Raw genomic sequence first — 57,671 nt, 5'->3', positions numbered from 1 at the left:
TAAAGTTAACATAGTCTATAGTGTTTGGATGTAATTCTTTTATTTTTGCTTTCCAAGGTCCTTCAACTATATTTATTAATAATCCATAACAGATTATTAATAAGGCAATACGACCTATATATTTTGAGTGAATTACTAATTTGATACTTTCAATTACCGAAAGTTTTGTTTTCATTTTAGCTGTAACTTTTTTTGCATCTAAAACATTTATGGAATCTGTTAAAATAAATCTATTTATTATTCTAAATAGAAGCATAGCAATTATTCCTGCAGTAACAATAATTGACATGATTGGCTGAAGCATTATAGCATTTCCGGCAGATGAATTAAAAGAATCCGGTAATAATTCTGAATCAATGACGTCCTGCTCGCTTGAGAAAAAGACAAGTACGCTGCCTGCTATTATAAGACCGATATTACCGACCATTCCAAGAACGGGATAGAATCTTTTAGCTTTAGAAGTATCAAAAATGTGATTGGCAAACTGCCAAAACATTAAGTTTATAACTACTGCACTCCATAATTCTGCGAAAATATACATCAGTGCATAACTCCATTGACTACCTATTTTAATAAACCATTTAAAATTAGGGTATGAAGCAATTAAGTTATTTATCATTTCATCATTAGGATGATAAATATCTTGATTTGGATAAATAATATAGGCAAATAATAAGAAAAATAGTAAAAAACTACCGACTATAATGTAGAAAATATATTCAAAATTTAATTTATTACTAAGCTTAACATAAAGTACGGTAAAAATTACGCACGAGGGTAATACTAACCATAATTTTAAGAAGCTAATAATTTCAGCCCCCATAGAGGGTACTACTAAACTATCTTTGATAGATCTTAAAGCCCCAAAATTAAAAAGGATACATAACATCATTAAAGCCATAGGTATAAATAGCTTTAATTCTTTCCTTTCTATAGGCCACATTATTTCTTTAACTTTTTCAAAGAAAATTTTAGGCGGTAACATTTTTATTGTAACCTTACATATTAAAGTTAACTTTTAAATCTCTTAAGTGCTAAAGTCAATTAAAATAATTAATTTATACTACTCCAAGGTGTTATTTCCCTATATCGCCAATAATATTTTGTGATCTTATCTAATTTGTCCTGATTTGTCTTCCATAATTCCTGCTTATCGGTAGTCCATGGCTTAGGTCCTTGCATAGTGTAAAATGAAATAAGAAAAATAAGGGCTTTGAGTTTCAAAATATGTAAAAAAGTTCCATCTCATCGACAAGGGATAAATATAATGAGGAAAGATTTGATCAAAATATAGAATAATCTGATTCTTGACTAACGGGGTCATTAGAATTCATAACAATATGCAATCTATAGAAACTATCTAAGTCACTATTTAGGGCAAGCCTGTAATCGGTTTGTATAGTTTTTTCATTAAAAGATGACCTGCCTAATACATGAATTAAGCTAAGCCTATATAAACATCTAGCAGTAAGTAAGAGAGTAAACTGTTTAAAAAAGGAATCTCATCCGCTGTATAACCGCTATAATATTTTAGGAAATCATCATCATTTTTTATTTCTAATATTTCTTTTACTTTTCCTTCGTGACCTAAAATAATGAGTTTAGCTAACATGACGAGGTTATAAGAGCTGCATTTGAAAACCCTATAGTTACTCAAGAGTTCTTTGAAATCTACCTACCGCCATCAAAACTTTACTTTCTTTTGAAGCTCTTAGAACGGAAAAAGATAGTTTTGTAGAGCGTAGCCTAAAGAAATCTATTGTTTAAATATATGTTAAAAATTGCTGAATATCATAGGAAAGCGACAGGAAATAAAAAATTTCCTTTTGTGTACTCTTGTGTTGTTCTACAATGTTGTACAAAACTATAATGCACCTACTAATCTATTGGAGTAAACAAAGAGAAAATTACTATGGCTAAAGAAATGAAAAAAGAAGGACTTTCTTTAGAATCTATTATGAAAATAACAAAATTAGATAAGAAAGATATTGAGAAATTAAAATAACATGATTACATTACATGCCGCAAATAAACAGAATACTCACATTTTTGCATATTAAGCCTATAGGAACTTAGAGCTAAAGGCATATATACTCGATGAACTTCAAAAATTGGCTACGTTGTCTCATAAGCTCTGCGGTGCTCACGTATTTAAGTATACGCTCCGCTCCTCGCCTTATAGACTCCTTGCTCTTTTTGCAGTTGATCTTTGTCTATCAATTCTTCATTTACTCGAAGTATATAAATTCATGTTAAATAACTCTCGTTTATGTATTATTTGGTTGTTGGGGCTTATTAGCGGTTTTAATCTAATGATTACCGGTAATACTTTAAATTATTGGCTTGCTAAAGAAGATATAGCACTGCAAACAATCGGTATATTATCATTCATAACGCTTCCCTACTCTATTAATTTCTTGTTAGCACCGATTTTTGATGCAGTGCAAATTAAATATTTAAACAAAATATTCGGTCATAGATTATCTTGGATTTGCTTAACTAGTAGTGCATTGATATTTCTTATATATATTTTCAGCTTTCTAGATCCTAGTACTAATCTATTATTATTTGCTTTCACGGCTTTAATTATTTCTTTTTTTAGTGCTGCACAAGATACTATATTGAGTGCTTTAAGAACGGAAATAGTACCTAAAGAATCGCTTGGGTTTACTTCAGGAATATATATATTCGGTTATCGGGTCGGTATGCTTTTAGCCGGTTCCGGAGCTATTTATTTATCTATTTATTTAACATTTAATGAAATATATAAAATCTTTGCCGGTTTAGTATTTATTTATTTAATTTTATTGATTGTAGGAATTAAGTATTGTTATTTAAACGAGAATATACAACATATACAGATAATCAAGAATGATATAAAAAATAATCAAAATAAAAAAAACATAATAAATTTTATATATAATGCGTTAAAACCTATAGGTTCTGTTTATTTCATTATTCTTATATTAATTTTCCTAGTATTATATAGATTAACGGATAACTTAATTAATGTTATGATTAACCCGTTTTTGCTTCATCTTGAGTATGATGCTTTTGCAATAGCAAGCGTTGGAAAGTTTTGGGGAGTTGTAGGAGCTATAATCGGTGGACTTGTCGGCGGTGTTATTATGAAACATAAAAATATATTAAATAGTATATTTTTATTTGGTATTATTCATGCTTTAGGACATATTTTATTTATTTTTCTTGAAATAAACGGTAAAAATTCTTTATTATTATTTATTACGATAGGAATAGCAAGTATTACCGGCGGTATGACGATGACTGCTTATATCGCCTTTATTTCTTCACTCTGTCAAGGTAAATTTCGAGCTACTCAATATTCTTTTCTTTCATCGATGATGGGGATTTCGCGCTCAATTTTTCCTATAATTTCAGGCTATATGGTAGTAAATTTCGGTTGGAAAAATTTCTTTTTATTTACTACTATTATAACTATTCCGTCTTTATTAATATTATTAAAAATAAAAACTAAATTACAATAATGAATGATATATTAAGTATAATATTTTTAATACCGTATACCAAGTATTTTTATATTAAATCAAAGTGCAAAAAAATATCGTCGCTTCAAAAAAGCTCTACCTAGTGTAATTGTTGCTGCGATATGTTATAATAATATACTTATTATACATATAATCGTTTTCAATCATGATTTCTTCTTTATTTTTATGATTTGGTATATAGTAATACCTCTTTTCATAAATTTACATGTTTATTTGTATATGGTTTTTATCATGGGCAATAATTGGTTATAATATTAGAAAATTAAATAAAAATGCTATAATATTAGAAAATAATTAATAAAATAGGAGCAGTAACAATTTGGAGCATCATAGCTCTAGTATATTATTATATCGGACTTGATAAGTTCAATAAAATGGCTATTTAAATGAATAATGATATATTAAGTGCTTTTTTACATGGCATCGTTTTAGCTCTCGGTTTAATAGTGCCGCTCGGAGTACAGAATATTTTTATATTCAATCAAGGAGCAAAACAGCCAAAGTTTAGCAAGGCTTTACCTAGCATAATTGCAGCCTCAATATGTGATACTATGCTTATATGTATGGCAGTTCTTGGGATATCTTTGTTAATTCTTGAAATTTCTTGGTTAAAATTATCTATATTTATTGTTGGATTTATTTTCTTAATTTATATGGGATATAATACTTGGAATCAGCCGCCTATTGATCTTACAATGAATTCCGGGGCTTTTTCAGCTAAAAAACAAATTTTATTTGCTATATCGGTATCAATATTAAATCCGCATGCAATTATGGATACGATTATAGTAATAGGTACTAGTGCTTTAAAGTATAGCGGTATTGCAAAAATTATATTTACCTTAACTTGCATACTTATATCTTGGATATGGTTTTTTGCTTTAGCAGTTGCAGGTTATAATATCAGAAAGCTAAATAAAAGTAGTACGATTTTAACTATAATTAATAAAATAGCTGCTATTATTATTTGGGCAGTTGCTTTTTATATTGGAGTACAAATATTGTATGAAATCGGTTTTATTAACTAGACATATTGAAGAAAATAATGAAACTATCAAGGAAATAAGTAAATATAATTTAGATTTACGTGATATCCATTGTCCTTTAATTAAATATAAAACTCTAGATTTTAATATCGATATTTTAGATAATTACTCGAATATAATAATAACTAGTAAATATGCAGCAAGTATCTTATTAACTGGTCATAACTTAAAACAAGATATTTGGGTAGTAGGTAGTAAGTCAAAACGATTATTAGGCAAGAAAGTAATGTATACTGCTAAAAACGTGGAAGATTTGATTAAGCATTTTCCTCCTGATTTATATGAGCAGACTATATATTTATCTTCAAATGAAATTACTAAAGATTTACCTAGCAAAATAGCTAGACATATCATTTATAATGTAGAATATTTGAATGAGCTGCCCGTATCTATTATAAAAGAATTTAAAAATAATATTGATTTTATATTACTTTATTCTCAAAATAGTGCTAAGACTTTAGTAAAATTATTACTTCAAAATAATTTATTAGAGTACTTACAAGATAGTTTAGTTGTAGCCATAAGTTTGAAAGTCGCAAATATAGTTAGACCTTTTATAAAAAATGTGGTTTATTGTGATGATCAAAACCTTAACGATATAATCAAGTTATTATCTGAAAATGCACAAATTCGATAGTTTCTTTAAAAGCAAAAACATCTTTTTTATAGCAATTATAGCAATAGTAATATTTATCTTATCTTCTTTTACTCTTTATCATAATAGATCCGATATTTTAAAACTGTTTAAAAGTGAAAATAAGGATTTAAGCCAAATTCCTGATCAAGTAGTAGAAAATAAAGAAAATACTACCCTGGAAGAAAAGGAAGCAGCGCCTCTATTATCTACCAAGTCGCTTTTAAATTACGTAAGTTCTTTAAAGTTTCCTGAAGCACCGACTAATTTAGTAGAACCAAAATTAGAAACTGTAGTCAATGCAGCCTCATTCGGATACAAGGAACAAGGAGCGAAGCCTATAACTAATAGGAGAGCGACGAGTGACGAGGTAGGCGGATGGGTATCACTTGACTATATTAATTACTTATTAAATGTAAATCTATTAGTATATAATTTCATGCAAGATAAGGATTATAGTAAAGAACTAAGAATAGTAAAATCCCGCCTGCTGTCTCAAGATATAAGGAATATTTTAAATAACTTAGAAGCATATAATAATTATCTTTTTTCTAAATCAAGTAGTACAGAAGTAATTTTTCCTGCCAACCATAAGTGGCTGGAGAAGTTTATCAAAATTGAAAAAAAACCTTCTGCTATGATGATAAAAGAACAAGATAAAGCTCTAATTTTAGAGCACTTAAACTATCTAATCAATTTTCTTTATTCAGAAAAATTTATGCAGGAGTTTGTAAATAAAGATGTTTAGGTTATTATTAATATGTGCTACTTTTTTACTGCTTTATTTCGGGTTTACTTTTATAGAGAGCTTTGATTCAAAAGTTTTTATTAGTTTATATGATTATAATATTGAGACTACCTTGTTCTTTAGTCTTATTTTAGGGCTTTTATTACTAATTTCTTGTTTTATTGTCATTAGATTTCTAATATTAATTATCGATTTACCATCTAAAATACATAATATTTTTAGTAAACGAAAAATTAATCATGATAGATATGCTTTAATTTTAGCTTTTGCCGAATATATTATGAATAATAAAGCTAAATCTGCTTCTATTGCTCGCAAAAATTTATCTTCTGAAGCTCTAAAAGATTCACAAGAATTCCATAATTTAATCTTAGCCGTAACTGAAGAGGATGTAGATAGAAAAATTTCCTATTTTCAAAAACTTATTACATCTAAAGAATTTGTTTTTTACGGTAGCAAAAATCTAGCAAAACTTTATTATGATAAATCTTTGTATGAGAAAGCAGAAAATTACGCAACAAAGGCTTATAATTTCAATGAACTTGATATTGACAATTTAATTACTTTAATGCGTTGTTATGCTAGACTTTCTCTATGGACGAAATTTATTTTTATAACGAATAAGCTTGCAAAATTTCATAAACATGAGTCTATGCCGGAAATTGCTGAGTATTATTTATTAGCAGCGAAGCAAGAAGTAGAAAGTAATAATACGGCTAATGCTATAGATTATTTGGCAACGGCTGTAGATTTAAATTTTTATAACGACGAATTACTAGAATTTTACTTTAATTTAAATAAATAAGCTTAATGTTAATAAAAAGATCAAAATATTAAAACATGCTTTTCGTATTATATCCCCTCTTTAAAATTAGTGCAACTATTTAAAAAATTTACTTCTCTATCAGATAGGCAAATTTACGAAGAATTAACTCAAGAGTTAGATGCTAAAAAAGATGCAATATTAATTTTGGCAATAGAAGCTTGTTTAGAATTGTAGACGTTGTGATATGGATTCTTTTATGTCATTCCCACGTGGATAACAAATCGTCATTGCGAGCAACCGTAGACTGCGTGGCAATCCGGAAAAATAATAAAAAAAATTCTGATTTACAGAATTTTTAACTGGATTGCTTCGTCAATTACTTAAGTAATTTCCTTACAATGACGACTTGGGTACCTACGCAACAACGCCTGCTCGTAATGACGGATAAGTCGAACCACACAACAAAAACTAATATAAAAATAATTTCTTTGGGCTCTTACTAATTTCTTCATTTACATTATTATTATGGTGATGATAATTAGATTGAATTGTTATTAAATAAGCATTTATTGCTTTAGAAAATTCTTCAGTTTTATAACGAAAGAAGTGGTCAGCTCCATTGATAATTTTATAATCAACTTTAATATGGGATTGTTGTTTAGATAATCTATTTGCTAGGTCTTTTACATCATCTGCCGATACTATACTATCCTTATCTCCCTGTAATATAAACCCTGGAATAGGACAAGGTGAGAGGAATGAGAAGTCATATTTATGAATTGTATTAACCGGCGGTGAAATAGCAATAAAATGATTTATTTCCGGACGTCGCATTACAAGTTGCATAGCTATCCATGCTCCGAAAGAAAATCCTAATATCAGATTAGACTGAGCATTTGGGTTATTCTGCTGTAACCAGTCGAGAGCTGCCCCCGCATCAACCACTTCACCGACTCCGTTATCAAATTTACCTTGTGATCCCCCTACTCCTCTAAAATTAATACGTAAGACGGTATAACCGTTATCTGCTAAAATCTTATAGGCATTATAAACTACTTTATTATTCATATTACCCTCATATAAAGGATGAGGATGAAGCACTAATGCAATAGGGGCGTTAGGCGAGGTAGCTTTTGCATATCTTCCTTCAATTCGTCCTTCCGGACCGTTAAAATAAATTTGCGGCATAATTATTCATAATATTTAATTTATTCGATATGATATTTTACCACTTTTTCTTATTAGTGCAACTATTCTTAATTAAAATATGATTGTATTGACGCATGCCGCCATATATACTAAAATGTAGTCAAATCAGTTGGATTGAATTACAAGGAGCGAGAGGCGCAGCCTATAGATAATAGGAGAGCGACGAGAGACGATGTCAGTGAATGCAAATCATTAATCAATGTATAAATAGCGGCGGTTTGCCTTGCAAACCACATATTAAGATTCCTAATGAAAAGACTATAAAAACTTTTGAGGATACAGATAAGCAAATTGGTTTAACTATTTTAAATAATACAAAAGAAATGTTTAATAAGTTAGGCACCTAATTTGTATCATCATTGCAAGCGACTAAAAAAACCTTGTTGTACGACTTCTATGTCATTCCCGCGAAAGTGGGAGTCTAGAAAAAATCACCTTAATACTAGTAAATTACAGGTTATTGACAAAATAAACCTAAAAAAACAAGTTTTTTATAGGTTTTACTGGATTCCCGCTTTCGCGGGAATGACATATAAAGCTTATCTAAGAAAATACTGCTCGCTCCACTGCATCTACGCTATGTTGCACTAAATCCTTAGCAATTTCTTTAGTAATCATCTTTTTTAGACCGTTTTTAAGTTCTTGTCTAACACATCCAAGCATTTGCGGTTCTGCTACAATAATCAATTCCTTATATTTAGCTTGATCAGCAGTAGTTACTTTCTCTAAATGTTTAATAACGCTCCTTGCTGCTTCTTTATGTTCTATATCTTTTAGCGAAGTATGCGGCTCAAACAACGAAGCCGGTGTAGATTTATTTTGGTAAAGGCTTTGTCTTTTTTTTCTATGGTGGTGATGCTCCTCTAAATCCAAAGATAATTTTAAAGGTGTATTAGTAGTAATTTTAACTCCTTGAGCGTCGTAAAGCATCATTTGCTTACTATCGATAACCGCAATTAATTTTAACGGTGCTGTACTTACCATAAATACCTCCATAAGAACTAAGTTGTAATTTTATGATAATACTAATTATTTTTAAAACCTAATATTAATTTAATAATTTTTGCTTTTCACTGTTAATAATTTGCTCAACCTTGTCATTAAGTATACGTACGTCTGTTTGCTCTATTTCTTCTTTTTCTATTACACCTATAATCTTTATCTTTATAGTTCCAGGTTGCTTAAACCAAAAACCTCTAGGCCAAAATAAACCGGCATTATGAGCCATCATCACAATTGGAACTTTAGTAATTGAAGCAAGCTTTACGGCACTTGGTTTAAATTTTACCGTTCTATCAGGCGGAACTTTAGTTGATTCTGGAAATATTATTAACCATAATCCTTCTTTTATTTTTTCCTGACCTTCTCTTAAAATCTGAGCAACCGAGCTATTAGTACCACGGTCAACCGCAATAGGTTTAACCATCCGAAGTCCCCAACCAAGCAGGGGTATATTAAATAATTCACGCTTTAATACCCAAGAATGTTTAGGAATAATCAGTTGCATAAACATTTGATCCCAAAAGGATTGGTGATTAGACACGACTATTGAAGTAGTCTTCGGTAATTTCTCAAGCCCCTCTACTTCATATTTTAAACTGCAACAAATTTTTGCAAGCCACACAAAAGCATAAGAAAAGATAATGGCAATTCTATATCTTATTTGATAGTTGACATTGAAAAATGTTACGGGTATGTAACATATAAGAAAAAAAATAAATGTAAATAACGATAATAATCCGTAAAATGATAAAATTCTTAAACGCCACAGCATAAATTATTAAGATAATTATATTAATTAAAATGGTATTTATAACATAATTTTACAATGAGTAAAATAAAAAGGTATTAAATGAAAAAAACTGTTCTTTCCGGTGTGCAAGCAACCGGTGCTTTACACCTTGGTAACTATCTTGGTGCAATTAAAAACTGGGTTAAAATGCAGGAAGAATATAATTGTTTTTTCTTCTTAGCAGATTTGCATGCTATCACGGTTGATATTAAGCCATCAGAACTTAACAATTCAATTATGGAGGTGCTTGCTTTTTATTTAGCAGCAGGGCTTAACCCCGACAAAGTAACGATTTTTGCCCAAAGTATGGTGAAAGAGCATACTGAACTTGCTTGGTTACTAAATTGCGTTACACCGCTTGGATGGTTAAAGCGCATGACGCAATTTAAAGATAAAGCAGGTAGTGATCAAGAAAAGGCTTGTCTGGGGTTATTGTCCTATCCGGTACTTATGGCAGCGGATATCTTAATATATAAAGCCGATATAGTGCCTGTAGGTGAGGATCAGAAGCAGCATTTAGAGCTAACAAGAGATATCGCAGGGGTAATAAATAGAAAATTTAACAAAGAAATTCTAAAAGTTCCTGAGGTTTTAATTAGTGCAACAGGCACAAGAATCATGAGCTTACGGGATGGATTAAAGAAAATGAGTAAATCTGATATTTCGGATTTTTCCCGTATCAATTTAAAAGATGATAACGATCTTATTCATCAAAAAATAAAAAAAGCCAAAACCGATCACTTAAGTTTTGCTAGCTATGATAAAGAAACAAGACCGGAAATTAGTAATTTATTAGATATTTATAGAAGTTTATCCGAAGAAAGCTTGGAAAAAATAATCGGTAATTATCAAAACCAAGGCTTCGCAAAATTTAAAGAAGATTTGGCAGAAATTATTATTACAAATCTACAACCGATACGTGATAAATATTTAGAATTAATGAATGATAAAGAATATTTATTAAAAATACTGCACAAAGGAGCAGAAAAAGCAAGAATTAGAGCTTCTGAAACGGTTAACGCAGTGAAAGAACACTTCGGATTTGTAATTTAAATTCATATATTGCAAGATTTCCCTTGAAATATATAAGATTATTTGGTATGAATCTTCTTGGATAGGTGGCCGAGCGGTTTAAGGCACTAGTCTTGAAAACTGGCGTACGGGCAACCGTACCGTGGGTTCGAATCCCACCCTATCCGCCAGCTCAGTTTATAGTATTATGCCCTTTTATTTTCTTTATAGTGCTTAGTAATTTATCTAGTAAAATCCTAATCATTTTTTGATAAGAAACATGTGCAGTTGCTGCTTATGATTTAAAAAATTCTACGCTCTCTTTACTTAAAGAAATGGTTACTTTTACTGAATCATCTTTTAATAAAAGTTCTCTAGGGTGCGGCAAGAAATCTTTTACTATTTTTACTTCCCCTATTTCCCCATCAGTGTATTTTATTCTCTTGCTCATAAATTCTCTTACCTTTATGCCAGTATCCTGCTCCAAAAATTCTTATATGATTATCTCGGAACATAAAACGGTAAAATATTACCATCAACTTTACCTAAACAAAAATATCTTTTTTCTGTAATACTATGGTCTACATCTTGAAGGATTATCCTTTTGATATCTAGAAAAACTCTTTGAGCTTCATAAAAGCTTACGTTATGCTTACCAATATTAATTTTATTTTTTTCTTCATCCTATTCAAAAGAAGAATACATTTTTAGCCTTTAATCGATTAATTTAATAATACTTATTAGCTCTATACTAAATGTCCATATATTTATATGGGTAATAAACCATACTGTTTTCAGTTTTAAATTAAAATTTATTAATTATTTTATCGCCATATTTCATTATTCCAAAGAGTATCTAAAAATTCTTGAATAGGCCAAATGGTAATTTTTTTATTTTCTAAATTAATTATACGTTTTGTTTTTTCAAAAGATATAACATGTAATTTAAAATCACTATCTTTACTAAATTCTAATAGACCTTTTAAATGATTTTTTTGTATAGAAGAAGCAATTTTAACTTCAAATGCATTATTTTGAAATATAAAATCAACCTCATATCCTTCTTTAGTACGCCAATAAAATAACTCATCTCTTTTGTCGTTTAAATATTTATAAGCTATTAATTCTAAGAATACATAATGCTCAAAAGATTTACCAGCATCAAACCCTGTCATTTCCTGATATTCATATTTCCTTAGGTAATTGCTAAGTGCGGTATCAAAAAGGTAAAATTTAGGCATTTCCGTAATAATTTGCCTTTTACTACGTGATCTTCTATACGGATAAAGATGATGTCCTAAATACATATCTTCTAATATTTCAAGATATGTTCTAACGGTTTTTGCATCAACACCGCAATCTCTTGCTATATTACTATAATTTATCATCTCACCGTTTGATCAGAATAGCATAGCGGCAAAAACATATATCTCCAAGCTCTTCCGTCAAAAGTAAATTGCTACCTGTTGATTTTAAGCGCCTAGCACTGGAGCCACAAAGGATAAATTGTAAAGATTTATTAGATTCTATTAAATAATGAACCTCATCTAACAGTAAGGGAATTTTTTGTACCTCATCAATAATAATAGTTGAGATGCCGTCTTTTGACTTAAGCTCTTCTCTGAAACGTTCAGGATTTTGAAAGTAAACTTTATAGATATCAGCTTGTAATAAATCTATATATAAACTATCCGGAAAACGTTGTTTCAGATATGTTGACTTACCAGTTTTACGTGCTCCCCATAAAAAACAGGACTGTCCTTTTGGTAATTCTAAGTCTAAATATCTATTTGTCTAGTTGATTTAAGAGGTTATCTGTAAATAAATTGTAATTAGCAAGTAAAGAGCTTTTTTAGCAAAAATTGATAAGATTTTTGATAGGATGTTATTCATATTTCAAAAAAATCTTATAATTTGCAGCAAAAAAGAATTAAATTATCGATTAAAATTTATTTACAGATAGCTTCCAACATCATTTTAGCGGCTTTTATGCCTGCTTCTGTTGAAGTTTTTATATTGGTAGTTTCGGTATGGAAAGTTATTTTACTGCCGTCAAGGTTACCGAGCATAAAATCGGTTTGTATATTAGACATCTTTCCAAACTCTACTTCTAGGGGTAATTTGTACGTCAGTCCGGTACTCGCATCTGTGCGATCGCTTTTGTACGCTGCGGTGGCAAGTGCTTCCGTGTTTCCTTCAAATGCCTTCCTATAAGCGAGTTTGGAAAGATGTCTAGGATCTGCATCTAGATATTGTGAATAAGCAGCAATCGGGGTGCGGCAATTAGCATCTAGATACTCTAAAAATGCTCTTTCGGGTTTTATTAGTTCAAAAGTGGGAAGATGATTAATTTGGTTGCATATCTTAAGCATAGCATTATCGTCTTTTCTAATCTCAACTGCAATGACTCCCTGCCCTATGCACGGTAACATCTGTGAATACTCTATCAAATGGCAATACTCCGGATTAAACGCCTCTAACCTTTTAAGACCTGTATATGCTAAAATTGTTGCGTCAACTTCGCCGGTCATTAGCTTTTTTATTCTTGAATCAACATTCCCTCTAAAAACCGTTACCTTTAAATCCGGTCTTATTTTTTGGATAAATGCTTTTCTTCGTACTGCCGAGCTACCTATTACGGCATTTTGCGGCAGCTCTTCTATAGATTTATATTTTAGACAAACAAAAACATCTCTGGGGTCTTCACGCTCTAAAACAGCAGCTATTACTAGCGGTTCAGGTATTCTACCCGGTACATCTTTTAAAGAATGAACAGCTAAGTCAATTTTTTTATCAAGCAAGGCTTGCTCTATTTCCTTTAAAAATAAAGCTTTACCGCCTATATCGTATAATGGTTTATTTTGGATTAAATCCCCGCTAGTAATAATCGGCACTATTTTACAATTAATATCAGGAAAAAATTGTTTGATTTGCTGAATAACTAAATTAGTGTGTATTAAAGCAAGTGGACTTTTTCTTGTACCTATTCTGATAGAATTTGTCATTTGTTTTCTACTATTTCAAAAGGGCTAGTAAAACTTAAAACATTACTGTTTATAATTGCTTCATGATTCATAATAACCGGATGATGTACTTCTCCATGCCCTATTCCTGCTGCTTTATAAGTTCCAATATTTTGAATATGATTTAAACAAAAACTTTTTATAGCTTGTTCTACAAACTCATCCTCTTTAGTAAAATCACCAAAGATTATTGCCTTTATGCATTCAAATATACCGGTATTTTTTAATTGAACTAGATTACGATGTACGGCATAGGCTTTTTCATTAACGTCTTCAAGCAATAGAATTTTATTGTCATCCCTGTGAAAACGGGGATCCAGTATTATTTTTTCTGGATTCCCGCTTTCACAGGGATGACATAAAGAAGCATAGGAATGAGAATGAATTTGCAAACCAGTACTAATCAATTTAGTTAAAACCGTTAAATTTCCGCCTGTTATTGTACCTGTTATATTTTCCTCACTAATTTTCTTTATAGGTATAAGTTGTATTTCACTCTTTTCTCCTTTAAGAACATTTATTATAGGCATAATATCCTGATTAGTAGGCGGTAGTAACGAAGTTAACACTGAACCGTGAATAGTTGGGATATTATAATGGTTATTTAGTAATAAATGCAAAACGGTAATATCGCTATAGCCTATCAGGACTTTATCCCCTTTTTGTTCTATATTAAAACAATCTTCTACAAATTCACTGCATCCATATCCGTCGCGAAAAGCCCAAATTATTTTAACCTGTTCATTTTCCATAGCTTCTTTAAACATTCTCAACCTTTCCTCTTTAGAAGCAGCGAAAAAAGGCAATTCATCACCTGAAAAAATCTTATCATCTACTAAAGTTTTAAAACCATGCAACGCTAGTATTTTAATAGCTTCCTTTAATTTATCTTGTGCATCTGGATAGCTTGACGCCGGTGCTATAATTGATATAAAATCTCGTTGTTTATTAAAAATAATTTTTTTCATAATAATGTCATACCGTGGCGGAGCCACGGTATGACAGCAAAAAGTACTGGATTCCTGTGATCAACGGAATGACATTTTCAATTACAAAGGCATCGTAAAAATAAAAGTAGTCTTTTCCCTGTTTATCGTTTTCTGCCCAAATTTTTCCGGCGTGCAGTTCTATTACTTTCTTACATAATGCACAGTCCTACTCCTCTACTTCCTGCCGGTGTAAGTGTTTTAGAGCTTACGACAAATACACCGAATATACTCTGCAATTTCTCTTTTAGTACTCCTATTTCATCATCTTTTATACTAAACAAGATATTATTTTCTTGCATGTGTAGATCAATTTTTATTATTCCCTCACTATACAATAGCTGATAGCATTTATTATTAGATTATCGAATGTGTATTTAATATAATGAGGATCACGGTTAAAATTGAAAAGAATATAATTATTATATTCTTTTCAATATCAGATACAAAATGTAAGATTTTGTCGCTTAGATATAATTTTTTACATATTTTAATCCTTTCATGTAGCAATTCGCTTAAGTTTATATCTTTTTTATTTAGTGCATCATTAAGACTGGATAATTTTGAAAAATCTAGAATATTGTTTATCAAGCTATTTAATTTAATAGAGCTTTTAGCTATAATCTCTACTGCATTGCGATGCTGATCTGCATTAAATTTATCATAATTAGCCCATAAGGTTTCACCAAGGCTAATAATACCGGTTAGCGGCGTATTGATTTCATGGTTTATATTACGTAAGAACTCCTGTTGCAAATCAAGTAACTTCTCTAATTTCTGCTCTCTATAATTAACTCTATTACCTAAAGGAGTATTTTTTAGGTTAACTAATTTTTCTTGCTCTTGCCTTGGTTTTAAGCATACTATTATAAAGGCTACTAAATAAGGTTAGGAATATACTACTTTGAATTGAAAACTATCTATGCTAATTAATAACTTCTCATCCATAAAATATTTATAAAACTCTATACTAGCAAACACGCCTGTAACGGTCATAAGTAAAGTAGCTTGCCACCTGAACACCTGAATATCGTTGCAATTATAAGTAAGTTAATTATCGAACACATTAATTGCAGTTGATTAAAACTACTTGATATAACAAGTAAACTACCGAAAAATATTAATATAACGAAAGTAGCTACAAACCAAGATAAAGATATAATATAATTCTTTTGAAACTTTAAAGACCATAAAGGATAAGTAATTAATATTGCAGCAGTTATAAGTGTGGTATGGTAAATAATATTATATATCTCCAAATGGTTCATTATTCTGCTACCTGATGTGGTGGTATATAAAGATGAGAACATCGCGATATTAAAATAAATATACCGACATAACTATAAGTAATTTCTTGATTTGGTAGGGTACTTTCCCAATATTTAAAGATGTTAAAATTCTTAAGATCACGAAATAAAGTCAAACCTTTTCTTTCTCTCTCTTGCCTGATTATTTTAACGGCTAGCGGCTCTTTTAAAGAACTAAACCCTCCGGGTTGCTTTAAAATATAATGGCTTCCAAGGAAAAAGAGTAAATTTACAATAGTTGCGGGTAGTATCGGATAAATACCGAGAACTGCTCTTAAAGAAAATATTTGCCACAATATAATAGTTAATATTGCAGCAATCATACTGATAAAAAAACTTTTTGCACTTGATTTAAAACCGTATATTAACAAAATTAACGGCAAAGTGATTAGCGGTAAATAGATGCTAGTCAATAATAAAAATAGATTTATTAAATCTTTAGTGTAGAGCGATATAATAAAACCTATTAATCCTATAGTAATTGCGGTTATATAATTATAATTTAATGAAGCTTTTTTAATGATGTCATTAGTAAACGTTACCACTGCAACGTTAATATAAGAGTTCGTACTTGCGATTATCATTGCCATAATAATGCCGACTATTAACCCCTTAAATCCTATATAACTTTTAATGATCCGTAAAAACAATTCATTGGTGTTAACTACCGGATCTTGAGACACTAATAATATTGCAATCCAAATGAATAAAACGGATAAACAAAGACAAATAACTGCCGAAATAAAAAATGTTCGTGATATTTGCCTTGTGTCTTTTGCCATCAATATTCTTTGAAAAATTGAAGGACCAACTGACGGAATCGCAAAATATATAAAAATATTTAAAGAAATCCAAAATTTAGGACTAGTATAGTGAAACAATCCTTGTAAATCAGTAAGACGAGTTTGTACATTTGAGTCTATAACTATATGTGGATCGCTAAAAACATTCCATACGACAATTCCTATTACCGGAATAATTACACTATAAGTAACCGATTTTACACCGCCAAAAGCAGAATAGCTTATTATTATAGTGGCAATACATAAATCTATGTAAAAATTTGAAATGTTAAAGAATATCTGTAATATTAAACTTGCTACGTGGAATTGTATGACAATCCTACCTATAGACATTAATATACTAACCGATGTAAGAATACGAACTTTGTTACCGTACGCCTCCCCTATTATTTCTGCTGCCGATAAGCTACCCAAAAAATTCTCAAAACGAGGAGCTATAAAGTCACTAATTAATAACCAACTAACGACGCTACCGAATATACTAGGTAATAAGTACAATAATCCGTCCGTATATATTCTTGAATTATCGATTAAAAAAGTACTAGTACCGATCCAAGTAGCAATAAGAGTTGCAACTATTGTACCTGTAGAAAAATTCCTTGTTCCTATCGCATATTCGCGAATATTTTTTATATTTTTGATATTTAGAAGTCCAACTAGCAAATTAATCGCTAAAAAGCTAGTAAAAATAAGGAGATCTATATTTGGCATAGAGTGAAGTTATAGGGATTTTCTATGCAAATAATAATAAAGATAAAAAAAGAAACAAACAATATTTTTGTGGAGTTAAAAAAGTATTTCATTCCTACGAATACACATGGGTGTCATAAGACTCGATGTCATTCCCGCGTAGGCGGGAATCCAGTACTTCAAAACTTTTTAAAAGATTTTTTTAAAGTTTGCTTTATCTCGCTTTATGCTGAATTCCTGCTTCTGCGGGCATGACATAAACGAGCCATGCAATAAGGCCGCTTTTAGCTAGGAATGACATCATTTTTATTCATAAAGATTCAATTCTTTTAATGCCTGACCTAATGATGCTACAGTATAATCGTTATTATACCAAGTTGTGTACTCATCAAGTGCATTATGACGATCATTGTAATCAACTATAGCTGTGTTTTTCTATTCTAATACATTTAATCTATGGCTAGGAGTAGCTGCATCTTGAGTACACTGAAGATTTACATTACCGCCATTTTGTATTAAAGTTTCTACGATTTTAGTAGCGTTATAATCGCTATACCAATCAAGTGGCGTTTTACCACTCTTATCATAGAAATTTACATTAGGTTTTGTATGCGTATTTTTTATGCATTTTTCTAAGAATGCGGCTCCAAATTCACCGAACCATGCTATTGCATTAGAATTCAATTGATCCATAATGTTAGGATTAAATCCTTGCTGTTTTACTATTTTTTCTATTATAGGCTCAGCTAAAGATTTCAGCTCTTTAAAATTGTTGATTAACAATGTTTTTTCTTGACCGGATGCTTTTGAAATCTCTTGTTTAATAGACCCTATTATATTACCAAGCGTAGCAATTATATTATTACCGCCGGTAAAATTTAGGTTACAATTTTCTAATGTTTTTTCTACTAATTTCTTTACATTCATTATTAAAGTTTTAAAATCTGCTTGAGCTAAATATTTATGACCGTTATCAGACATTTTAGATATTGTATTTTGTATTTGTAAAGTACCGATAGCTAATAAATTTAATATATTATTTGCTTCAAGCGAAGGATTAGCACCAAATTTAACTAGAGTCTCAATCATTTTATATATTTATCCATTTGAGTTTGAAATAAACTTATATTTTGATTACTCGGATTATTAGTAATAAGCTGATATTTATTTAAATATGTATTGTAGAATATAAAGCAATATGATTTTATCTTGATCAAGATCATTAATATCTAAACCTAATTGTGTAAATTTTACAATTTGTGTCTTACGGAAATCATCAGAAATATGCGACTCCATAGCAACACGGAAAAATTATGAATTTGTGCTTTCTCAGTTGAAACAAATTTTGCCATAAGTGCAGGGTTATGATGAAATACATCAATAACATTGGAGCTATTACTCTACATACCCCATTCAAATATAGTATTACCGTTTGTATCTTTCTTATCCCAATTAGTGTCAGGGATGAGGATCATTTTGTGTAATATCTGTACAGCAGCAGTATTTTCTAAAACATTTTTAACATTCTGATCTTATTGTTGAGGTATTAAACTACAAAGCGCTTCAAAAATGTATGTTTCCTGAAGTTAATAAGGTGTATACATAAAAGTCTCCAATTTATATTAATTTTTTATAAAAAATACCATGAAATATAGTTTGTATCTCAATTATAATAATACATGAAAACTTAATAAATGTCAAGTAATTATTAAAAAATTAACTATTATTTAATACCAAGGTGCGAGAGATAAGTTTATTTTAATCCCTTTAACGGTAACATCAGCTTCTTTATCGGCAAGATATTTTTCTTCTCTGATTAAGGCGATTGCTTTATTGTGATAACTTGAGCATATTACGCCAATTTTATTGTTATCTGCGAGTATTTCTTCATCTTTAACTAATGAAGATAAATCTTCATCTGCTGTAATTTTATATATCTTTCTTCTTATAACTCCTTGATATTTAGCTCTTGAAATCACTTCCTGCCCGACATAACAACCTTTATCAAAACTAATTGCATTTAACTCCTCAGCACCATACATATTTGGAATAGATTTATCTGTGATTAAATCTTCCACACCATCTATTATTGCAAAATTATATTTATCTTCTAGGTATATTAGATTCCCGCTTTCGCTGGGAGATGTTGTTGAGGGGGGCGGTGCCCCCTCTGTCACCCCGTGGCTTGACCACGGGGTCCAGTCTTTTTTAATTATTTTCTGGATACCGCGGTCAAGCCACGGTATGACATCGAGCTTATTTATTGAGCGGAAACCAAGCTTAGCATAACGAGGATCACGAACCGTAATTAGCGAGTTTATATCTAATTTTTGAAGTGAGTAGATAACTTTATATTCGTCACTACAATCTATTACTTGTATTTTTGAGCGAAATTTATAGAAGTTTAAATACTCTATCAAAGCAGCTTTATTACTTTTATCAATATCAAGGTAAATTTCCTCAGGGTTATGAACATACACGAAAAAATCAAATAAATATCTTCCTTGATTATTAAGCAAATAAGTATAGCAATAATTATAGTCAATTGATTTGGACTCGCCTACTGCGTTACTCGTCGTCTCGCCTATTATTATAGGCTTCGCTCCTTGCTCCTTGTATCCGAATTCAACTGAATTGCTCTTACAAATATCGTTAGTAATGAGATTTTGTAGGAACTTTACGGAATCGAAACCTATTATTTTGATAACTTCTCTATTACTTAATATTTCATACATAATTATAATATTATTGACTTTATAGGTTCCTAACTACTATACTCTAAATTTATATAAATTAAACTTAATAATTATGAGATGTTCATCTTACTGTACTTCTTCTGAATATAAGATGAGTGATCTAGTTACTAATTTAAAAAAGATTGGTCTTGAACCTCAACATTTTGACGATGTTTTATATATTCGGAAAGAGATAAATAAAGATTCTGATTTTATAGAGATATTTTTCTTTCCGTTTGGTTGTGTAACTATTTGGGGCGGCGATGAAATTCAAGAAAAAATAGTTTTAAGCGATACTGATTTAGTACCAGTAAATAAGCTTAAAGAGCCGGTATCCGATTATATTTATTTTGAATATAATACGGAAGTCAAGAAAACATTTATTGATGAAGAAAAAAATAAAATAATCTTAGCAGATAAATCAGTTTTTGTTAAACTTTCTATTTCTCATGCTCTTGCACAATCGGTTAAACTTAGCGTTCTTGAGCAATCTGTTAGTAACTTGATTGTTCAGACAACCCCTATACAACAGGAACTAGCTAGAACCGGTAGCGTATCGCTTTCTAAAAAAGAGATATTACAGCAAATAGGTATATTATTTAACGAGCGTTATTCAATCAGTTTGCATAGCGATATATTCGATACTCCGGAGTTCTTTTGGCGTCGTCCGAGTTATGAGCCTCTATATCTCATGACGGCAGAGTTTCAAGACATAGAAATACGGCAAAATATAATGAATCATCGTCTTAATATGATTCACGAGCTTTTAGACATTCTTTCAAACGATCTTAATTATAAACATTCCACCAAACTTGAGTGGATTATTATTATTTTAATCGGTCTTGAAGTTGTTCTGTCGTTATCTCATACTAATCTTTTCTTAAAAATTATTGGAGCTTTATAAATAGCTTCTATGCAAATTATCGATAATCAAAAAACATTAGAAGAATTGTGTAATCGGTTAGCAAATAAGGCATGCTTAAGCATAGATACGGAATTTGAGCGTCGCTATACTTATTATGCTCAGCTTAGTATAATTCAAGTTAAAGCAGAAGAATATTGCGGAATAATTGATGCATTAAGCAATTTAGATTTGAATATTTTTAATAAGCTGCTTGCAGATAATAATATTACTAAAATATTTCATGCTCCTCGTGAAGATTTAGAGATTTTCTATAATTTATTTAAAACACTACCTGCTAATGTTTTTGATATACAAATTGCAGCAAATATTTGCGGCTTCGGTAAACAGCTAAGCTATGATGACCTTTGCTATAAGCTCATCGGTATTACTATCGATAAAACCCACCAAAAATCTAACTGGCTAAAACGCCCTATTACTAGTGATATGTTAAATTATGCAATGTTAGACGTGGAGTATTTGTATAAGATATATAAAGAGTTAAATAATATAATTATTAGAAATAATTTAACTAATAAATATCAAACTACTCTTAGTTCTTTATTAGATGTTAGAAATTATAAGGTTGAGTCGAAAGATGCTTGGAAAAAAATAAAATATAGAAGTGATGATAAGAGTTTTAATCACAAAATTCAAATGCTTGCAGCTTATCGTGAAGAGAATGCACAAACTATAAATATTCCTCGTAAGCATTTTATTTTAGATGAAGATTTAATAAAGCTTAGTAAATACCCGCCATTGAATCACAAGGATTTTAAAAATCTAAATTTAAAAAGCAAATATTTACACAAACAAAAATATAAAGATGAAATAATAAGTTTGTGTAATAACTTATGAGAAAAAAGCTATAAATCAAATAACTTGTAGCCTATTATGAATAGAAACAAATTAGCCAACTAATGTAACTTGTATCTCACTATCTTGTACTACTTTGACATATTCGTTGTATACATCATCAGGCAAGTTACTAAATGCCTGATCTATGATAAGTGTCCTTACTCCTACTAATGCTAATTGAAAGCAAATATCTCCAGTCTGAGTATCGCCGGATATTTGTCCTGTTTCTAGCCAATCTCCAACTGCTTGTGCAAAAAAAGCAAAAAGGTACACCGATCAATACGACAATTTTTTTTATTATATCAACCATTTTACCCTAAGTTGATTTTTGTAATAAAAATATATAAATATAATATTTTATACAATAAAAAAAGTTAAAAAAATTAAGGTTATTATACCGAAATCATAAATTTAAGCTTACGATCATGAGATTCAATCAGAACATTATCTATTAATTGTTCTTTTAAACAAACTCCGGCGGTTAATATATTTCGGTTATTATTAAGATATCGGTCAAAATGTCCTTTGCCGTATCCAAGTCTATAACCCTCCTTACTAAACGCAAGCCCTGGGATAATAACTAACTCAGGAATAAAAAAATCATTATTTATAGGTTCATAGGTTTTAAAAGCCCCTAAAGCCAATTGATCGTTATAATGATAAGGACAATATTTTATCTCATTTTTTATGATTTTCGGTAGGAAGAATCTTATTTTAGGATGTAAGTTTGTTATTTCAAGTAAGTTAATTTCGTATTTTAGAGGAAAGTAAAGTCCTACTGTCTTTACTTTTAACTCCTGTAATAACCGGCTAATTTTATTGATTAGAGAGTTTTTGACTAAATCAGAATTAATCTTATCTTGGTTTTTTATTAAAAATTCTTTGAAATAAAGACGCAGCTCTTGTTTGGTCATAAATATCCTTAAATTCGTCATTGCGAGTGACTGAAGGCCTTGTGGCATGGCTCGCTCGCTTCATCTCTGTCATTCTGCGACTTGTTGTGGGATCTAGTTAAAAATACTAATATTATTAGTATTTTTAGTGGTTTTACTGGATACCGTGGTCAAGCCACGGTATGACACCGAACTGGTTTTTCAAGCCATGCAACAACGCCGCGACTGCAAGGAGCGTGGCAATCTCATAAAGCAAGACTCCTGAGATTGCTTCGTCAAAACTTACAGTTTTTCCTCGCAATGACGTAGAAATATATCACATATTAATAGTCCTCTTATCTACACTAAGTGCTGCCTCTTTTATAGCCTCGCTTAAAGTTGGGTGAGCGTGGCAGGTTCTTGCTATATCTTCTGAAGCTGCTCCGAATTCCATATAAGCCGTAAGCGCGGCAATTAATGTACCTGCATCAGCTCCTATAATATGAGCTCCTAACACCCTATCGGTTTTACTATCGGCAAGGATCTTAACCATCCCTTCCGTACTACCGATTGCTCTTGCTCTACTATTTGCTAAAAACGGAAACTTACCGACTTTATAATTAATGCCTTGTTCTTTTAGCTGTTCTTCCGTTTCACCGACGCTTGCTACTTCAGGATAAGTATATATTACGCTTGGAATTAAGTTATAGTTAACATGTCCTGCCTGCCCTGCCATAATTTCCACGGCAGCTACAGCCTCTTCCTCGGCTTTATGAGCAAGCATAGCTCCTTTTACCACATCACCGACTGCGTAAATATTTGAAATTGCTGTTTGGAACCGGTCATTAATCTCAATGCTACCTTGCTTATCCGTAATAATACCGACAGACTCAAGTCCTAGATTTTGCGTATAGGCTTTTCTGCCTACCGCCATCAACACAATATCGCTTGTTATTACCGAACTCTTACCGCCCTCCTCTATTGTCAGATTTACTTTTCCTGACTTTACTTCAGCAGATAGCACTTTAGTATTCAGTTTAAACTCTATACCTTGTTTTTGCTGTAGTTTCATAAATTGTGTAGAAATTTCTTTATCAAGCATAGGTACAATGCTCGGTGCATACTCAATAACCGTTACTTTAGCTCCCAAGCGACGCCAAACTGAACCAAGTTCTAAGCCTATATACCCTCCGCCGACTACTATTAAGTTCTCAGGTACTTTAGAAAGTTTCAAAGCACCGGTAGATGAAACAATAAATTCTTCGTCTATTTTGATATTTGGTATTTCTATTACGCTGGAACCTGTAGTAATTAGGATATTTTTGGCTTTAATTTGCTCTTTATTTACTTCAACGATATTACTAGAGCTAATTTTAGCTTCACCTTTTATCCTAGTAACTTTGTTTTTGGCAAATAGACTTTCTATACCTTTTGTAAGATCAAGAACTACTTTATCTTTATTAGCTAGCATTTTTTGTAAGTCTAGTTTTACATCTGCAGTAATACCTATATTCTCAAAATGTTTTAGAGCTTCTTCATATTTTTCGGAAGAATTAAGTAAAGCTTTCGATGGTATGCATCCTATATTTAAACAAGTGCCGCCAAGAGTATCGCTTTTCTCAATACATGCTACTTTCATACCAAGCTGAGCAGCCCTAATACTGCCTGTATAACCGGCTGGACCGCTACCTATTACCACTAAATCAAATTCTTGCATATTTGTTTGACCTTAATAAATTGTTGGATCGTCATTGTGAGCAGCCATAGGCTGCGTGGCAATCTTGTCAAATATCCTGTGAGATTGCTTCGTCAATTACTTACATAATTTCCTCGCAATGACGTAATGCTGCTAAAAATACACCACTATCACCTTTATAACAACTTTAATCTTATACTATTCTTATTTGGTGAAGCAATAAAACTAATTAAATTAATATTATCTTCAAAGCCGATATTATCTTCAAAGCCGTTTGTATAATTTTGTAGTAAAGAAAACATCTTTTTAGAAATAGCGTAATTATGACTAGCATTTAGTGAATTTGCCTCACCTATATTTTTTATTTCTCTCATTAAAGCTAAAGGATTATCAAATTTTAACTCTATATTTTCATAGTCAACAATTACTTCGGCAAATCTTGCTTGCGAAAATAAAATCGGAACATGATCAAAATGAATAAAAGGAGTAATATGAGGAGAGTGTTTAAAATCACTTGCTATTTCGGTATCTATTAAGGATTTACGTAAATTCTTTAAGCTATTTCCTCCGACAAAATTACCGATAAAAATACCGTCAGACTTTAAAAATATTCTTATATTAGATAAAAAGCGTTGTACATCATTTATCCAGTGTAACCCTAATGAATAAATAATTAAATCAAAAGAGTCTTTTGGCAATTCTAAATCTTCATCATCGATTAATAATTTATGATTATGCTCAAAAGAATCAAGCAATAAAGGCGACATATCTGTTACGGTAATATCGGCACTTCGATAAGCATTTTTTAGTAAGCTCGTAAGATAACCGCATTTAGCCGATATTTCTAGAATATCCGAAAAATCCTTATCAATCATCCCTAATCGACTTATTATATCATTAGCTGCATGCTTGATAAATAAGCTGTTACTTATCCCCTCTACTGCATTATTTCGGTGATTTTTTAGCTTTAGTCTGTTGAATATATAATCCTCTCCTATCTTGAAGTTTCTCTCCTAAAATTGTTGTTGGTGGTCGCGAAATAAAACCCCCTAAAAAATCTCCTAGCAAACTATTTGGAACAAGTTCTCTCTGTCTTGCAGTGCGAATATCAGCCCCTTTAACTCTATCTAGCCCTTCAAAATTCTCCTGAATATCCACAACTATAGGTTTCGTATTGTTATAGGCGATAAAGGTTCTAAACTCAACAGGCTTTTTTCTGCAGGATTTAAATCCGAAGTTAGATCCAAATGCTCTAAGTAGAAAGGTTTTAGTTGTTTATCATTACTAGAAACTTTTTTGCTTTCTATCGCTGAAACATTGTTCTCGGTCTTATTAGATTCTCCTAGAGATTTATAACTACTTATACACAACAATACTAATATAAATTTCTTTAACATAAATAACCCTGTATATTATTACAGTTAATATAAATTAAATAATATATGCATCAAGTACTGATGAAATAAATTAAGGGAATTATATACTTATATAACCTATATTTTCTTTTTATTTACCCAAGATGTAAATTCAGATATACTAAACACTTCTATTAAATTACTGCCAACTTGATCCTTGAGCCATTTCAAGGCTTCTTTTTTATATCCATCACCATCAATTATTATTATAGTATCATCAATTCCTTGTTGTTTATGTTTAGCACAAGATAAGGATATTTTTTCATCAACCGATCCTCCTGATTGTTCTGGATGATATAATATAAAATCGCATTTCCATTTAGTATCATAAATATTTTTGCCAACTTCAAACTGTCTAGTATAAATAGGCTGCTTAAGGATCCTAGCTGCACTAAATCTTTTATTAGGTACAAAACAATACCCTTCTCTTTTTAGTCGATCATGTATAAAAATCTCCAGTTCGTTTCCAGTTTTATTAGCTTGTAAAATTGCAATTTGTTTTACCATTGTACTAATAATTTCTTATTAAAACTTCATTAGCTCCTTGCCCACTGTCGGATTTACAATTTATTATGCTTCTGGTGCATTTACTATATCTATACTAAAAGACTTGTATAAGTTCTTTATAAAATTGCTATCTGAATTTGAAAGCATAAAATATACACCTTTCTTATTTAATACTCTGCATTTTTCATAAAGCTTAACCTGATCTGCCTCTGTAAAGCCAAGCTTTTTGTATATTTTGTAAATGAAGTATTATTAATAGGTTGATATGGCATATAAACGAAATCTTTAGGCTTAGGCGAAATATTGCTGAAATCCTAATATATTATTTCAGCATTTTGTAAAGCTTTACTACACGCAAGTATGTTGGTGTCCTTATCAAGAATATTAGGATTCATATAAGCTCCCATCGGGACATTGCATAGTAATAATCTTGAGAGTGATTAGCTTTATGCTTAGCTAACAGCTCAATTAATGCTCGAGCTTTATCCTTAACTGTCTTGTATGTAATAATCAAATCTAAGTTTATATCTGATATAATAGCTTTGTCTGGAACGAGTGCAAAAAAAGTGCTCCTCCTATAAAAGGCTCATAATAATTATTGTAACTAGCAGGTAAGCGTAAGCACAACTCTTTGATAAGGCTTCTTTTTCCCCTGCCCATTTTATAAATGGTTTAGGGATTTCGTCTTCTGCAATCTCTGGAGAATTAATTTTTAACGGAGCTTGACCTATCATTGTTAAAGCCTCGTTAAAAGATAATGCTCCGTTTTTAACTACTGTAAGTTTCATACCGACCTACCAAGGCTTTATAAGATAAATAATTACCTGTATTTAAAAGTATAGCATTAAACATATTGCTTACATTATAGTTTTTATGGTTGCACCTAAATACAAACTCGTTTAAATATCGCTCTATGTGTTTTTTGCTAATAGAATAAGAGTCCGACTATACCACGCTTAAACACCGCCCAAAAGCTTTCTATCGTATTTGTTGGACACAGATCTTATATATTTACCTAAGTCGTGATTTATATATTCATGATTATATAACTTTTCTAATACCTTGTAAGCTCCCCATTCATCAGATAAAATAGTTGACCCTATTAGAATATTATTTATTGCACTTTTTTCTATGGTCTTTGAATTAACCTTTGTTATAACTTGAGCCTTAGCGTTACCGTTTCTCTCTATCATGCCGATTACAACGGTTTTTGTCTTTGTGCTGCGACCTTGTGTACCTTTAGTTTTTTTATTTTGATGTTTGTGCTTTTCTTTACCACCAATATACGTCTCATCTATTTCTACAGTGCTTTTTAAAGGAATACTAAAACTTTCTAATTGTGTCACTTCTTTAATCCTATGAAGCATAAACCATGCAGTTTTTTGGGTAACATTAATATCTCTTGAAAGTTGTAACAATGATAAACTTTTTTTGGCGTAGTAACTTGCAAAACTGCTGTAAACCATTTCTTTAAAGAAATCTTACTATTTTCAAAAATTGTGCCGACTTTGATACTAAAACGCTTTTTACATGCCGAACATTTGTGATGCGTTCCATCCGCATAATGAAAAATCTTTTGGTTGCCGCAATACGGACAACAAGCTCCGTTAGCCCAACGTATATATATCAGTAAAATAATCTATGCACTTTTGTTCAGTAGGTAATTTTTCGAATAAATCAACAACACTTTTAAAATCTAACACTTAACTATACTAACACAATTTTATATAAAATTGTTATATCGAAACAATTTAGGTTATACAAGATATATAGTTGCCTTAATTAATTATTTCTAAAGATATTATCTTCGTATTTTTTTCGATAATATATTTTGTAATTCTCATTTCTTATATCATTAAACCATTGGTCTTGTTGTTTTTTAATATAATAATTTAGAGAATTAGATTTACTTTTACTAGTTTGAAAATTATCTTCACAAAATTTTAAAAAACCTGATATTAAAGTGTCTACTCCATTAGTCTCAGATTTTTTCTCAAGAAATTGCATAGAAAAATTAGTAGGATTATTATGTTTTAAATAAAATTGTTTATATTTCTCATGAATTTTATTTTCTTTTTTTATTTGTTGTTCTGAAAAAGATAATTTTTTCTCTAATAATTTATGAATTTCGGTACAATCGCTCCAAGGTAATTCTATTGTTAGTTGCTCTTCCTGATATTCAAAATTATCTTGAATATTGTTAAAATCGGCATTTACTTTTACCGCACTTACTAATATTACAAAATATGTAATTAATTTAATATTCATAGAATTAATTAATTTTAGCAGGAACCGGTATCATGATACTACTTCTGTATCTTTTATTGCCACTAAAAAGTGATTTTTTTTGAACTTTGTTATTATTTACTGGAATTGTATCTTCTAAAGCCCCTTCATTATTATTTAGATAACTATGTAAGGATGCTTTATAAAGAGCCATATTACTTGCTATTTTAACTACGTCTTGTTTATATTTAAACCCTAAAGAATGTGTAGCCGAATGATAATGAGCTATCGCCTTGTGCCAGCTCCCTAGCTGATCATATTTTGAACGCAAAAATTCTGCACCGTAACGAATGTTATTATTTGGATCAAATGCTTGTTCAAGGGAATTAAAAGCCCCTAAATGATGCCTTAAGTTAATCTGCATGCATCCGACATCAATACTCTCTCGCCCTTTTATAAGCTCTATTCTAACAAAACTTACGGCTTCTCTTTTTGTGTTAAAATAATAGCCTTTTCCTTCAACATTTACCGTCCAAGGCCATACTACTCTAATTTTACGGGTTGTATGTTTTTTTCCCGATTCTTTTAAAGCTATTGAATGTAACATATTAGATGGGATATTAAATTTTTTTTCAAAGTAAGGAAAAAGTTTTGAACATTTAAAGGATTCAGCTATTTCAGGATCGGCAATAGTCGGCTTAGAGAAGAGGATAAAGGATAATAATAGGAGTAGTATGGTTTTAACGTTATTGCGAGGAAAATTACGTAGTAATTGACGAAGCAGTCCAGTAAAAAATTCTGATTTACAGAATTTTTTTATTGTTTTGCTGGATTGCCACGCTCCTTGTAGTCGCTCGCAATGACAATTTTGGCATAATTCCCAAACCATACCGGCAACGCTAAAATAACTTGAGTTACAATAAGATAAACTAGCCTACCATAACTTATCTTATGAAGCAAGGGAAGTTATAGCATTTAAGAGGTAAGGATTTAATCTAAATTCCAAGCAGCATCATTAGTGTTTTGAGGATTACCTAATATACCAGGTACCATATCCAACAAATTATTAATATCGCCTCCTGTCGCTTGCAAAAGATTACTTACTTGTGTTACAAAGTCTTCAGCAGTGCTACCTTGAGCATCTTGAGGATTAGTAGTCTCATCTAAAGCTTGCACTCCGGCATTAATTAATGTTACTAAATCCTTAGCTTGCATACCTAAAATAGTATCTTCTGTACCGCTCTCTCCTCTATTAGAACTAGTAGAAGGTTGTATATGTGGTATTTCCTCTCTGTTAGCGTGAGCAGTTGCTTGATGAACCAAAGCTGCAAGTTGTTGATCGTTAAGATTATTTTGTTCCTTTGACATTTCTGGAGATATAGTAAAATCATCCTCAGATAGATCAATTAGATCTTCTTCTTGCAATATAGAGCTTGTATCCACACTATAGCTTAAAGCTTGTAACATTGAAAAATCATCATCTTTAATTACGCTTTCATACCATTTTTTATGTTCGTTAGCTGCATGTTTTGCATTTTCATTATTTTTATAATTATTTGGAATAGCGTATAAGCCGTATTCTCCTTTATCTGCTTCGTCTATTATGATTTTAGCTATCTTCAGCTCATCTATACTTAAGTCAATATTTTGTTTAACTTTGTTTAAAAGAAGTTTCAGTATCTGATCGCCTTGTGCTGCCCCTTTATTATTGTCCCAGCCTCTTATTAAAACTACAATAATCTATATCTGATGTTTTAGCATGCTCTAATACTGCTTTTATAGCTTTCCATTATTAGCTTTTTCATTTTCACCTTGTGCGTGCTCATCTTTAATAGCATTCTCAGCCCATTTAGCAAGTTGAGCATATAATGCTAGCTCCCCTACTGCATTAAATATGGATACATGTTTACCTGGATAATCTACTTTTGTAATTATTTCAGATAGATCAAATTTTTGAACTAATTTCGGTAATTCAACAAGAAATTCATCATAATATGGTTTGTTTAAACTCCATTCTCTTCCATTTTGCTTGATTTCATTTATAGTTTCTTGAGTAAAGTTATATAATGAATATTTATTCATAATGTGATCCCTTTGTAATTATTATTGTTAGGTCCTGTACACTTTTGATTAATGATTATAATTTGCAGCTAAAAATAGCCATAATTATGATTATTCTATTACAAGAGTACAGAACCTAATTGACTGATTAAATAAAAATGTTTATTATCAATCCAAATTAAATGTAAAAGTATATTTTATGAAAGTTGTTAGCTCATTAAAATCGTTAAAAAAACGTGATAAAGATTGTCAGATCGTTCAAAGAAGAGGCAAAATTTTTGTAATAAATAAAAAGAATAAAAGATTTAAAGCAAAACAAGGTTAATTAATCGTTTTTGGAGCAAAAAAATATACTTGATGAACTTGAAAAATTAGCTACGTCGTCTTTGTAAGTCCTCGGATGCTGAGTGTTTATTATATGCTCCGCTCCTCAGTTTGCAGACTCCTTGCTCTTTTTCAATTTGATCTTCGTATATTGCTTTTCATTTTACTTCAGAGTATTTATAATACTACTTTTGAAAGAAAAGAAATAAATATGGCCGGTCATTCAAAGTTCAAAAATATTCAGCATCGTAAAGGGGCTCAAGATAAAAAAAGAGCAAAAGTTTTCACTAAATTAATTCGTGAAATAGTTACTGCAGCTAAAACCGGTTCTTCTAATATCCCTGAAAATAATCCACGTCTTAGAAATGCTTTAACCACCGCACGTAGTCAAAATCTCCCTAAAGAAAGAATAGATAAAGCTATTAATAGTGCTAATGATTCTTCTAATATCGAAAATTATACGGAAATTAGATATGAAGGTTATGCACCGAATGGTATTGCTATAATAGTTGAAGCTTTAACCGATAATAAAAACCGCACTGCTGCAGAAGTACGCTCTAGTTTTACTAAATATGGTGGGAGTTTAGGCGAAACCGGTAGTGTCAATTATTTATTCAACCATTGCGGAGTTATTCAGTATCCAATAAATATAGCATCTAATGAAGATGTTTTAGAGGCAGCCATAGAAGCCGGGGGGAATGATATTATATCCGATGATACCACCCATACAATCTATACGGATATTGAAAATTTCTCTAAAGTTCTAGAATTTTTAACTGGCAAATACGGCATACCTGAAGATTCGTATATAGGCTGGATCCCATTAAATACAATAATTATAGATGATAAGGAAAAAGCTGAAAAATTACTAAAGCTTGTGGAAGTTTTAGAAGAAAGCGATGATGTGCAAAGAGTTTTTGGGAATTATGAGTTATCTGATGGTGTTTATGAAATAATACAAGGAGAACCATGACTTATAATGATGCAAATTATCAAATAATTATTTTAGCAGCCGGTAAAGGTACTAGAATGGAGTCCGATTTACCGAAAGTAATGCATAAAGTCGGTGGAGTTCCAATGCTTGAAACGGTATTAAAGAATTCGCTTAACGTCACAAATGATGTAATTATAGTTTATTCAGAAGCACTTAAAAAACATTTAACGCCCTATGAAAATATGTGTCGTTTTGTACTGCAAGAAGAACCTAAAGGTACAGCTCATGCTACTTATGCAGCAATAGATTTAATTAATAAAAATAAAACAATATTAGTTTTATACGCTGATCATCCTCTTATTACTCCAAAACTTATGCATGAATTAATAGCTTATTTAAGCCTTACTAATTCTGCATTAGTGACTTTAAGCTTTGAGAGAGCAAATCCGGTTCAATATGGAAGAATAGCTACTGATAAAAATGGTGAATTTTTAGAGATAATCGAACATAAAAATGCAAGCGAAGAAGAGAAAAACATAAAGCTTTGTAATTCAGGTATTATGGCTTTCAGTAGCGAAATTTTAAATAAATACTTACCTTTATTTGCTACTAATACTAACGGTCATAAGGAAGTTTATTTAACTGAAATAGTAAAAATATGTAAAAATCACGGTGAAAAAGTTTCATATTTATTATCTACTGATCATGATTTAATTGTTGGTGTTAATACTAAAAATGAGCTAGAAGAAGCTAATAATATTTTTTCTCAGAATAAGTCTTAGCTTTGTCGTATGGATACCCGAGTCGTCATTGCAAGCGACTAAAGGCTTTGCGGTATAGATCATTTTATGTCATTCCCGCGAAAGCGGGAATCCAGTAAAACCTACAAAAAATTTGTTTTTATAGGTTTATTTTTTTGGATCCTCGCTTTCGTTGGGATGATATCGAGTAGGCTTTTTACTCTATGCAACAACATCAATACCTTGTGAGAATGACATAGGAAGCCATATAGGCAATGCTAAAAGTTTTGGAGAGATGGCCGAGCGGTTTAAGGCGCACGCCTGGAAAGCGTGTTCACGGCAACGTGTCGGGGGTTCGAATCCCCCTCTCTCCGCCAGCTCAGTTTATGGTATACTCGAATGATTTCAAGAATTGAATTTGTTATCAAATGGTGAGTGTGTATAGCTTATACTTAATAAGTGAGTATGTGAATTCATGAAGATAACAAAGAGCAATTCTTAAAAGCAGAAGAGTATGTTATGCTTGTTTATTTTCTTTATAAATACTTAGTATATTTATCTAGTAAAATCCTAATCATTTTTTGATAAGGAACATGTGCAGTTGCTGCTTATGATTTAAAAAATTCTACGCTCTCTTTACTTAAAGAAATGGTTACTTTTACTGAATCATCTTTTAATAAAAGTTCTCTAGGGTGCGGCAAGAAATCTTTTACTATTTTTACTTCCCCTATTTCCCCATCAGTGTATTTTATTCTCTTGCTTATAAATTCTCTTACCTTTATGCCAGTATCCTAAAAATTCTTATATGATTATCTCGGAACGTAAAACGGACTGTTAAAATATTACCATCAAAACTGTACCTAAACAAAAATATCTTTTTTCTGTAATACTAACGTACACCACGCTCTAGTCTGGACAGTTAGCCAATTTTTGTAGTTTATCGAACCGGAAAGCCAAATAGTAATCAAGGTTTCCACTGTCGAATATTTAAAAGTTTCATATGCATTTGTTATTACTGTTATTACATTTATAAAGTCTAAAAGCTTTTTACAAAGCTTATCGTCTACTAATGACCTCATATTGATAGTCTTTTAATTACTTTTATAATAAAAATAGTTGTATATTTATATTATTTGTTCTTATTACAGCTGTAATTTTATAAGTTACAATTATATACCTAATAATCAGTTAATTTATATTCAGTTGTGGCTCATAAGGATTTATCACATTTAACAGAAGAACAAATCAAAGATTTAATAAAACGTTATTATAACTATGAGAAAATAGCTAATTTATTAGAAGAATTTAATGTTAACGTATCTCCCAATAGTTTAGTTAGTTTATTTCCGCTTGTTACGCATCATAAATTATTCTGTAAATACTGCCGAGATATAAATTTAGTTATATTAAGCTAAAGAGTAGAAATTATTATAGCTATGTTTATGGAGAAACGAGTTTTGCTCTATTGGGTCCTATGTGTAGGTAATCATAACAATAACTCTAGTTGTTTCATGTGATAATTGTAAGAAAGCTATAAAACAGCAACAACAACCTGAAGAAGAAGCAAAAAGACGTATTTTAATAGATACATTTTTGTATAAAAATATTAAAACTACGCCAATTAAAGAATTAACTCTAAAAGATGCTTTATATTTATTAAGTGTAGTAGAACATTTTGCTTCTGAAGACCTTGAATTTGTCAATGTCTTAGAAGATAATCAAGGTGATCATAAGCTTTTTAAGCAAGTAGAAAATATGGCTTTGCAGTGTGACTCTCTTGTTGTACCGGTAACACTACTTATTTCAGCAGAGGAAAATAATAAACGAATACAAAGGCCCGATAGAGTTTTGCGTTGTATTGAAGGAAACGCAGAGTTAATTAATATAATGCATCCTCATTTGTTAGAAATAGATGTTAGTGATCTAACGGCAAGTGCTTTAGCGGAGAAGATTGTAGAGCATACAAATAATATTGAGTAAATGAATAATATTTTAGATTACAAATCAGATTTAATTGAGAATCTGAAGCTAGAAATCAAGCAAACACGAATTCGTGCACATTTAAGCGTAAATAAAGAATTGATAAAACTATATTGAAATATTGGTTTTCAAATAATTAAACGTCAAAAGCTTGAGAAGTGGGGAGCAAAAGTTATAGAAAATATTTCTAAGGACTTATTAAAAGCATTTCCTGAAATGAAAAGATTATCTTATCAAAATATTTCTTATATGAGGCAATTTGCTGAAGAATATAACGATGAACAAATCCTCCAACAGCCTGTTGGAGAAATTCCCTGGGGATATCATATAGTCATTTTCTCAAAAGTTAAAAATCATACTGAAAGGCTTTGGTATGCACAAAAAACTATAGAAAACGGTTGATCATGTAACGTACTAACCTTGCAAATTAAAAGCAATTTATACGCAAGATCAGGAAAAGTATAAATAATTTTGGACATACTTTACCGGCAATGCAGTCTGATTTAGCAAAATCAATTATAAAAAATCCTTATAATTTAGAATTTCTAGATATTAAAGAAAATATTTTAGAACGAAAACTAGAAAATAAGCTAATAGATAATATTAAGGATTTTTTATTAGAACTCGGTCAAGATTTTGCATTTATAGGTAATCAATACCATATAGAATTAGAAGGAGAGGATTATTACTTAGATTTAGTTTTTTATCATGTTAAACTTAAATGCTATGTTGTTATTGAATTAAAAACAGGTAAATTTAAACCGGAATATGCAGAAAAACTAAATTTTTATTTAAATTTAGTAGATCATAAAATTAAAGACGAAACTGATAATCCTACAATTGGAGTAATTCTATGTGAAGCAAAACGAAATATTACAGTAGAATACGCTATAGAAAGCTTGCAAAAACCTATAGGAATAGCACAATTTAAATTAACCGAAGAATTCCTACGAAATTAAAAAGCTATTTACCTAGTCCAAAAGATTTAGCTAGGTTAAAGAAACGAAGAGGAAAAGGATAATTATGAGTAGTGTAAATATTAGTTTAGCAACTCCTGATAATATTACAAATATTTTACCTTTGATGGCTCAACTTGGCTATCCTTCTAGTTCAGAAGAATTAACAGCACGTTTTAAGAATTTTATAAATCGTGAGGGGTATGGTGTTGCTTTAGCTAGTTTAGATAATACAATAGTTGGATTTATTGCTTGGTCTAAATCGCTGCTTTTCGTCTCAGATAAAACTAGAATTCATATTGAAGTTTTAGTTATTGATGAGAATTATCGGGGAAAGCAAATAGGTAAAAAGCTTATGGAATATTTAGAAGAAATAGCAAAAAAATATAGCTCCGTAATCGTTGATCTTACTTCTGGTTATCGACGTGCTAAAGACAGTACGCATATATTTTATGAAGTGCTAGGTTATATCATAATTCCGGAGAAATGGCTAAATATATATTTAAGAAAAGAGTTATGAAGAATGAATCTGTAAAGAATATACGTTTAACCACTGCAACCGTTGCTGATTACCCTCTAATCCAAAATATGGCACGATTTTATATATATGATATATTGCGTTATTGTGGGTTTGAATCAGATGAGTATGATTGGACATTGCCACTAGATGGTTTATATGAAGCTGATGATTACAAAAAATATTTTATAGAAGCGGATAGGACAGCCTATTGAATTAAAGTAAATGGCGAAATAGCAGGTTTATATTGCTTAATAAGGTTGGAACGCATTATAAAATCGATTGGAATATGGGGCATTTTTTTATTATAGCAAGATTTCAAAATAAAGGAGTTGGTAGGCAAGTAGTTAAGCAAATTTGGCAAATGCATAAAGGATTATGGGAAGGAAAATAAACCGGCATTAATATTTTGGCGGAAAGTCATTAACGAATTTACCAAAGGTAATTATCTTGAAGAAGTTAAACTTGTTCAAATGAGTGATTATAAGGCCGAAAGAGTTATTTTTGAATTTGGTGCTAATATATTATGAATATAAATTTTACTACAACCTAATCTCTGCTTTTGCTAAATCTTTTAAAGTGCGTGATCCGGTGCATAGCATGGTAATTTTAAGCTGCTCGATTATCAATTGTATCTCTTCGGAAAGCAAGCTTTCAGAAGTATCTGCCGCTTTTAAAAATTGACCGGCAAGTCCAAAAATATTAGCTCCTATACGAATTGCTTTTGCACCGTCAATGCCGGATTTTAACCCGCCACTGGTAATAATCGGAATATCTTTTGAAACTGCCCGCACCATTTTTAGAGAATCTAAAGTCGGGATTCCCCAGTTAATAAAGCTACTAGCTATACGGTTTTGTAACGAATTTGTAGCACGATAAGCCTCGACTTGACTCCAAGATGTCCCACCGCTCCCTGCAATATCAAGAACCTTAACCCCTGCGTCAATAAGACTCTCAGCAACTTTTTTAGATAAACCGTATCCTACTTCCTTAACAATTACCGGAATAGAGAGGTAATTAACCACTTCTCTTATCTTAGGTAACAGCTTTTCCCAGTTTCTATTACCTTCCGGCTGAGTCAGTTCCTGTAACACGTTTAAGTGTAAAATTAAGGCATCGGCTTTAATAGCATCCACTAAATACTGACATTCTTTAGGTGTTACTCCGTAATTAAGCTGTACTGCACCGATATTGGCTAGTAAAGGGATATCGGGAGCTATATGCCTTACTGCAAATGTCGTGATTGTATCCGGTTCCGTTAACAAAACCCGCATAGAGCCAAGCCCCATAGCAATACCGGCTTTTTGAGCGACCTGTGCAAGTCTATAATTAATATCTCTAGCTCTAGTCGTGCCTCCGGTCATACTAGAAATTAGGATAGGTGCTTGTAAAGATTTTCCAAGGAAAGTAGTAGTTGTATTTATGCTATCGTAGTTAATTTCCGGTAATGCATTGTGAATAAATTGAATAGATTCAAAACCGCTTTTAAGCTTAGATTCAACGTTTTTCGTAAGATTAATGTCAATATGGTCTCGCTTTCTTTCTATATCTAAATTCTGATCTTTTAGCATTTTCTCACTAATTCTTTTTACACTTAATCTATATTAATATATCTAGGTTCTGTGAAGATTTCTAATTGATTTTTTATTTTGAAGTATTTTTTAGCGAAAATTAATAAGATTTTTGAAGGAATAGTTATTCATATTTCAAAAACATCTTATAATTTGCAGCAAAAAAAGAGTCATAATTATGATTATTCTATTAAATGTCCACAGAAGCTAAGCATTAAAGAAATAATCAAGTGCTGTAAGTTTTGAAGGTAAGTTTATTAATGGGTCTGAACGCTCAAAATCATAAGCATTGTAAATTTGGATGTATCCTATAGGAGTACGGTCTGCTTCTATAATGTAAGCGTGTATATTTTTAGGCTCATTATTTTCTAGCTTGTACCCTCTAACATAGCTTGAGTATTTTTGTGCGATCAATTCTAAACTCCATTCTATATCCTTATCCTACCATAGTTTTATATGTGGCATTTCTAGCCATTTTAAAAAAAGCAAAAAATGAGAAGTAGAAATTGGGGTAAAGCCTATGTTAATATATTTCTTATCATTAAATAACTTGTATTACCTTTAAATGCCCCGCTTTGAGTTGTATATTCTCCGACTTGTTTAAAGCCGGCTTTACTATAAACATGCATAGCTCGCGGATTATTTTCATCAGGATCAATAAAGAAAGTATCGCTTAGTGGATCAATATATTTGTGGTAAAATTTTATAAAAGCTGCTAAAGTAGAGCTAGCAAGTCCTGGGCCTAAGAAGTTTTTATTACCTATATCGAAATCAAGAGTTATTAGACAAATATTTTTGTTGAATATCAGATAAATTGTGGTCTTTTTCAAGGCTATCCGATAATATAAAACAAAACGGTTCATTATTTATAAAACCAATCCAATAATTAGTTGTCCCGTAAAAATAATGCTGTTTTCTGCCGGTAATAAAATTCAAAATGTCATTCTTATGTTCTTGACTATTGTCCCAAAATTCTTTTTTATATGAGGCTCTTCTAACCAACTAAAAATAAGTTCTTTATGAGTTAAATTAGCTTTTTCGAAATGTATATTCATATATAATCTATAATATGGATAAAATAATATAATTAGCATAATATATAAAGAGCAAGGGGAAATCTGGCTTGAAAAATTACCTGAAATTGTAGCAGAATTAGCTAGAGAATGGAACCTATCTAAGCTTAAACCTATAGATTAATTTATCTTTCAATTATATTCTATCAGGGTATCAAAATAATAAGCCTATTTTATATTGAAACTAAGTTGTGCTGCTAAAGACCTAACAAACGAAGCGGAAGCTTTAAAGGTTTTTTCAGGGTTTGATGCTGCAACTATTCTAGCCCAAAAAGATAATGCTTTATTACTTGAGAGAGCGGTATCCGGTATTTCCTTAAAAGAATATTAATAAAATTGCTATAGCTTGTTCTGTTATGAGCAAGCTGCACAGAGCATCTATACCAAAAATGCACCAATTCCCTAATAGCAAGGATCAGCTGAAAGCTTTGGATAAAGAATGGGATTTGCCTAAAACTTACTTACAAAAGGCAAGAAAATTGAGAGATAAACTTCTTCAAAATCCTGAACCTCAAATTTTACTTCACGGTGATTTACATCATGAGAATATATTACAAAATGATAAGCAATGGGTAGTCATTGACCATAAAGGAGTAATTGGATATCCTATAAATTACAAGAGGTTAGAAGCTGGTATTTTGTCCAGCTTATTTTAGCTATCTGTTGGAATCTTGAGGATGGAATAGAAAATGAGTTATTTTTCAAACTTGCTGATAAAGCATATAGCCTAGTGTAATTTAATGCCAATATAAATATCAACTATTGCATTATGTGGATCACTACTTCTTTCATCATATATTTCAAAGTCAGCTATGTAAGCTCTTTTCCCTCCTAACATTGCCGCATCCATATGCCATATTTTTTGCCACATATCCATAACATTTGCCACATATCCATAACAACTTTAGGCCTTTGATCAGGATCGGATGTAAATTTTGCATAAGTTTGTACAGGAATAGTAAGAGTTGAAAATTCTTTATCTATATTCTCAAAAGAAGTAACTTCTTCTCCAAGAAAGTAAGCATATTCCCCGGTAGCATCACTCTCATAATTTGTATAAACTGAAAAAACTTTGTTTGGAGTTTTTCTATTTAGGATTTTGTCTTGTAGCTTGTCTGCAAAAAATCGCTGCATTGTTATTCCTATTTTGCAGTATCAGCGTTCATTTCTGCAGCGTTTGAGGTGCGGGCTGTGATACCAATTAATTTAATTTCTGATAATTGTGTAATGACTTTATACATTTTATAGCCTCTTATTTAATTCACTAAGTAAGTTAAAACTAATCTAAAAAGGAATTATGATAAGATTGAATATTATCTAACTTTTTTTTGAACAGCAAAAAGTCCTTAGTTTATAATATGTTTACTGTGTGAAGTATTTATAAATTGAAATAGCAATAAGACATGGTGGAGCCAGGGGGAGTCGAACCCCCGACCTTTTGAATGCCATTCAAACACTCTACCAACTGAGCTATGACCCCAATATAGTCAATTGATTTGGACTCGCCTGCATCGTCACTCGTCGTTCTCCTATTAGTTAGGCTTAACTCCTCGCTCCTGGTGTGCAAATCCCACTGACTTGACTATAACAAATTAATTCTCTTATACTATAATAATAAAACTAAATCTATAACATTTAATCTTTATTTTGCTAACAATGCGATAACATCTCTAGAAGAAATTATATTATCTACTAATCCAAATTTTTTTGCTTCTTCCGGTGACATGAAATTATCACGTTCCATACTTTTTTCAATATGTTTTAACTCTTGTCCAGTATGTTTACTATACAATTCGTTAAGTAACCTTTTGATTTTTAGGGTTTCTTGAGCGTGGATTTCTATATCGGTAGCTTGCCCTTTATAACCTCCTGACGGTTGATGGATCATAATACGACTATGAGGTAAACTATAACGCATCCCTTGCTCGCCCCCGCATAGTAAAAGTGAACCCATAGAACAAGCTTGACCTATGCATAATGTAGCCACTTTAGGTTTTATATATTGCATTGTGTCATAAATCGCAAGACCTGCGGTTACAACTCCTCCGGGGGAATTGATATATATATATATATCTTTTTTAGGATTTTCTGCTTCAAGAAACAATAATTGTGCAACAATTAAGTTTGCCATATGATCTTCAACAGTACTACATACAAAGATTATACGTTCTTTTAGCAATCTTGAATATATATCATAAGCACGTTCACCGCGTGATGTTGGTTCAATTACTATCGGTACATACGACATTAATATTTTCTCCTGAAATTGATGAATTAAATAGTTTTTCATCATTACGAGGAGGTTATTTTAATAACCGACGTGGCAATCTCATGAAGTAGCATAGAACTCCTGAGATTGCTTCGTTGAAACTTACAGTTTCTCCTCGCAATGACTTATAGATTATTACTTCTTATCTTCTAAAGCATTAGCAAGTATATCTCCCATATTGGTAGTATTATCACTAGAACCATATTCTTTGAGAGCTTTTTGACGTTCTGCTATTTTATGAGCTTTTACCGATAATAAAATTCTACCGGTTGATTTCTCGATAGAAACAACTTTTGCTTCTATTTCTTCGTCTATGTGAAACATTTCAGGCTTCTGCTCGTCTTTTTTATCCGATAGTTCAGTTCTTTTAATAAAACCTGCTACTTTATTGTTTAATAATACTGCGAGTCCCTCATCTTTAACTTCGGTTATAAGGGCTTTAACTATTGTGCCTTTTTTATATTCATCACTGATTTCGTGATATGGATTCGGCGACAATTGTTTTATACCTAAACTAACTTGTTCTTTTTCAATATTAATGGCTAGAACTTTGCATTCTATTTCGTCACCTTTTTTGTATGATTTTAGTAGATCCGTTCCTTTATCTTCCCAGCTAATATCACCTTCATGAATCATGCCGTCCATATTATTACCGAGTGCAACAAAAATACCGAAATCCGTAATATTTCTAATCGGTGCTTTAATTATAGTACCGACAGGATTATTTTCAGCGAACTTTGTTAAAGGATTTTCTTGGCATTGTTTAATACTTAAAGAAACACGATGCTTTTCAGTATCGACCTCTAAAACTACGAATTCTACTTCTTGCCCTATAGTTAGTGTTTTTCTAGGATTTTGATTAGATTTTAACCAACTAATTTCGCTTGAATGAACAAGTCCCTCAAGCCCGTCTTTTAATTCTATAAATACGCCGTAATCAGCAAAATTTGTAACTTTACCGGTCATTTGTTTACCGACGGGGAATTCTTCTTTAATTGCTTCCCATGGGTTAGAATCAAGTTGTTTTATACCGAGTGATATTCTTTTGGTTTTTTCATCAAACTTAATAACCATTACTTTAACCTTTTGGTTAAATTCTAACACTTCTGAAGGATGGTTAACTCTTCCCCAAGAAATATCGGTTAAATGTAATAAACCGTCAACACTTCCAAGATCGATAAACGCACCGTAATCAGTAATATTTTTTACGGTTCCTTCTAATACCATGCCTTCTTTAATTTTAGATAGCATCTCATCTCTAGCTTCGGAACGTGATTCTTCTAAAATAGCTCTTCTTGAAACTACTATATTACCAAGCTTTTTATCCATACTTAAAATTTTAAACGGTTGCTTGATATTCATTATAGAAGTAGGATCTTTAATAGGTCTAACGTCAACTTGGCTTCCCGGTAAGAATGCTACTACACCGGATAAATCCACGGTAAAGCCTCCTTTTACACGACCGAAAATCGTACCGTCGACAAATTCGCCCTTGGAACACATGATTTCTAGTTGTCCCCATAATTCTTCTTTAACTGCTTTTTCACGGCTCAATATCGTTCTGCCGTTACGTCCTTCAATTTTCTCGATGAAAACTTCAACTACGTCCCCAACTTCAGGTAAAGCTAAAAATTCAGACTTAGGTATTCTACCTTCATTTTTTAATCCAACGTCAACAATAATCATATCGTTTTTTATTTCGATTACTTGACCTTTAACTACCGTTTTTTCTTTTATATGACTTGTGTCAACGGTTTCAAGCATTTTAGAGAAATCTTCTTCAAATTCGTGATTCATTGCTGCAAGTTGTGGAACAAATCGTTGTTTTAGTTTTATTGACATATTCTTCTCGTAATATTAGCTAAAGTGCCTAGGCTAATAAAATTTTTTTGAAAGGTTAATAAAATTAGATGCTCTTGCATGACTAAAAAAAGCCTTCTATGTCATGCAACAACGCCATAAAATCGAATAAAATAACCTAGCACTTTTTCAAGTTATTTTATTCTTTATATAATTTGTTACTTCTTCTACGACTTCCATAGCCGAAAGCTTTGAAGTATCGATAATTAAAGCATCTGAAGCCGGTAATAATGGTGCAGCTTTTCGCTCTTTATCTCTTTTATCTCGCAAAATTATTTGCCGTAAAATCTCATCGAGTATACATGTTTTTCCTTTTGCTTGCAACTGCTTATATCGTCTTTCAGCCCTAATTTGAGGATTTGCGGTTATAAAAATCTTTAAATCGGCGTCAGGTACAACAACGGTGCCTATATCCCTGCCCTCCATAATCATTCTAGGTGTTGTTTTTACTAGATTAATCAGGTGTTTGTTTAGATTATTTCTAATTTCACTTATTACGGCAATTTGCGATGCTATATTTCCTATATTCTCATTCTCTAAGTCAAAATTATTGTCGAGTTTTAATTCTTTAGATAAAGCAATTACCGCATCTATATCAGTGACATCTATTTTTTGACTAATACAGTCAAACGCAAGTTGTCTATAAACAATACTTGACTGAAAATATTTAAGAGAAAATTTCTTGGCCAGTATTAAACCGATAGTCCCTTTACCTGAAGCAGCAGGACCGTCAAGAGAAATAGTGAAATTTTGAGAAATATCAAAGGCTTTAGTTTTTAAATCCACCATAAAATTATAGACTAAATAATAAAATATTATAAATAATGGAAATAAAGCTTGAAATCTAGTACATTAATGAATTTTTGTAAAAAAACAAGGGTTAAAAACTACATATAGATTTAGTAGTACACCCTATGGGGTAATCAACAAATTAATTTTTTGATTTACAGCTTTAGCGTATTTTTGAAGGCTTAAGAAATTAGGAATATGATGTCCGCTTTCCATTCTTGCTATTTGAGCTTGAGAAGTAGACATTTTTTTAGCAACATCCGCCTGAGTCAGATGCAAGACGAGCCTTTATTAAAGTGCTTGCTATTTCAAATTCCATTTTTCGTTCTTCATAAGTTTTTTTTTCTTCAGGGTTTGATAATAACTCTTTTTTAAATTCATCAAAGTTTTTCATTAAAACCTTCCTTTAATCTTAAGTTTTAGCTATTGAAATAGCTGTTTTAGGAGTTTTTTCTGTTTTTTTAATAAATGTATGCAATATAACTATTTTTTATCAATATAATCTTTTTAACATATAACTTGAACTAATCAATTGACACTTATCTTAATTGTAAATATCATAAGGTCCATAATAGGTCCATAATTCGATAAAGCCAAAACTACATAAAGATTAAAAAAATTATAAGGGTGATTAGCTCAGTTGGTTAGAGCATTACGTTGACGTCGTAAAGGTAAGAGGTTCGAATCCTCTATCGCCCACCACCTTATCTCCAGGCTTTTCATAATCTGTTAATTTTAGCTTCATACTCCGTATGCTGCTTATATGCTCATCGCATTTTTAAAAATGGTGTTATTATCCCCTTGATTGCCTCTTCTAAACTGATGTTTAAGTTGAGGTCTTATGCACACTATATGCTGCTCACATTTCACTCCTGATTGTGTAATCCATAATGAGAGTGATAATAATCCCACTATCTTCTACAATTTTGTCGGTAATTTTATTCCACCTGAATGGAGTACTCTTTCCTCTCGTAATGGTAAAATTTTAAGTAAAACCTCAAGACAACTCCTATCTCTTATAGTCTTCCGCTTGCAAATCTACTATAACAACAGTATTGACGAACTTCAGGAAACCTATCATTTCTTTGAGGATTCTCTAGGAGTATGTCAAGAGCGTGTAAGACAATGCTTACTTGAATTAAAAAAGAGTGGCTTTATCGAATTTTATAAAGCAACAATAGTTAAATATGGCATTAAATGCCGTAATACTCCTTGTATTAAGCTGGCTAGAAATTTCCAACCATTTTCTCAGAAAATTACCCATGAACATGAAAAAAATTTTCCACCAACTCCAAAAAACTTTGGGGTCAAACCCAAAGAAATTTTGCCTCAACCCCAAAAAAGTTTGGACCAGTACATATATATAGATAATAATAAAAATATATCTAATAAATCTAGATCTAGGGAATCTATAATTTTTCAAAATGAAAAAAATGCATCTAATCACAATAACCAAGGTCAATTACAAGAACAACAACTTGAAACAAATTTACAATTTAAGGCAATAAGCTCAAGCAACGATCAACAACAAGCTGATAATACCAGTTCATCTAGTGCTAATATCACAACAGGTGCTACACGGATTAATACTGCATTACAAGCAGTTATTGATAACATTTCTAAAAAACATGACTCTACAGCATCAAATAGCAATAATGCAGCAATTAATGCCGTTAATCATAAGGGCTGGTTCAAAAGGAAAAAATTAACAGATTTTCATCCCTTAACCCAAGAAGAGGCTGATTTATTACAGATAAAATCAAATCGAGAATTTAATCTTACTTTTATTAACAAGCTCTTATTAAAACTAGCAGCACAATACCCAGAACACCATTTTGGTCATAAAAAAGTGTTTTTAAATTATATGGCTAAGGCTTTAGCTCATGAACTAAGAGAAACTACTCAAGCTAATTGTCAGCAGTTTCAGTTTAAATCTAGCGATGTGCATAAAGTTCAGGAGCAATATCTAGATAAAATAGAACGTAGCACTGATACCAGCAAACAAGCTCAGCTAAAACGTAAAATCGTCGGTGTTTTTGATCCTGATACAGCTTATGAATTACTAAGCTCCTGCTCATTTATTGGGGTAGTAGGTAATAGGTATCAAATAAAACTGCTTAAAACTATTATACTTTCAGAACATAGCAAAAATAAAATACTACAGCAAGTACGAATGATCTATGGCAGTAATATTGGGCAGTTACAAATCATACCATTTGCTGAGCTTGCAACTAATCAGCATAACACTGAAGATGCACAACAAAATTATCTATTGCAGCTTAGCAGACAATTAAATCCTGATTCAGTATGGTATAAAGTGAGGAAATTTCTTATTGAACGTTATAACCAATATATTGATTTTGGGGTATTAAGTAAATTAGTAGTGGTAGAGGAAGATATAGTCAACAAAAAGGTAATCCTTAAATCAACAACGGCTTTTAATGATTACTATGTTAGAAACCATTACATGCAAGATCTAAAGGAAGCTTTTGCAGCCCAAGGCTTTAATTTTGAATTGATAAAATTTAAAACTAACCAAAACCCTGATTCAGATAGAGAATAAAGAGCAAGTATTTAGTACAGATTAGTTATAGTAGTTTAATTCTTTAAATCTATTTCTTAGAGCCTGTCTTGAAAGTGGATTAATAATAAAAATAACACTCTAATTCATAATAAGCAGTTTAAAATCTATATAAAGAAATAGTCATTTTTTTTTAACATGTAAAATTTTTAGACATACAATAGTTCTAAAGTGACATGTTTCAGTACTACTTTAATTAGAGCATTATATTTTCAAGACAGGCTCTTAGTAATTGGTTATTATTACCTCATCGGACGTTTTATTATGTTCAGGCATAGAATATTTAACCTTAATAATACTAATATTAAAATTTTTATATAAGTTTCTAATAAAGGGAGTATTACTATTAGAAATCATTATTTTAACATTTTTATCATTGAGCTCTAGAGCAAAATCTTTAAGTCTCGTTTGCTCATTTTCATCAAAGGGTAATCTGGTATAAAACTTCTCACCTGATTTATGATAAGGAGGATCAAAATAAACAAAATCATCTTTTTGTGGTTCAATGAAAGAAAAATCCATAGCACAAATAGATGTGCCAGCTAAAAGCTGACTACACTGTTTTAATCGAGAAGCAATATCAGATTTACTATAATTCCTACCAGAGAAAGTTTGAGCTGGCTTTCCATCAACATTAATCCGGTAAATGCCTTTAAATGAATATCTATTAAGATAGATAAATCTTGCAGTAATTTTTGCTGGATCGTTACTATCATTATTACTGCTAACTTGATAATAATGTTCTTTAGAGTGTTTTTCTTTATAGGAGTCTAATAGTTTACTGACCTTATCTGGATTCCTCTTAACCGCGTTATAGCTAGTTACTAGCTCTAGATTAATATCAGATAAATAGCATTGTTTAAATTTATCTCTAACTTGAAAAAATAAAGCACCACCTCCAAGGAATGGTTCATAGTAATTATTTAGTAGTGATGGAAGAAACTTAATTAATTGATCGGTAATTTTTCTTTTACCACCAACCCATTGTAAGAATGGTTGTGCCTTGTTTGAATTATTTACTGACATGAAATTATGATTAAAATATTTATACTATAATTATAGTATAAAATAGGCTTAAATGCCAGCAAAATACTGTATTACAAGAGATTTTCAAGGAATTCTTGGTGTTTTCTGTAGCATCATTAATGCTAGTTTTGATTTGTATGTAATAGATAAAGAGTTGAGCTAACAAACAATACAATTTAGCTCTGTCTCTTTTTTACAGCTCTTTGTTAGATTATGCAAAATTTGTCAAAAAAGCTCTCAAATCCTCTGTACTTCATGGAATAGTTAGGATATCTGTCCTTGTGAGAGCTGCATGGTGCAACTCTAGTTCAGAGGTTAAGTTTAAAACAGCAAAATTTTATCACCTTAACCTCTGAGCTGTTTTTTTTTAACTTACAACAGCAAGGAGATACTATGATAATTAATAATACAAATCAACAAAAAGATAATAATAAAGCTGAAAATATGATGCAGCAAGCTTGGATATTACAATTATCTCCTATATCTGTCACATTAATACCATCTGACCAGGAATATAGTTTTACAGGCAAACATCAAGAATTAGAGCAAGAATTACAAAAAGCAAAGCATGAACTAAAAGAATCTAATATATTTAAGATAGATTTAATTAAAAATATTAGTAATAAATTAGATATATCATGTAATGAAATGCTCTCTGAGCTACTTACACTTTATGGAGTAGAAACAGATTCTAATAAGAAGAATTCCTTATCTAATATTGTCATAGATTGTGCTAGGGGACTATTAGATTATTCTCATAATCTTGTTAATTTGCTGCAACAAGATACTAAATTAGTTCCCATAGATCTACAAGCTTTCGATCTAGAGCAATTAGTAAATGAAACTGTTGATAAAATTATACCAGAAGCTAAGGATAAAGGTTTAGATCTTTTTTGTAATTTTCAGTACGATATAGCTAAGATTATTATTGGAGATAGTTACTGGATAAAGGCAATATTAGAACAATTAGTAGCTAATTCAGTTAAATTTACTAAAGAAGGCAAAGTTATTGTGACAATCAATCTATTTCCTACTACTATAGAAGAAGATAATAAGGAGATGGTACTACAACTTATCATCCATGATACAGGTATTGGTATGCCTGAAGAAATACAGCGATATATTAGAGATAAGAATACTGAATTTGATTCTGCAACTGGGTATAAAGGATTAAAATTAGGACTTAGCTTTGTTAAAAGACTTATCCATAAAATGCATGGAGATATTGAGGTAGAAAGCGAACAAGGTAAGAGTACTACTGTTACATGTAATATACCGGTAACGTTGCCTATATATCATCAATAATTACTAAATAACTTAAAGTCTTGTAAAATAAATATTTACAAGACTTTACTTCAATATCTATAAAACTATAGTCCTGGTAACCATGCTGTAGTAAAAATATCTTGACTATTATTAGTTTAGTTAACTAAACTAAAGGGATGAGTACAGAATGACAAAATATGGTTAAAAATCAAGTTAATTGTAAATATGAGGAGTCTTTAAATTGTTATTATAGTGAAAGATTATTACAAAAACTTTTACTACTAAATAAATATGCAACAAATAAGATAGATTTTGATCAAGTTGCTAAGGCTATTTACTATGCCAAAAAATATCATGCTGGACAAAAACGAAAAACTGGAGAATTATTTTACACTCATACTTTAGAAGTTGCCTATATGGTATCTGATTATTTATTTAGAACGGATATCATAGTAACTAGCATATTGCATGATTGTATTGAAGATACGTTACTTACTAAAGAAATTATTATAAAAGAATTTGGTCACAAAATTGCCAATCAAGTTGAAGATTTAACCAGAATTAAGAAAGATTATAAGATTAGTGCCGTAGAAATGGTTAAGATATTATATATCCAAAAGAAGGATGATTTATTACTAATTAAGTTATTTGATAGACTGCATAATATGCAAACAGTCAGAGCTAAGTCTCTTGACAAGATTTGGCAAACAACCTCTGAAACTCTGCAAATATTTTTAGCTTTAGCTGCTTACTTAAAAATACCTGAGGTTGCTAAGCAATTAGAACAACATTGTTGGAACGTGATATTCAATTATAGGATCTTACAAAACAAACTATTATTACAAACTGCATTCTGATAAATTAAGATAATAAACACCTATCCTATAATTTTTGATCAAAAATATCTTTGCCAGTTTTTATCCATTGAGTTTGCACATTTGGAGATTGCGTTAGTTCATTGCTTAAAGAAATCAGAGCCCCAAATAAAGCATTATTAGGCAAATTATCTAGCTTTGCTTTAACCACTAAACCACCTATTTCTATTAAACGACGCGTGCGAGCTTTTCTTTCTTGAATCTTAAGTTTTCCTTCTGCAGTAATAATGCGAGCTTTCTTGTGTTCTAATTTTAATCTTTGTTTAATGATACTATCCATATGTAGATCTAGTTTTATTATTATTCAAGTATTTACTGTTTACATTCATGAATACTTAATAAATTTTAGGAGTCAAATGAATTTTAGAATTAAGTCAATAAATATAAATTTACAAAACAGATTTATATGTAATAGTTCAATTTTGCGTAAATTAATTTCTATTTTTGATTTCTTAAAACGTAGTGAGAAGGAAATTAAGTTAAATGATAAATTAATAGCAAAAGAACTATCAGAAGCTGCTAGTTAGTTTACAATTGAAGATAACAGTAAAATTAGTAATGCTACTATAACATTTAAAACAATTTGCTATGTTTAAAAACCCTAGAAGATTACAACGTTTATATTCTAATGTTTTATATTTAATATTTAAGGAGTCCACATGCCATATAAGCTAAAACTTAGAAACTCTGCTAATCAAAATATATCCCCAAAAATACTAAAGAGAAAACAAGGATCTGAGCAAGAAGGGCCAGAAGTAAAAAAGTTACGCAAACACTCATTAGCAGATAATTCAGAATTAGTTATTTCTGGCATTACTAATATTACACCTATGAAGAGAGTATATGATACTAGTTTTCAGGACTTTAGTACTTCTAATTTGGATTGCAAGTTAAGTGACTCTCCAATCTATTATACAATAAAAAGACCACGCTATACCGATTCAGATCGTCCTCAAGATAGTGTAGTTACATGGAAGACTGATTTAGTAACTAGCACTCCTCGTACTACACCTAATACAAAGAAATTATTCTTTATTGATCATGATAAATCTAAACAAAATGCAATTGATGATAAAATAATCCTGTTAAATAGTCAAAATCAAGAACAACACAAAGGTCAAACTACAAAGGAAAATTTAGGTAAAAAGTACGATGTGCCTGGAGATGGTAATTGTCTTTTTTGGTCTATTTTCTTTGGCTATTTACTTCCGGTAAAAAATGATATTAAGGAGTTTGCAACACGATGTAGTAAGATACTCCCAAGGCATAATATAGAAGAAGTAAAACAATATTGTAATTATCTAAAGTTAGAAAGCTTAAATACTATAAATAGGAATGAAACTATAAATAGTAATGAAACTATTGGGGCACTTATACAAGAATTACGTAAAAGGGCATATGAAGAAGTTAAAGTCAGACCAAATATACATGGAACTCCTACAAAAAAAGATAAGATGCATAATGAATGGGCACAAATAATGCAAAATGCTCAATATAATAATGATAATGTCATTAGTGACGAATTTTGGGGAGAAGAGAAAGGTTTAAATGCATTAGCACACTTATTAGATATTAATATTAATGTAGAACCAACTGGTCAAAAATACCCATCCCAGTTGAATGAATATAATAAGGATACTGGAAAGCAGACTCCGTTAAAAGTTAAATCTAATATTACAATAACATTATCATTAGAAAATAATCATTATAATTTTTATTATAATGATTTACAACACAACATACCTTTTAATATAAATAATGATTCAGGAATAGGAGATTCATTTAATTTATCTGCTGAAGTAGATGATCTTACAATTGTCGAGGAGATAAAATCTACTAAAGGACTGAAACATCTTTCTATATGTAATAAAGATAATATAGCAAAAAGCATAAAGTATGCTGATGTAGATAGAGTAATTCCAGATCATAATGTGAATGATCATATAAAAAATACATCTTCACCTAGAAAAAGAAAATTCCTCTTAGAGCAAGAAAATATTCCCCAGAAAAAAGTATATAACATTCAAGAAAATGTGATTCAGATTAATGTTAAAGAAAATGATTTTACTAACACTAAAACCTCTACACGACACTTCAAAAAAAGCAAGCAATCTAACCAAGATATTGATTATAATAAAGTACCAGTAATTAAATACAAAAATTCAGCCGATTTAAATAATATCCTATCCCAAGAGGTGAACAAGAATTCAACAAATAGTAACAGTAATACAGAAGAATACCAAAAGCGTTTAACTGAAGAATTAAATATTATCAAACAATTTGATTACGCAGAAAATTTTTTAATAGCAGCAAATATAGTAAAAATTTGTCAATATTTTGATATTAGATATCAACTGATAGGATCAGCTAATAGTTCGTTGGTAGCTAAAGCGTTAAACATCCATACAATAAATCCAATTGAGCATCAATTATTGTTTGAGGTGTTTTTAAGTGATGATCGTCAACCAGACTTTGATTTTTATATAGATAGTGAACAAAGACATATTATATGTAATTATTTAATAACGCATGCTTATCAAGGTAGAGCTGGTTGGATGATGAAGAAAAATAATTCGCTGCATCAAAGTGCAATTGGTATAAAGCCAGTTAATAGTAATTTAGCAATTAAGAATGGAAATTTTACTGATTATAATAAATGTACAGATATAAAAGGGTTTATAAAGTTCGATTTGTTGTCTTCTAAAGAATTGTATAAATTTAACCAAGTTTGTAAACAACAAACAGATGTAACAAAAAGAGATAGTCTTAATGATGCAAAAACTTATCAGTTAATAGCAAATGGTGATGTGCAAAATCTATTTCAAATCAGTAAAATGGGTAAAGTATGTAAGGAACTACATCCCACATGTTTTAATGATTTGGTAAATCTATTAGCAGTGAATAGATCCATTCCTCAGATACGTAATACAAATATAAATATTTTAGCTGGCAAACAACTTAGCTCACTTATTGATCCCTTAAGTGTGTTTTCATCAACTAAAGGGGTAATCTTGTTCAAAGAACAAATTATGCAAGCTGCTAATAGATATTTTGGAGTAAATGTTAAAAATACTTATCAATTCCTCAAAGATTTAAAAGATAAAAAAATAGGTAAAGATGAAAAGAAACAATATATTAAAAAGGCAAATATTTTTACAGATCAAGCAGATCAGTTATTTACTGAATTACAGAAAGCAAGTAGTAGTGTTTTTAGCAAGGCCCATGCAATATCTTGTGCTAAGATTATTTATAACTCAGCTTATGTTAAAGCTCATTACCCTGAATTATTTAAGCAAGTATACAATCCTCCAGATAATTTAGTAAGAAGAAAACTGCCTAGTACAGATTCATTGATAACTCTGGATGATGAAGTAGATAATACATTAGATAATTCTACATGCGATCAGAATAACGATCAAGCAGCAAATGATTCTATACGAAAAAGCTGTATTTCACTTGGAGTTTTATATCAGCTGGAATTATTAATGTTAATCTTGAATCGTGTAAGCCATCAACATGATTTTTTATTAGCAACTGAAGAAGTTAGTACTGGTAAATTTGATGATATAACGATTCGTTATCAAAGTCAAAACAAGGGTATTTATATACAGGCCAAATATATAGATGTAGAGGAAGCATATAATAGTATTGGTAGCACTAAATTATTCCCTAAAGGAAAACGGCAACATACTGCAATGTTTTCTATTCAAAGGTACTTTGAGTTTTTTGTCAAAGAAATAAATAATGGAAAACTTTCAGATGCAGAATATTTGATTATTTACACTAACGCAAATCTTGATACAAAAAAAGATATATTAAAAAGTTTTTTTTTAGAACATTATAATATTAAAGTTGATAAGAAAAACATTGATGGAGAAGAATATAAAATTTTACGAGACCTTTTATACATAAAGAATGCTTCGAATATTAATAAAAAACAAGGCTTTTATAAATTATCACAGGAATCAAAAGGCAAAATTTTAAAATTATTAAAATGTCCTGATCATGATAAAAAGTTAAAAGATAGTTTTTTAGATAAACTAATATTAGCAGTTAATCAACCTAATGTACGAGAACTTATAGATGTTATTGAAAGTGAAATGGTTCAAAATAATGAATTGAGTAAAGATAGTTACAATATCTTACAAGACAATATATTTTCTTGGGCAGCACAGAGTAAAGGGTACTATATTACAGAAAAAAATGTAAAAGAATTTTTTAAAGAAAACAAATTACCACAAGATAATGATTTAACAGAACAATATAGTAAGCATTATTGGTGTAATGCTTTAATAGCTACAACACAATATAGATTTACACTATGTACATTTCTCTTATGTCGGGGATTTATAGTACATCCATCTGATGAATTACGTATAGAGATTAAAGAAAATCAACCTCACCGTTTGAATGATATATATCTTCATGATGCAAGTAAAACTACTTATATACACATAAAATCCACCATTGAACCAGTATCCTGGGATGAGGTAATTGCTAGTATTACAAAGTACTTTAATGCTCTGATTAAAACAGCACAGAATAATGTCAAAGATAAAGATATTGTTTATTATATTAATATAAAAGAGATAGAAGAAAAGAATTTGCATGTAATAGATATTGAAAATTCAGAATATCAAACTTTAAAAAATTATTTGTATATAAATAATAAGTCAGAAGAATCTGGTTTTTATCAATTGTCACAGGAAGCAAGACAAGAAATTTTAGAACAATTAAAGAATAAGACAGATTTTATTAAACTGAAAAAGATATATAAGCAACTATTTAATAAATTGGTATTAGCAGTTAATCAACCTAATAGCATAGAACTAAGTAGCATTATTAAGTTAGAAATGAAGCCATACTATGACCTCAATATTAATTATACCACATTGCAAAAAGCTTTATTAAGTTGGTTGGTATCATATGATAGAAATCACGATATTTCAAATAATAATTGGGAGAATTTTATTACAGAAAAAAGTAATAAAATAGCAAATCAATCTATACATAGTATCGATAATAGAATCAAGAATGCATTTGTTAATGCTATAGTCGGTGATACAGGAATATGTAATTTTAGAGATTTAAGGGATTTTTTGAAGACAGAAGAAGGAAATACTATGTTTAATGTTTTTCATCAAAATAAAATTGAACATCATGTATCCAGTATTTTAAGTAATACAGGAGCAAATGTTAAAAAGATTTTTAAAGAATTTTATAATATTTTATTTAACAAAGATGGACAAAAAACAAATTTATTAAAGTATTTTACAGAAGATAGGACAGTATTATGTAGTATATCTAGTATGTTATGTGGTGCTGGAGCTAAAGCTCCTGAGGCTTTAAAAGCTTTACATGATATGCTAAGTACTACCATACCTAATGGAAAGCAAACCTATTTACAGTTCTTTGTAAAAAAGAAAATAATGCCTAATATATCTAGTATGTTATGTGGTGCTGGAGCTAAAGCTCCTGAGGCTTTAAAAGCTTTACATGATATGCTAAGTACTACCATACCTAATGGAAAGCAAACCTATTTACAGTTCTTTGTAAAAAAGAAAATAATGCCTAATATATCTAGTATGTTATGTGGTGCTGGAGATAAAGCTCCTGAGGCTTTAAAAGCTTTACATGATATGCTAAGTACTACCATACCTAATGGAAAGCAAACCTATTTACAGTTCTTTGTAAAAAAGAAAATAATGCCTAATATATCTAGTATGTTATGTGGTGCTGGAGATAAAGCTCCTGAGGCTTTAAAAGCTTTACATGATATGCTAAGTACTACCATACCTAATGGAGAGCAAACCTATTTACAGTTCTTTGTAGAAAAGAAAATAATGCCTAATATATCTAGTATGTTATGTGGTGCTGGAGCTAAAGCTCCTGAGGCTTTAAAAGCTTTACATGATATGCTAAGTACTACTATACCTAATGGAGAGCAAACCTATTTACAGTTCTTTGTAGAAAAGAAAATAATGCCTAATATATCTAGTATGTTACACGGTGCTGGAGCTAAAGCTCCTGAGGCTTTAAAAGCTTTACATGATATGCTAAGTACTACCATACCTAATGGAGAGCAAACCTATTTACAGTTCTTTGTAGAAAAGAAAATAATGCCTAATATATCTAGTATGTTACACGGTGCTGGAGATAAAGCTCCTGAGGCTTTAAAAGCTTTACATGATATGCTAAGTACTACCATACCTAATGGAGAGCAAACCTATTTACAGTTCTTTGTAGAAAAGAAAATAATGCCTAATATATCTAGTATGTTATGTGGTGCTGGAGATAAAGCTCCTGAGGCTTTAAAAGCTTTACATGATATGCTAAGTACTACCATACCTAATGGAGAGCAAACCTATTTACAGTTCTTTGTAGAAAAGAAAATAATGCCTAATATATCTAGTATGTTACACGGTGCTGGAGCTAAAGCTCCTGAGGCTTTAAAAGCTTTACATGATATGCTAAGTACTACCATACCTAATGGAGAGCAAACCTATTTACAGTTCTTTGTAGAAAAGAAAATAATGCCTAATATATCTAGTATGTTATGTGGTGCTGGAGCTAAAGCTCCTGAGGCTTTAAAAGCTTTACATGATATGCTAAGTACTACCATACCTAATGGAGAGCAAACCTATTTACAGTTCTTTGTAGAAAAGAAAATAATGCCTAATATATCTAGTATGTTATGTGGTGCTGGAGATAAAGCTCCTGAGGCTTTAAAAGCTTTACATGATATGCTAAGTACTACCATACCTAATGGAGAGCAAACCTATTTACAGTTCTTTGTAGAAAAGAAAATAATGCCTAATATATCTAGTATGTTAAACGGTGCTGGAGCTAAAGCTCCTGAGGCTTTAAAAGCTTTACATGATATGCTAAGTACTACCATACCTAATGGAGAGCAAACCTATTTACAGTTCTTTGTAGAAAAGAAAATAATACCTAATATATCTAGTATGTTACACGGTGCTGGAGCTAAAGCTCCTGAGGCTTTAAAAGCTTTACATGATATGCTAAGTACTACCATACCTAATGGAGAGCAAACCTATTTACAGTTCTTTGTAGAAAAGAAAATAATGCCTAATATATCTAGTATGTTATGTGGTGCTGGAGCTAAAGCTCCTGAGGCTTTAAAAGCTTTACATGATATGCTAAGTACTACCATACCTAATGGAGAGCAAACCTATTTACAGTTCTTTGTAGAAAAGAAAATAATGCCTAATATATCTAGTATGTTATGTGGTGCTGGAGCTAAAGCTCCTGAGGCTTTAAAAGCTTTACATGATATGCTAAGTACTACTATACCTAATGGAGAGCAAACCTATTTACAGTTCTTTGTAGAAAAGAAAATAATGCCTAATATATCTAGTATGTTACACGGTGCTGGAGCTAAAGCTCCTGAGGCTTTAAAAGCTTTACATGATATGCTAAGTACTACCATACCTAATGGAGAGCAAACCTATTTACAGTTCTTTGTAGAAAAGAAAATAATGCCTAATATATCTAGTATGTTATGTGGTGCTGGAGCTAAAGCTCCTGAGGCTTTAAAAGCTTTACATGATATGCTAAGTACTACCATACCTAATGGAGAGCAAACCTATTTACAGTTCTTTGTAGAAAAGAAAATAATGCCTAATATATCTAGTATGTTATGTGGTGCTGGAGCTAAAGCTCCTGAGGCTTTAAAAGCTTTACATGATATGCTAAGTACTACCATACCTAATGGAGAGCAAACCTATTTACAGTTCTTTGTAGAAAAGAAAATAATGCCTAATATATCTAGTATGTTAAACGGTGCTGGAGCTAAAGCTCCTGAGGCTTTAAAAGCCTTAATCACAGTATTAAGTAATCCTATCAAAGATAATGGAAAGCAAACCTATTTACAGTTCTTCGTAGAAAAGAAAATAATGCCTAATATATCTAGTATGTTACACGGTGCTGGAGCTAAAGCTCCTGAGGCTTTAAAAGCCTTAATCACAGTATTAAGTAATCCTATCAAAGATAATGGAAAGCAAACCTATTTACAGTTCTTCGTAGAAAAGAAAATAATGCCTAATATATCTAGTATGTTAAACGGTGCTGGAGCTA

The 57,671-nt window shown here is 30.9% G+C and carries 59 protein-coding genes, 4 tRNA genes and 14 pseudogenes (2 of these 77 cut by a window edge); 30 read left to right on the top strand and 47 right to left on the bottom strand.

Annotation, left to right across the window (positions count from 1 at the left end; translation table 11 throughout):
• Together tlc3 and RMA_RS12015 are read right to left on the bottom strand one after the other, a co-directional pair.
• A protein-coding gene (tlc3, locus tag RMA_RS04355; RefSeq protein WP_014365712.1) for a nucleotide exchange transporter Tlc3 crosses the window boundary here: on the bottom strand, positions 1–985 show its 5' portion. It extends 521 nt beyond the left edge of the window; the window shows 985 of its 1,506 coding nt (coding positions 1–985); the start codon lies at positions 983–985; its stop codon lies beyond the left edge, outside the window.
• 68 nt (positions 986–1,053) lie between these two features.
• Positions 1,054–1,660 (bottom strand): annotated as a pseudogene (locus RMA_RS12015) (glycosyltransferase family 8 protein); the annotation flags it as partial.
• 228 nt (positions 1,661–1,888) lie between these two features.
• On the opposite strand from RMA_RS12015, the pseudogene RMA_RS04345 reads away from it, so the two are divergent.
• From RMA_RS04345 to RMA_RS04320, 6 genes and pseudogenes are all read left to right on the top strand, one after another.
• Positions 1,889–2,005: pseudogene (locus RMA_RS04345) on the top strand (transposase); the annotation flags it as partial.
• A gap of 244 nt (positions 2,006–2,249) precedes the next feature.
• Positions 2,250–3,506 carry an AmpG family muropeptide MFS transporter gene (locus tag RMA_RS04340; RefSeq protein ID WP_041404743.1) on the top strand — a complete coding sequence of 419 codons (1,257 nt, stop codon included), beginning with the start codon at positions 2,250–2,252 and terminating at the stop codon, positions 3,504–3,506.
• Positions 3,507–3,913: 407 nt separating this feature from the next.
• Positions 3,914–4,555, top strand: coding sequence for a LysE/ArgO family amino acid transporter (locus RMA_RS04335; RefSeq protein WP_012152904.1), 642 nt, complete (start codon positions 3,914–3,916; stop codon positions 4,553–4,555).
• Positions 4,533–5,210, top strand: coding sequence for a uroporphyrinogen-III synthase (locus tag RMA_RS04330; protein ID WP_014408734.1), 678 nt, complete (start codon positions 4,533–4,535; stop codon positions 5,208–5,210). The genes RMA_RS04335 and RMA_RS04330 overlap by 23 nt, the downstream gene beginning before the upstream one ends.
• A complete protein-coding gene (locus RMA_RS04325) occupies positions 5,194–5,955 on the top strand; it encodes a palindromic element RPE2 domain-containing protein (protein ID WP_041404742.1) in 762 nt (253 codons plus the stop codon). The genes RMA_RS04330 and RMA_RS04325 overlap by 17 nt, the downstream gene beginning before the upstream one ends.
• Positions 5,948–6,955, top strand: a pseudogene (locus tag RMA_RS04320) (tetratricopeptide repeat protein). Before RMA_RS04325 ends, RMA_RS04320 begins: the two are co-directional and overlap by 8 nt.
• Positions 6,956–7,189: 234 nt before the next feature.
• On the opposite strand, the gene RMA_RS04315 reads toward RMA_RS04320, so the two are convergent.
• Positions 7,190–7,909: an alpha/beta hydrolase gene (locus tag RMA_RS04315; RefSeq protein WP_014365719.1), complete on the bottom strand. Its 720-nt coding sequence runs from the start codon at positions 7,907–7,909 to the stop codon at positions 7,190–7,192.
• A gap of 239 nt (positions 7,910–8,148) precedes the next feature.
• On the opposite strand from RMA_RS04315, the gene RMA_RS04310 reads away from it, so the two are divergent.
• Positions 8,149–8,277, top strand: a complete 129-nt coding sequence (locus tag RMA_RS04310; protein ID WP_041405012.1) for a hypothetical protein — start codon at positions 8,149–8,151, stop codon at positions 8,275–8,277.
• Positions 8,278–8,473: 196 nt separating this feature from the next.
• Here RMA_RS04310 and RMA_RS04305 read toward each other — a convergent pair whose 3' ends face one another.
• Positions 8,474–8,914: a host attachment protein gene (locus tag RMA_RS04305; protein WP_041404741.1), complete on the bottom strand. Its 441-nt coding sequence runs from the start codon at positions 8,912–8,914 to the stop codon at positions 8,474–8,476.
• A 64-nt stretch (positions 8,915–8,978) separates the two neighbouring features.
• The gene (locus RMA_RS04300; protein WP_012152899.1) at positions 8,979–9,704 is read right to left on the bottom strand and encodes a lysophospholipid acyltransferase family protein; all 726 of its coding nucleotides are present in this window, start codon (positions 9,702–9,704) and stop codon (positions 8,979–8,981) included.
• A gap of 78 nt (positions 9,705–9,782) precedes the next feature.
• Between RMA_RS04300 and trpS the strand changes: the two genes are divergently transcribed.
• Both trpS and RMA_RS04290 read left to right on the top strand, forming a co-directional pair.
• The gene (gene trpS, locus RMA_RS04295) at positions 9,783–10,775 is read left to right on the top strand and encodes a tryptophan--tRNA ligase (protein ID WP_012152898.1); all 993 of its coding nucleotides are present in this window, start codon (positions 9,783–9,785) and stop codon (positions 10,773–10,775) included.
• A gap of 59 nt (positions 10,776–10,834) precedes the next feature.
• Positions 10,835–10,924: transfer RNA gene (locus tag RMA_RS04290), tRNA-Ser, on the top strand.
• Positions 10,925–10,939: 15 nt separating this feature from the next.
• On the opposite strand, the pseudogene RMA_RS12010 reads toward RMA_RS04290, so the two are convergent.
• The 13 genes and pseudogenes from RMA_RS12010 to RMA_RS04245 all read right to left on the bottom strand — a co-directional run bounded on the left by RMA_RS12010 (position 10,940) and on the right by RMA_RS04245 (position 20,277).
• A pseudogene (locus RMA_RS12010) lies at positions 10,940–11,184 on the bottom strand (CopG family transcriptional regulator).
• A gap of 50 nt (positions 11,185–11,234) precedes the next feature.
• Entirely contained in the window at positions 11,235–11,393 is a 159-nt protein-coding gene (locus RMA_RS10985; protein ID WP_238375580.1) for a BrnT family toxin, read from the bottom strand.
• A 164-nt stretch (positions 11,394–11,557) separates the two neighbouring features.
• Positions 11,558–12,121, bottom strand: coding sequence for an ATP-binding protein (locus tag RMA_RS10980; RefSeq protein WP_238375392.1), 564 nt, complete (start codon positions 12,119–12,121; stop codon positions 11,558–11,560).
• A 1-nt stretch (position 12,122) separates the two neighbouring features.
• On the bottom strand, positions 12,123–12,443 hold the full coding sequence (locus RMA_RS10265; protein ID WP_238375579.1) for an AAA family ATPase: 321 nt from the start codon (positions 12,441–12,443) through the stop codon (positions 12,123–12,125).
• Between the two features lie 239 nt (positions 12,444–12,682).
• Positions 12,683–13,738, bottom strand: a complete 1,056-nt coding sequence (gene hemC / locus RMA_RS04275; RefSeq protein ID WP_012152897.1) for a hydroxymethylbilane synthase — start codon at positions 13,736–13,738, stop codon at positions 12,683–12,685.
• Positions 13,735–14,724 carry an LD-carboxypeptidase gene (locus tag RMA_RS04270; protein ID WP_041404740.1) on the bottom strand — a complete coding sequence of 330 codons (990 nt, stop codon included), beginning with the start codon at positions 14,722–14,724 and terminating at the stop codon, positions 13,735–13,737. The genes hemC and RMA_RS04270 overlap by 4 nt, the downstream gene beginning before the upstream one ends.
• A 170-nt stretch (positions 14,725–14,894) precedes the next feature.
• Positions 14,895–15,044 (bottom strand): ATP-binding protein, encoded by a 150-nt coding sequence (locus tag RMA_RS09385; RefSeq protein ID WP_041404739.1) that lies wholly within the window; start codon positions 15,042–15,044, stop codon positions 14,895–14,897.
• A 55-nt stretch (positions 15,045–15,099) separates the two neighbouring features.
• Positions 15,100–15,498 carry a sensor histidine kinase gene (locus RMA_RS04260; RefSeq protein WP_041404738.1) on the bottom strand — a complete coding sequence of 133 codons (399 nt, stop codon included), beginning with the start codon at positions 15,496–15,498 and terminating at the stop codon, positions 15,100–15,102.
• A gap of 236 nt (positions 15,499–15,734) precedes the next feature.
• A complete protein-coding gene (locus tag RMA_RS10975) occupies positions 15,735–16,010 on the bottom strand; it encodes a hypothetical protein (protein WP_238375391.1) in 276 nt (91 codons plus the stop codon).
• Entirely contained in the window at positions 16,010–17,563 is a 1,554-nt protein-coding gene (locus RMA_RS04255) for a sodium:solute symporter (RefSeq protein WP_238375390.1), read from the bottom strand. The genes RMA_RS10975 and RMA_RS04255 overlap by 1 nt, the downstream gene beginning before the upstream one ends.
• Before the next feature lie 414 nt (positions 17,564–17,977).
• Complete coding sequence (locus tag RMA_RS04250) at positions 17,978–18,631, bottom strand: ankyrin repeat domain-containing protein (protein WP_041404737.1); 654 nt, start codon at positions 18,629–18,631, stop codon at positions 17,978–17,980.
• A 79-nt stretch (positions 18,632–18,710) separates the two neighbouring features.
• Positions 18,711–19,017 (bottom strand): annotated as a pseudogene (locus tag RMA_RS10970) (hypothetical protein).
• A 252-nt stretch (positions 19,018–19,269) separates the two neighbouring features.
• Entirely contained in the window at positions 19,270–20,277 is a 1,008-nt protein-coding gene (locus tag RMA_RS04245; protein ID WP_041404736.1) for a YgfZ/GcvT domain-containing protein, read from the bottom strand.
• 112 nt (positions 20,278–20,389) lie between these two features.
• Here RMA_RS04245 and RMA_RS04240 point away from each other — a divergent pair, with 112 nt between their 5' ends.
• Both RMA_RS04240 and RMA_RS04235 read left to right on the top strand, forming a co-directional pair.
• The gene (locus RMA_RS04240; RefSeq protein WP_012150942.1) at positions 20,390–21,181 is read left to right on the top strand and encodes an RMD1 family protein; all 792 of its coding nucleotides are present in this window, start codon (positions 20,390–20,392) and stop codon (positions 21,179–21,181) included.
• A 9-nt stretch (positions 21,182–21,190) separates the two neighbouring features.
• Positions 21,191–22,036 carry a ribonuclease D gene (locus RMA_RS04235; protein ID WP_014365731.1) on the top strand — a complete coding sequence of 282 codons (846 nt, stop codon included), beginning with the start codon at positions 21,191–21,193 and terminating at the stop codon, positions 22,034–22,036.
• A gap of 51 nt (positions 22,037–22,087) precedes the next feature.
• On the opposite strand, the pseudogene RMA_RS04230 reads toward RMA_RS04235, so the two are convergent.
• The 16 genes and pseudogenes from RMA_RS04230 to RMA_RS04165 all read right to left on the bottom strand — a co-directional run bounded on the left by RMA_RS04230 (position 22,088) and on the right by RMA_RS04165 (position 30,834).
• Positions 22,088–22,316 (bottom strand): annotated as a pseudogene (locus RMA_RS04230) (hypothetical protein).
• A 112-nt stretch (positions 22,317–22,428) separates the two neighbouring features.
• Complete coding sequence (locus RMA_RS04225; protein ID WP_041404735.1) at positions 22,429–22,950, bottom strand: 5-formyltetrahydrofolate cyclo-ligase; 522 nt, start codon at positions 22,948–22,950, stop codon at positions 22,429–22,431.
• Between the two features lie 28 nt (positions 22,951–22,978).
• Positions 22,979–23,143, bottom strand: a pseudogene (locus tag RMA_RS12280) (MFS transporter); the annotation flags it as partial.
• A 102-nt stretch (positions 23,144–23,245) separates the two neighbouring features.
• Entirely contained in the window at positions 23,246–24,625 is a 1,380-nt protein-coding gene (lpdA, locus tag RMA_RS04220) for a dihydrolipoyl dehydrogenase (RefSeq protein ID WP_012152890.1), read from the bottom strand.
• A 155-nt stretch (positions 24,626–24,780) separates the two neighbouring features.
• Positions 24,781–25,518, bottom strand: a complete 738-nt coding sequence (locus RMA_RS04215; RefSeq protein WP_269208498.1) for a methyltransferase domain-containing protein — start codon at positions 25,516–25,518, stop codon at positions 24,781–24,783.
• Positions 25,519–25,549: 31 nt separating this feature from the next.
• Positions 25,550–26,001, bottom strand: a pseudogene (locus RMA_RS04210) (hypothetical protein).
• A 96-nt stretch (positions 26,002–26,097) separates the two neighbouring features.
• Positions 26,098–26,526 (bottom strand): PD-(D/E)XK nuclease superfamily protein, encoded by a 429-nt coding sequence (locus RMA_RS07605; RefSeq protein WP_049749364.1) that lies wholly within the window; start codon positions 26,524–26,526, stop codon positions 26,098–26,100.
• A 117-nt stretch (positions 26,527–26,643) separates the two neighbouring features.
• Positions 26,644–26,933, bottom strand: a pseudogene (locus RMA_RS12005) (DNA adenine methylase); the annotation flags it as partial.
• A pseudogene (locus tag RMA_RS10960) lies at positions 26,918–27,186 on the bottom strand (DNA adenine methylase). The pseudogenes RMA_RS10960 and RMA_RS12005, both read right to left, overlap by 16 nt.
• Positions 27,102–27,314, bottom strand: a complete 213-nt coding sequence (locus RMA_RS04190) for a hypothetical protein (RefSeq protein WP_041404734.1) — start codon at positions 27,312–27,314, stop codon at positions 27,102–27,104. Before RMA_RS04190 ends, RMA_RS10960 begins: the two are co-directional and overlap by 85 nt.
• A gap of 168 nt (positions 27,315–27,482) precedes the next feature.
• Positions 27,483–27,992 carry an IS1595 family transposase gene (locus RMA_RS04185; RefSeq protein WP_012152888.1) on the bottom strand — a complete coding sequence of 170 codons (510 nt, stop codon included), beginning with the start codon at positions 27,990–27,992 and terminating at the stop codon, positions 27,483–27,485.
• A gap of 104 nt (positions 27,993–28,096) precedes the next feature.
• A pseudogene (locus RMA_RS12275) lies at positions 28,097–28,147 on the bottom strand (hypothetical protein); the annotation flags it as partial.
• A 161-nt stretch (positions 28,148–28,308) separates the two neighbouring features.
• Entirely contained in the window at positions 28,309–28,794 is a 486-nt protein-coding gene (locus RMA_RS04180; protein ID WP_041404733.1) for a DUF2532 domain-containing protein, read from the bottom strand.
• Positions 28,795–28,798: 4 nt separating this feature from the next.
• Positions 28,799–29,641, bottom strand: coding sequence for a lytic transglycosylase domain-containing protein (locus RMA_RS04175; RefSeq protein WP_012152886.1), 843 nt, complete (start codon positions 29,639–29,641; stop codon positions 28,799–28,801).
• Between the two features lie 101 nt (positions 29,642–29,742).
• Positions 29,743–30,219 (bottom strand): hypothetical protein, encoded by a 477-nt coding sequence (locus RMA_RS04170; protein WP_041404732.1) that lies wholly within the window; start codon positions 30,217–30,219, stop codon positions 29,743–29,745.
• Between the two features lie 309 nt (positions 30,220–30,528).
• A complete protein-coding gene (locus tag RMA_RS04165) occupies positions 30,529–30,834 on the bottom strand; it encodes a hypothetical protein (RefSeq protein WP_041404731.1) in 306 nt (101 codons plus the stop codon).
• Positions 30,835–31,012: 178 nt separating this feature from the next.
• Between RMA_RS04165 and ykgO the strand changes: the two genes are divergently transcribed.
• The 4 genes from ykgO to RMA_RS04145 all read left to right on the top strand — a co-directional run bounded on the left by ykgO (position 31,013) and on the right by RMA_RS04145 (position 33,188).
• On the top strand, positions 31,013–31,138 hold the full coding sequence (gene ykgO, locus RMA_RS04160; RefSeq protein WP_012152884.1) for a type B 50S ribosomal protein L36: 126 nt from the start codon (positions 31,013–31,015) through the stop codon (positions 31,136–31,138).
• Between the two features lie 210 nt (positions 31,139–31,348).
• Complete coding sequence (locus RMA_RS04155) at positions 31,349–32,110, top strand: YebC/PmpR family DNA-binding transcriptional regulator (RefSeq protein ID WP_041405007.1); 762 nt, start codon at positions 31,349–31,351, stop codon at positions 32,108–32,110.
• The gene (locus tag RMA_RS04150; RefSeq protein WP_012152882.1) at positions 32,107–32,853 is read left to right on the top strand and encodes a sugar phosphate nucleotidyltransferase; all 747 of its coding nucleotides are present in this window, start codon (positions 32,107–32,109) and stop codon (positions 32,851–32,853) included. The genes RMA_RS04155 and RMA_RS04150 overlap by 4 nt, the downstream gene beginning before the upstream one ends.
• A 247-nt stretch (positions 32,854–33,100) precedes the next feature.
• Positions 33,101–33,188 (top strand) — tRNA-Ser (locus RMA_RS04145).
• Between the two features lie 140 nt (positions 33,189–33,328).
• Here the strand turns inward: RMA_RS04145 and RMA_RS12000 are convergent.
• Positions 33,329–33,575: pseudogene (locus tag RMA_RS12000) on the bottom strand (CopG family transcriptional regulator).
• A 441-nt stretch (positions 33,576–34,016) separates the two neighbouring features.
• Here RMA_RS12000 and RMA_RS04135 point away from each other — a divergent pair.
• The 7 genes and pseudogenes from RMA_RS04135 (at position 34,017) to RMA_RS10950 (ending at position 36,658) form a co-directional block, all read left to right on the top strand.
• Positions 34,017–34,226: a hypothetical protein gene (locus RMA_RS04135; RefSeq protein WP_041404729.1), complete on the top strand. Its 210-nt coding sequence runs from the start codon at positions 34,017–34,019 to the stop codon at positions 34,224–34,226.
• Between the two features lie 340 nt (positions 34,227–34,566).
• A complete protein-coding gene (locus RMA_RS11995) occupies positions 34,567–34,791 on the top strand; it encodes a hypothetical protein (RefSeq protein ID WP_041405006.1) in 225 nt (74 codons plus the stop codon).
• Between the two features lie 120 nt (positions 34,792–34,911).
• Positions 34,912–35,193, top strand: a complete 282-nt coding sequence (locus tag RMA_RS08450; RefSeq protein WP_337998657.1) for a DUF1016 N-terminal domain-containing protein — start codon at positions 34,912–34,914, stop codon at positions 35,191–35,193.
• A gap of 89 nt (positions 35,194–35,282) precedes the next feature.
• A complete protein-coding gene (locus RMA_RS04115; RefSeq protein ID WP_041404727.1) occupies positions 35,283–35,750 on the top strand; it encodes a PDDEXK nuclease domain-containing protein in 468 nt (155 codons plus the stop codon).
• Positions 35,751–35,814: 64 nt separating this feature from the next.
• Positions 35,815–36,267: pseudogene (locus RMA_RS04110) on the top strand (GNAT family N-acetyltransferase).
• A complete protein-coding gene (locus tag RMA_RS04105) occupies positions 36,264–36,479 on the top strand; it encodes a hypothetical protein (protein WP_041405005.1) in 216 nt (71 codons plus the stop codon). Before RMA_RS04110 ends, RMA_RS04105 begins: the two are co-directional and overlap by 4 nt.
• A 32-nt stretch (positions 36,480–36,511) precedes the next feature.
• Complete coding sequence (locus RMA_RS10950) at positions 36,512–36,658, top strand: acetyltransferase (protein ID WP_238375387.1); 147 nt, start codon at positions 36,512–36,514, stop codon at positions 36,656–36,658.
• A gap of 148 nt (positions 36,659–36,806) precedes the next feature.
• Here the strand turns inward: RMA_RS10950 and fni are convergent, their stop codons facing one another.
• The 3 genes from fni to RMA_RS08445 form a co-directional block, all read right to left on the bottom strand.
• Complete coding sequence (gene fni, locus RMA_RS04095; RefSeq protein WP_014408694.1) at positions 36,807–37,835, bottom strand: type 2 isopentenyl-diphosphate Delta-isomerase; 1,029 nt, start codon at positions 37,833–37,835, stop codon at positions 36,807–36,809.
• Between the two features lie 207 nt (positions 37,836–38,042).
• Positions 38,043–38,249 (bottom strand): hypothetical protein, encoded by a 207-nt coding sequence (locus tag RMA_RS04090; protein ID WP_041404726.1) that lies wholly within the window; start codon positions 38,247–38,249, stop codon positions 38,043–38,045.
• Positions 38,250–38,353: 104 nt separating this feature from the next.
• Positions 38,354–38,665: a GNAT family N-acetyltransferase gene (locus tag RMA_RS08445; protein ID WP_014365759.1), complete on the bottom strand. Its 312-nt coding sequence runs from the start codon at positions 38,663–38,665 to the stop codon at positions 38,354–38,356.
• Positions 38,666–39,086: 421 nt separating this feature from the next.
• Between RMA_RS08445 and RMA_RS10945 the strand changes: the two genes are divergently transcribed.
• Both RMA_RS10945 and RMA_RS10940 read left to right on the top strand, forming a co-directional pair.
• Positions 39,087–39,239 carry a hypothetical protein gene (locus RMA_RS10945; protein WP_238375386.1) on the top strand — a complete coding sequence of 51 codons (153 nt, stop codon included), beginning with the start codon at positions 39,087–39,089 and terminating at the stop codon, positions 39,237–39,239.
• Positions 39,240–39,264: 25 nt separating this feature from the next.
• Entirely contained in the window at positions 39,265–39,564 is a 300-nt protein-coding gene (locus RMA_RS10940) for an aminoglycoside phosphotransferase family protein (protein WP_238375385.1), read from the top strand.
• Positions 39,565–39,739: 175 nt separating this feature from the next.
• Here RMA_RS10940 and RMA_RS10935 read toward each other — a convergent pair whose 3' ends face one another.
• The 7 genes and pseudogenes from RMA_RS10935 to RMA_RS12270 all read right to left on the bottom strand — a co-directional run bounded on the left by RMA_RS10935 (position 39,740) and on the right by RMA_RS12270 (position 44,307).
• Complete coding sequence (locus RMA_RS10935; RefSeq protein ID WP_238375384.1) at positions 39,740–40,042, bottom strand: GyrI-like domain-containing protein; 303 nt, start codon at positions 40,040–40,042, stop codon at positions 39,740–39,742.
• Between the two features lie 270 nt (positions 40,043–40,312).
• Positions 40,313–40,388 (bottom strand) — tRNA-Ala (locus RMA_RS04065).
• Between the two features lie 162 nt (positions 40,389–40,550).
• On the bottom strand, positions 40,551–41,156 hold the full coding sequence (gene clpP, locus RMA_RS04060) for an ATP-dependent Clp endopeptidase proteolytic subunit ClpP (RefSeq protein WP_041405004.1): 606 nt from the start codon (positions 41,154–41,156) through the stop codon (positions 40,551–40,553).
• Positions 41,157–41,312: 156 nt separating this feature from the next.
• Entirely contained in the window at positions 41,313–43,019 is a 1,707-nt protein-coding gene (locus RMA_RS04055; protein WP_012152875.1) for a 30S ribosomal protein S1, read from the bottom strand.
• 147 nt (positions 43,020–43,166) lie between these two features.
• The gene (cmk, locus tag RMA_RS04050; RefSeq protein ID WP_041404725.1) at positions 43,167–43,826 is read right to left on the bottom strand and encodes a (d)CMP kinase; all 660 of its coding nucleotides are present in this window, start codon (positions 43,824–43,826) and stop codon (positions 43,167–43,169) included.
• Between the two features lie 123 nt (positions 43,827–43,949).
• Positions 43,950–44,220, bottom strand: a pseudogene (locus RMA_RS11990) (helix-turn-helix transcriptional regulator).
• A gap of 18 nt (positions 44,221–44,238) precedes the next feature.
• Positions 44,239–44,307, bottom strand: coding sequence for a type II toxin-antitoxin system RelE/ParE family toxin (locus RMA_RS12270; protein ID WP_410176374.1), 69 nt, complete (start codon positions 44,305–44,307; stop codon positions 44,239–44,241).
• 144 nt (positions 44,308–44,451) lie between these two features.
• Between RMA_RS12270 and RMA_RS04040 the strand changes: the two genes are divergently transcribed.
• Both RMA_RS04040 and RMA_RS04035 read left to right on the top strand, forming a co-directional pair.
• Positions 44,452–44,528 (top strand) — tRNA-Val (locus tag RMA_RS04040).
• A gap of 139 nt (positions 44,529–44,667) precedes the next feature.
• Positions 44,668–46,389 carry a hypothetical protein gene (locus RMA_RS04035; protein WP_012152872.1) on the top strand — a complete coding sequence of 574 codons (1,722 nt, stop codon included), beginning with the start codon at positions 44,668–44,670 and terminating at the stop codon, positions 46,387–46,389.
• Between the two features lie 243 nt (positions 46,390–46,632).
• Here the strand turns inward: RMA_RS04035 and RMA_RS04030 are convergent, their stop codons facing one another.
• Positions 46,633–47,433, bottom strand: a complete 801-nt coding sequence (locus RMA_RS04030) for a DNA adenine methylase (RefSeq protein ID WP_012152871.1) — start codon at positions 47,431–47,433, stop codon at positions 46,633–46,635.
• A 393-nt stretch (positions 47,434–47,826) separates the two neighbouring features.
• Between RMA_RS04030 and RMA_RS04025 the strand changes: the two genes are divergently transcribed.
• Positions 47,827–48,738, top strand: coding sequence for a sensor histidine kinase (locus tag RMA_RS04025; RefSeq protein ID WP_041404724.1), 912 nt, complete (start codon positions 47,827–47,829; stop codon positions 48,736–48,738).
• A gap of 158 nt (positions 48,739–48,896) precedes the next feature.
• Entirely contained in the window at positions 48,897–49,556 is a 660-nt protein-coding gene (locus RMA_RS04020; protein ID WP_012152869.1) for an HD domain-containing protein, read from the top strand.
• 25 nt (positions 49,557–49,581) lie between these two features.
• Here the strand turns inward: RMA_RS04020 and RMA_RS04015 are convergent, their stop codons facing one another.
• The gene (locus RMA_RS04015) at positions 49,582–49,854 is read right to left on the bottom strand and encodes a conjugal transfer protein TraD (RefSeq protein WP_041404723.1); all 273 of its coding nucleotides are present in this window, start codon (positions 49,852–49,854) and stop codon (positions 49,582–49,584) included.
• Between the two features lie 76 nt (positions 49,855–49,930).
• On the opposite strand from RMA_RS04015, the gene RMA_RS09895 reads away from it, so the two are divergent.
• Positions 49,931–50,101 (top strand): hypothetical protein, encoded by a 171-nt coding sequence (locus RMA_RS09895; protein ID WP_187145872.1) that lies wholly within the window; start codon positions 49,931–49,933, stop codon positions 50,099–50,101.
• A gap of 132 nt (positions 50,102–50,233) precedes the next feature.
• Positions 50,234–57,671, top strand: the 5' portion of a protein-coding gene (locus RMA_RS04010; protein ID WP_012152867.1) for a hypothetical protein. 947 nt of this gene lie beyond the right edge of the window; 7,438 of the gene's 8,385 nt are visible here — the first part of the coding sequence; it begins with the start codon at positions 50,234–50,236; its stop codon lies off the right edge, out of view.

Origin of the sequence: Rickettsia massiliae MTU5 (genome assembly GCF_000016625.1) — a bacterium.
Classification (GTDB): domain Bacteria; phylum Pseudomonadota; class Alphaproteobacteria; order Rickettsiales; family Rickettsiaceae; genus Rickettsia; species Rickettsia rickettsii.
This window is presented reverse-complemented; position numbering and strand designations above follow the sequence as displayed.

What these genes read in the sequence shown, in the direction of transcription:
- RMA_RS04340 (WP_041404743.1), top strand. Translation starts at nt 2,250, where the DNA reads ATGTTAAATAACTCTCGTTTATGTATTATTTGGTTGTTGGGGCTTATT.
- RMA_RS04335 (WP_012152904.1), top strand. Translation starts at nt 3,914, where the DNA reads ATGAATAATGATATATTAAGTGCTTTTTTACATGGCATCGTTTTAGCT.
- RMA_RS04330 (WP_014408734.1), top strand. Translation starts at nt 4,533, where the DNA reads ATGAAATCGGTTTTATTAACTAGACATATTGAAGAAAATAATGAAACT.
- RMA_RS04325 (WP_041404742.1), top strand. Translation starts at nt 5,194, where the DNA reads ATGCACAAATTCGATAGTTTCTTTAAAAGCAAAAACATCTTTTTTATA.
- RMA_RS04315 (WP_014365719.1), bottom strand. Translation starts at nt 7,909, where the DNA reads ATGCCGCAAATTTATTTTAACGGTCCGGAAGGACGAATTGAAGGAAGA.
- RMA_RS04305 (WP_041404741.1), bottom strand. Translation starts at nt 8,914, where the DNA reads ATGGTAAGTACAGCACCGTTAAAATTAATTGCGGTTATCGATAGTAAG.
- RMA_RS04300 (WP_012152899.1), bottom strand. Translation starts at nt 9,704, where the DNA reads ATGCTGTGGCGTTTAAGAATTTTATCATTTTACGGATTATTATCGTTA.
- trpS (WP_012152898.1), top strand. Translation starts at nt 9,783, where the DNA reads ATGAAAAAAACTGTTCTTTCCGGTGTGCAAGCAACCGGTGCTTTACAC.
- RMA_RS10980 (WP_238375392.1), bottom strand. Translation starts at nt 12,121, where the DNA reads ATGATAAATTATAGTAATATAGCAAGAGATTGCGGTGTTGATGCAAAA.
- hemC (WP_012152897.1), bottom strand. Translation starts at nt 13,738, where the DNA reads ATGACAAATTCTATCAGAATAGGTACAAGAAAAAGTCCACTTGCTTTA.
- RMA_RS04270 (WP_041404740.1), bottom strand. Translation starts at nt 14,724, where the DNA reads ATGAAAAAAATTATTTTTAATAAACAACGAGATTTTATATCAATTATA.
- RMA_RS09385 (WP_041404739.1), bottom strand. Translation starts at nt 15,044, where the DNA reads ATGCAAGAAAATAATATCTTGTTTAGTATAAAAGATGATGAAATAGGA.
- RMA_RS10975 (WP_238375391.1), bottom strand. Translation starts at nt 16,010, where the DNA reads ATGAACCATTTGGAGATATATAATATTATTTACCATACCACACTTATA.
- RMA_RS04255 (WP_238375390.1), bottom strand. Translation starts at nt 17,563, where the DNA reads ATGCCAAATATAGATCTCCTTATTTTTACTAGCTTTTTAGCGATTAAT.
- RMA_RS04250 (WP_041404737.1), bottom strand. Translation starts at nt 18,631, where the DNA reads ATGATTGAGACTCTAGTTAAATTTGGTGCTAATCCTTCGCTTGAAGCA.
- RMA_RS04245 (WP_041404736.1), bottom strand. Translation starts at nt 20,277, where the DNA reads ATGTATGAAATATTAAGTAATAGAGAAGTTATCAAAATAATAGGTTTC.
- RMA_RS04240 (WP_012150942.1), top strand. Translation starts at nt 20,390, where the DNA reads ATGAGTGATCTAGTTACTAATTTAAAAAAGATTGGTCTTGAACCTCAA.
- RMA_RS04235 (WP_014365731.1), top strand. Translation starts at nt 21,191, where the DNA reads ATGCAAATTATCGATAATCAAAAAACATTAGAAGAATTGTGTAATCGG.
- RMA_RS04225 (WP_041404735.1), bottom strand. Translation starts at nt 22,950, where the DNA reads ATGACCAAACAAGAGCTGCGTCTTTATTTCAAAGAATTTTTAATAAAA.
- lpdA (WP_012152890.1), bottom strand. Translation starts at nt 24,625, where the DNA reads ATGCAAGAATTTGATTTAGTGGTAATAGGTAGCGGTCCAGCCGGTTAT.
- RMA_RS07605 (WP_049749364.1), bottom strand. Translation starts at nt 26,526, where the DNA reads ATGGTAAAACAAATTGCAATTTTACAAGCTAATAAAACTGGAAACGAA.
- RMA_RS04190 (WP_041404734.1), bottom strand. Translation starts at nt 27,314, where the DNA reads ATGAAACTTACAGTAGTTAAAAACGGAGCATTATCTTTTAACGAGGCT.
- RMA_RS04185 (WP_012152888.1), bottom strand. Translation starts at nt 27,992, where the DNA reads ATGGTTTACAGCAGTTTTGCAAGTTACTACGCCAAAAAAAGTTTATCA.
- RMA_RS04180 (WP_041404733.1), bottom strand. Translation starts at nt 28,794, where the DNA reads ATGAATATTAAATTAATTACATATTTTGTAATATTAGTAAGTGCGGTA.
- RMA_RS04175 (WP_012152886.1), bottom strand. Translation starts at nt 29,641, where the DNA reads ATGGTTTGGGAATTATGCCAAAATTGTCATTGCGAGCGACTACAAGGA.
- RMA_RS04170 (WP_041404732.1), bottom strand. Translation starts at nt 30,219, where the DNA reads ATGTTACAAGCTTTAAGCTATAGTGTGGATACAAGCTCTATATTGCAA.
- RMA_RS04165 (WP_041404731.1), bottom strand. Translation starts at nt 30,834, where the DNA reads ATGAATAAATATTCATTATATAACTTTACTCAAGAAACTATAAATGAA.
- ykgO (WP_012152884.1), top strand. Translation starts at nt 31,013, where the DNA reads ATGAAAGTTGTTAGCTCATTAAAATCGTTAAAAAAACGTGATAAAGAT.
- RMA_RS04155 (WP_041405007.1), top strand. Translation starts at nt 31,349, where the DNA reads ATGGCCGGTCATTCAAAGTTCAAAAATATTCAGCATCGTAAAGGGGCT.
- RMA_RS04150 (WP_012152882.1), top strand. Translation starts at nt 32,107, where the DNA reads ATGACTTATAATGATGCAAATTATCAAATAATTATTTTAGCAGCCGGT.
- RMA_RS11995 (WP_041405006.1), top strand. Translation starts at nt 34,567, where the DNA reads ATGGCTTTGCAGTGTGACTCTCTTGTTGTACCGGTAACACTACTTATT.
- RMA_RS04115 (WP_041404727.1), top strand. Translation starts at nt 35,283, where the DNA reads ATGCAGTCTGATTTAGCAAAATCAATTATAAAAAATCCTTATAATTTA.
- RMA_RS04105 (WP_041405005.1), top strand. Translation starts at nt 36,264, where the DNA reads ATGAAGAATGAATCTGTAAAGAATATACGTTTAACCACTGCAACCGTT.
- fni (WP_014408694.1), bottom strand. Translation starts at nt 37,835, where the DNA reads ATGCTAAAAGATCAGAATTTAGATATAGAAAGAAAGCGAGACCATATT.
- RMA_RS10940 (WP_238375385.1), top strand. Translation starts at nt 39,265, where the DNA reads ATGAGCAAGCTGCACAGAGCATCTATACCAAAAATGCACCAATTCCCT.
- RMA_RS10935 (WP_238375384.1), bottom strand. Translation starts at nt 40,042, where the DNA reads ATGCAGCGATTTTTTGCAGACAAGCTACAAGACAAAATCCTAAATAGA.
- clpP (WP_041405004.1), bottom strand. Translation starts at nt 41,156, where the DNA reads ATGTCGTATGTACCGATAGTAATTGAACCAACATCACGCGGTGAACGT.
- RMA_RS04055 (WP_012152875.1), bottom strand. Translation starts at nt 43,019, where the DNA reads ATGTCAATAAAACTAAAACAACGATTTGTTCCACAACTTGCAGCAATG.
- cmk (WP_041404725.1), bottom strand. Translation starts at nt 43,826, where the DNA reads ATGGTGGATTTAAAAACTAAAGCCTTTGATATTTCTCAAAATTTCACT.
- RMA_RS04035 (WP_012152872.1), top strand. Translation starts at nt 44,668, where the DNA reads ATGCACACTATATGCTGCTCACATTTCACTCCTGATTGTGTAATCCAT.
- RMA_RS04030 (WP_012152871.1), bottom strand. Translation starts at nt 47,433, where the DNA reads ATGTCAGTAAATAATTCAAACAAGGCACAACCATTCTTACAATGGGTT.
- RMA_RS04025 (WP_041404724.1), top strand. Translation starts at nt 47,827, where the DNA reads ATGATAATTAATAATACAAATCAACAAAAAGATAATAATAAAGCTGAA.
- RMA_RS04020 (WP_012152869.1), top strand. Translation starts at nt 48,897, where the DNA reads ATGGTTAAAAATCAAGTTAATTGTAAATATGAGGAGTCTTTAAATTGT.
- RMA_RS04015 (WP_041404723.1), bottom strand. Translation starts at nt 49,854, where the DNA reads ATGGATAGTATCATTAAACAAAGATTAAAATTAGAACACAAGAAAGCT.
- RMA_RS09895 (WP_187145872.1), top strand. Translation starts at nt 49,931, where the DNA reads ATGAATTTTAGAATTAAGTCAATAAATATAAATTTACAAAACAGATTT.